A 57,077-nucleotide genomic window follows, 5' to 3' on the forward strand; every position below is an offset into this window, starting at 1 on the left:
GTGGCCATCGCCGCCTGGATCGGACTTGCCAGCCTGATCGAACATCGTTTGAACGCCGATGCCGGCGCCGAGCCCTCGGCCCGCGCCAAGACTCTGTTGTCCCTGTTCCGCAATGCCCTGGCGATCGCCCTGATCACCATGACAGCGATGATCATATTGGCCGAAATCGGCATCAACATCGGCCCGCTGATCGCCGGTGCCGGGGTCCTCGGCCTGGCCATCGGTTTCGGTTCGCAGAAACTGGTACAGGATGTCATCACCGGGGTATTCATCCAGCTTGAGAACGCCATGAATACCGGCGATGTCGTCACCGTAGGCGGCACCACCGGGACGGCGGAACGCATCAGCATCCGCTCGGTGGGTATTCGCGATCTCTCGGGCACCTACCACATCGTACCGTTCTCCTCGGTGGATACCGTCTCCAACTACATGCGCGAATTCGGTAACCACGTGGGCGAATACGGTATCGCCTATCGCGAGAACATCGACGATGCCATCGAGCAATTGCAGGCCGCCTTCGACGCTCTCAAGGAAAGCGAACACGGCTACAAGCTACTCGAGCCGCTCAGCGTGGCAGGCGTGACCGCTCTGGCCGACAGCTCGGTCAACATCCGCGTGATCATCAAGACCACGCCGGGCGACCAGTGGGGCGTGGGGCGTGCCTACAACCGCTTGGTCAAGATGCACTTCGACGCCGCAGGCATCGAGATTCCGTTCCCGCACACCACGCTCTACTTCGGGCAAGACCGCACAGGCTCCGCACCGCCGGCCAACCTGCGCATCATGCAGCAGGATTTCGATGTCGATGGCAGTCCTGCCGGTCAACCCAAGACCCAGGACATTACGCCCAACGCTGCGAAGACATCCGAAGCGACCACCCAGAAGTATTCTCAGCCGGACCGCGACAACGACCCCGATCCGGATGAGGGTCGCTAATCTTCTCCTCAACCTCGACGCAAAAGGGCCGCCCCGAATGGGGCGGCCCTTTTTTCGACGGCCGGTTTGTCGACGACCGACAGTACTTGATGCAGTACAAGGCTACATCACTGCATCGTCACCAGCATGATCGCGCAGAGTACCGCCGTCACCCACATGGCGGGCTTGATCTCGGCCAGGCGTCCCGTGCAAAGCTTGATCGCCACGAAACTCAAGAACGCGAAGGCAATACCCAGCGTGATCGAGTACGTCAGCGGCATGACGATAATCGCCAGAAACGCCGGGAAGGCTTGATCCATCTTCTGCCACTCGATACGTCCCACCGGCGCCAGCATGAACACCCCCACCATGACCAATGCCGGCGCAGTGGCGATCGCCGGTACCAGTGACAGCAATGGCGACAGAAACAGGAACGGTAGAAACAGCAAGCCACAGACGACGCCGACGATCCCCGTGCGCCCGCCTTGTGCAACGCCCACCCCGGACTCGATGAACGTCTGCGCAGCACTGGTGCCCAACGGGGCGGCGATCATCGAAGCGAAGGCATCCACAGTCATCGAACGTTTGAGATTACGCGGCTGCCCGTTGGCATCCTTGAGATCGGCAGCCTCCGAGAGCGCCAGGAAGCATGACAGCGCATCGAAGAAGTTGGTGAACAGCATCACGAAGATGAACGGCCAGTAGGCAACCTTGAGCGCGCCCCACAGGTCGACCTGCCACATGACGCTGAAATCCGGCCATGCAGCGAGACCGTTCCACGCCACGACCACATCCGCGCCCCACAGGCGCCCCATGGGTATCGCCACCAGCGTGGTGATAACGATGCCCAGCACCAATGCGCCATTGACGCGCAGCGTGACCAGAACCGCCGTCAGCAGCATCCCGACGATGAAGGTAATCAATGCCGGATCCAGCGCTCCTAGCGATATCAGCGTAGCGGGATCGTCGACGACGAAGCCGGCGTTCTTGAAGCCGATGAAGGTGATGAATAATCCGATGCCGCAGGTGATGCCGTAGCGCAGCGAATCGGGAATCGCCTCGACGATCGCCTTGCGCACGTTGAAGAACGCCAGCACTGCGAACAGTACGCCCGACCAGAACACACAGCCCAGCGCGACTTGCCAAGGCAGGCCCGCCCCCTGCACCAGGGTATAGGCGAACAGCGCGTTCATGCCCATGCCGGGCGCGACGAGTATAGGATTACGTGCGTACAACCCCATCGCCAGACTGCTGAGGAAGCTGATCAAGACGGTCGCCGAGAGCCCCGCCGAGAAGGGAATGCCTGCATCGCTCAGGATCGAGGGGTTGACCACGATGATGTACATCGCCGCGAGAAAAGTCGCCAGGCCGGCAAGTAATTCCGTTCGTAGGGTCGAGCCATAGCGGCGGATGCCGAAGTAACGCTCCAGGGCACCGTCCTGTTGCGAGGTCGATGACGTGGCAGCACGTCGGTGGGGAGTCTGCGCCATGATGTCGTTCCTATGTGTGTCATTGTTGTCATGAAGGACGCTCTAACGTTACCCGCATCTTGACCGATTGGACAAGGATGTAGAAACACCAACGGCCCACAGACCACCCAATGAGGCGCCTGCAGGCCGCGATTCGCCCCTTCATGACGGGCGATAAAAAAGGGCGCCCGCAGGCGCCCAGGAGAGCAAAAAACGTTGGCTAGCGTGTGCGTTCGCTAGGCTGCGGTAACGCCGGCAACGAGCGATCGAGCAGCTCCACACTCTGGCGATAGAAGAGCTGGCTCTTCTGATGCTCGCCCAGGTTGGCGTAAAGCCGCGCCAGCTCGGCACATACAATCCCACTGGGACGCTGGCGCTGGCTGGCTTCAAAATATTCCTGCGCCTTGCCCCAATAAGCGTTGCGCAACGATAAACGTCCCAGGCTCAGCAATAAATCGGGATCGTTGGGACGTTCCTGCAGCCATTTCTCGGCATACGCCAACTGACGCCCGGCATCCACATTGAGCAGGCCATAACGCAACACCAGACGCGTATCCCAGTGCTCCTTGAGGGAATGCCGCAGCAAGCGCTCGGCCATTGCTTCTTCGCCGTCCTTGACCAGCGCCTCGGTATACAGCACCACCAGTTCGACATCGCTGCGCAGATAGTCGGGCATGTCGGCCCACAGGTTGCGCACGCGGTTGGCATCGGCATTGGGCTGGCGCTGAACCGCCTGCAGGATCAACTCGTGATAGGCACGCTGTTCCAGCTCGTGGCGCTCTTCCGCAGTGATCAATTGCTGCTTGTCGAGCTTAGGCAGCAAATGACGAATGCCCTCCCAATCGTTGACGCTGAGATAGGCCTGACGCAGCAGCTTGAGCACCTGCGGATGATTGGGCAGCTGCTTTTCGAGACGCGTCAGCGTCGCCAGCGCCTCCTCGAATTGCTGGCGATCGAGCATCAGTTGCGCTTGCACCATGCCCACCGCGTTATCGGCCCCTTCGGTACTGTGGTGGGCGTGCTTGAGCAGCGTGTCGGCATGTTCGAAACGTCCCTGATAATGCGCCGCCAGTGCCGCAGAAAGGTAATTGACCAGCGGTGTACTGGAATCGTCCGCCGCCTTGACCAGGTCCCTCTCGGCACGTTTCCAGCGGCCTTCAGCGAGTGCCACCAGGCCTCTCACGGTACGCTTCATGGCATTGCGATTGCGCGTGCGGCTATTCCAGACCTTGAGCCGACTCACCGGACGCCGCAGACGATAGAGGACGCGCAGCAGGAAATGCAGGGCCAGAAACACCGCCAACAATATCACCAGGCCCAGCCAGAACGAGGTCTGGATCGAGGTATCGCCCACGCGCACCAGCCAGTAACCGGGCATCGACTGCATCAACTGGCCGAATAGCGCGCCGACGGCCAGCCCTACGACGATGAGAAGAATCAACTTTCTCATTCACTCTCTCCTTCATCGTCCTGACGTTGCTCGCTACCACCGTCACCGTTGCCGTTCTGGAAACGCTTCTCGATGAAGTCCTTGAGCGTCTGCTGCGACTCGCTGATATCCGGCAGCTCGGGGCGAATGGTCTTGTCACGCAACGACTCGAGTCGCTCGAGGGAATTGTTAACCGCCTCGCGTTGCGTGTCGTAGTAGCGCTCGATCAGGGTGATCGCCTTGTCGAGACTGGCCTGGTAGAGCTTGGGCTCGGTCTTGAGCAAGGCCAATTGAGCCTGCTCGAGCAAGAGCCGAACGTTCTGCCGCAGGTAGGATTCCTGCTCGGGCGTCACCAAGGCCTCCAGCGCCTCATCGTGACGGCGTATGACGACGAGATCCTTGAGCTCGCCGCCCAGACGGGAGAGCTGTTGTTGCCAGCCGCCCTCGAGCGAGGAATCGTCGCCGTTCTGCGCGGCCATCTCTTCCACGTCCTGCTTGAGCGGCAGACCCGCCAACTGCTCTTGCTGCGCCATCAACGCCAGATACAGCCCGGTACGATCCACTGTGGGCACCGAATCCAGCGCCGCCAGCTCGGACTGAATCGCCCGGCGCACCGGAATCAAGGCCGGGTTGTCGGCATCGGCCAAACGCTCATCGGCGGCCTGTAGCAACGCCTTGGCACCCTTGACGTCGCGCTCGAGCTGCAAGCGCTGATTGGCCAGGCGCAGCAGATACTCGGCCTCGGCATGCAGCCATTCACGCGGGTCGGCATCCTGCTCGTCAGCCAGCTCGGAGAGTATCTTGTCGAGATTTTTGTCGATGTCTTGACGATAGTCCTGAAAATCGCCCTGCAGCGATTCGAACGCTTGCTCCCGCTGGTCGAGACGCTGGCGCAGCGTGTCGATGGTCTGGGCGTTCTCGTCACCGGCACTGGCCAGTTCGGCCTGCTGCGCCTGCAAGCGCTTCCAGCCATATCCCAGCCCCAGTACCACGACGATGGCTACGATCACGGCGATGATCAGCGCCACGATGGCCAGACCACGCCCGTTGCCACCACCGCCTCGCGACGCTTGCGCTGAGGGGGGTGAGGAGTCGTTGCCGCCGGCCTGGGCCTTTCCCGTGCCCTTGGCCGGAGTGTCCGTGGCTTTTTGCTGAGACTTGGTGCCCTGCTGGTTCTTGGCACCACGTTTGGCGGTGGACGACGCTGCACCGGTTGCGGATGTCGTCTCGCTTGTCTTGCGCGATGCATCGTCCGCCTTTCGATCAGCCTTTGGCGTCGCGTCGGAGGAGGCCTGGGACGCTGCGGCGTCGGTCGTCGATGCCTTGGACGACGCGGCGTCCGCCGCCTTGTCCGAGGCACCGCGCGTCTCGTCGGCTACCTCGCCGTCGGTGTCGGCCTTGTGAGTCTCGGAGGAGGCCGGCGACTGAGGCGTCTCATCGGCGGACGTCGACGCATCGGTAGGCGTGTTCTTGTCATCCTGATCCTGTCGTTTGCTCATGTGTCGCTAGCCCTTTTCTCAAACTCATCGTGATCAACGTTGGCGCGTCACGTGTCGCCTACTTCCTGTACGGCGGTCACCAAGGCCTCCGGCGTCGCGCCCTGCGCCACGTGTAACGAAGCGAAGCCCATCGTGTCTGCCAGTGTAGCCAAACGCTGACTGGAAACGATTAGCGGTTTGTTCAACGCCGCCTGTCCGCACCAGATAACCAGATGCTCGAGCAATTCGCCACTGGTCACGGTCATCGCCGTGAAATCGCCGGTGGCGAGCCAGTCGGCAGCGGTCGCATCCGGCGCCGTATAAACGCGCTGATAGAGTGCCAGCTTAGTGGCGCGCGCGCCACGCGCCTCAAGCGTTTGCGCGAGTAGCTGGCGCCCGCCCATTCCGCCGACAACCAGCACCCGCTGACCGCCGAGTCGGGCCAGCGAGCGCATCGCCAACAGCGCCTCGCTGGTCGTGCCGCGACCGGGATCGGGCACACTCGCCTTGATGTCCAGGCCACGGTAAAGCGTCGTCGCCGTGGCCACACCCAGCGCATAGAAACGCGGCCCCTGCGGCAATTGCGGCCAATAACGATCGAGCCACTCGACCAGGCACTCGGCGGCGAAGGGGCTGGTCACGATCACCACGTCGTACTGATCGACATCCAGCAAAGGCGCGCGCTTGACCTCATCGACGCCGAGCGGCTGCAAGTGCATCAATGCCGGACGGGCGGGCACGAATCCCGCCTCCGACAAGGCCTTGGAAAGCCGTTCGCCGCCCTCCCCGGGGCGCGTCACCAGGATGCGTGACGCGGCGCTCATTCCTCCTGACCGTACACATCCGCGAGAATCTCGCCGGCGCCCTGATCGAGCAACGACTCGGCGATACGCACACCCAGCGCTTCAGGCTCGTCGGCCGAGCCACGCCCCTCGGCGCGCAACACATGCGAGCCGTCCGGATCCCCGACCAGTGCCCGCAGCCATAGCGTGCGATCACCATTCTCGAGCACCGCGTAGCCGCCGATGGGTACCTGACAACCACCATCCAGGCGTGTGTTCATGGCGCGTTCGGCGCGCACTCGAGTCGCCGTCTGCGCATGATCGAGCGGCGCCAGAACCTCGAGCAGCGTTTCATCGTCATAGCGACATTCGATACCCAACGCGCCCTGCCCGCAGGCCGGCAGGCTGACTTCCGGCGGCAGTTCCTGAGTGATGCGGTGGCCGAGTTCGAGACGCTCGAGCCCTGAGGTGGCCAGAATGATCGCCTCGAATTCGCCGGCATCGAGCTTGCCCAAACGTGTCTGTACGTTGCCACGCAGGTTGAGCACCTCCAGATCGGGGCGCGCTTCCTTGACCTGCAGGCCCCGGCGCAGACTCGAGGTGCCCACCCGCACGCCTTCGGGCAAGGCATCCAGCGTGGTGTAATCGTTGGAGACGAAAGCATCCGTCGGTGCGCTACTCTCCAGAATCACCGACAGTCCCAGCCCTTCAGGGAAGTGCATCGGTACATCTTTCATCGAGTGCACGGCGATATCGGCGCGTCCATCCAGCAGCGCCTCTTCCAATTCCTTGACGAAGAGCCCCTTGCCGCCGACCTTGGACAGCGGCGAATCGAGAATCTTGTCGCCGCGCGTGGTCATAGCGACCAGCTCCACCTCGAGTCCGGGATGTAGCGCCATCAGCCGAGCCTTGACATGCTCGGCCTGCCATAACGCGAGACGGCTCTGTCGGGTGGCGATGCGCAGTGTCTGCATGGCGGGCATTGGACTCTCCTCAATGGGCGCTCACCTATTTCGGCGGCGGGGATGACTATCATCATAAAGCAGTCCCCGGTCGAGGAAAAATCCCGCCCCCGGCGTTCCCGCGCCTTGTCCCGCCTCGCCAGCGGCGCCGACTCTGGTACACTCAGGGCATCACCATCTCGACCCAGCAGGACGCCACGCCCGATGAGCAATACGACCAACCAATCCTGGGGCGGACGCTTCAGCGAACCTACCGATACCTTCGTGGCACGTTTCACGGCCTCGGTGGCGTTCGACCGGCGCCTCTATCATCACGACATTCGCGGTTCCATCGCCCATGCCACCATGCTCGAGCGTGTCGGCGTGCTCACTTTTGATGAGCGCGAGACCATCGTGCAAGGCCTTGAGGAGATCGAGCGAGAAATCGACGCCGAGCAGTTTCCCTGGTCGGTGGAACTCGAAGACGTGCACATGAACATCGAGGCTCGGCTGACCGAAAAAATCGGCATCACCGGCAAGAAGCTGCATACCGGGCGCTCGCGCAACGACCAGATCGCCACCGACATCCGCCTTTATCTGCGCGACGAGATCGATGTCGTTGCGGCCGAGCTCGCGCGCTTGCGCGAAGGGCTGATCGCGCTGGCCACGCGCGAGGCCGATACCATCATGCCCGGCTTCACGCATCTGCAGACCGCCCAGCCGGTGACCTTCGGCCACCATCTGCTGGCCTGGCAGGAAATGCTCGCTCGCGATCACGAACGCCTGCTGGACTGCCGTAAGCGCGTCAACGTGATGCCGCTGGGCGCCGCCGCGCTGGCCGGCACCACTTATCCCATCGACCGCCACGTTACCGCCGAGTTGCTGGGGTTCGAGCGTCCCGCCGAGAACAGCCTCGACGCGGTCAGCGACCGCGACTTCGCCATCGAATTCGGCGCCTTCGCCAGCGTGCTGTTGATGCACCTGTCGCGCATGAGCGAGGAACTGGTGCTGTGGACCAGCGCCCAGTTCGACTTCATCGACCTGCCCGACCGTTTCTGCACCGGCTCGTCGATCATGCCGCAGAAGAAGAATCCCGACGTGCCCGAGCTGGTGCGCGGCAAGACCGGCCGCGTCTATGGCCACCTGATGGGCCTGTTGACGCTGATGAAGTCGCAACCGCTGGCCTACAACAAGGACAATCAGGAAGACAAGGAACCGCTGTTCGACACGCTCGACACCGTGCAGGGCTGTCTCAAGGCATTCGCCGACATGGTGCCGGCCATCGAGGCCAAGGCGGACAATATGTTCGAGGCTGCGCGCAAGGGCTTCTCCACCGCCACCGACCTGGCGGACTACCTGGTGCGTGCCGGCGTGGCCTTCCGCGACGCCCATGAAATCGTCGGTCAGGCCGTGGCGCTGGGCCTGCGCGAGCAGAAGGATCTGTCGGAGATGTCCCTCGACGAATTGCGCCAATTCTCCGACGCCATCCAGGCCGACGTCTTCGAGGTGCTGACGCTGGAAGGCTCGGTGGCGGCACGCAACCACATCGGCGGCACCGCACCCGACCAGGTCCGCGCTGCCGCCCAGCGCGCCCGCGACGCGCTCGCCACGCTGCGACAGGAGGCATGATGCGTTTACTTCCGATACTGGCCGCCCTCGGCATCGCCCTGCTCACCCTCGCCGGTTGCGGCCAGAAGGGGCCGCTTTACATGCCCGATGACGAACAGGCCAGCGAGCAGTACGACCCGGCGGATGCCTATGAAGACGACGCCGAACAGGGCGAAGATGGCACTGACCAAGGCCAGGACGACGCCTCTTCCCAATCCGACAGCGACGCAGACTGACGATGGATCATTTCAACTACCGCGACGGCCAACTCTACGCTGAAGACGTCCCACTGGCCGACATCGCCAAGCGTTTCGGCACGCCCTGTTACGTATACTCGCGGGCGACCTTCACGCGTCACTTCAAGGCCTACAGCGAGGCGCTGGGCGAGCATCCGCACCTGATCTGCTACGCAGTGAAGGCCAATGCCAACCTCGCCGTACTCGACCTGTTGGCACGCCTCGGCGCGGGGTTCGACATCGTCTCCCAGGGCGAGCTGGAGCGCGTACTGGCCGCCGGCGGCGACCCCGCCAAGGTGGTGTTTTCCGGCGTCGCCAAGCAGGCTGACGAGATGGCACGCGCATTGGAAGTCGGCATCAAGTGCTTCAACGTGGAGTCGCTGCCCGAGCTCGAGCGTCTGAACCAGGTCGCCGGTGACTGCGGCCAGGTGGCGCGAGTCTCGCTGCGCGTCAATCCCGACGTCGACGCCAGGACCCACCCGTATATTTCCACCGGTCTCAAGGCCAACAAGTTCGGCATCGCCGTCGACGACGCCTTCGCGGTCTATCAGCGGGCCGCCGAGCTGGAGAATCTCGAGGTCGTCGGGCTGGATTGCCACATCGGTTCGCAGCTCACCGAACTGGCGCCCTTCCTCGACGCCCTGGATCGACTGCTGGTATTGCTCGACCGCCTGCACGAGGCGGGCATTACCATCGAGCATCTCGACCTGGGTGGCGGCCTCGGCGTGCCCTATCAAGACGAGCAACCGCCCGCGCCCTACGACTATGCCCGAGCCCTGCTCGAGCGCCTCGACGGCCGCGACCTGACGCTGCTCTTCGAGCCGGGCCGCTCGATCGCCGCCAACGCCGGCGTGCTGGTGACCCGCGTCGAATACCTGAAGCCCGGCGAGACCCAGCATTTCGCCATCGTCGACGCCGGCATGAACGACCTGATTCGTCCCGCGCTGTATGAAGCATGGCAACGCATCGTCCCGGTCGATACTCGAGCGCCCCGTGAGACGGCGCTCTACGACGTGGTCGGTCCGGTCTGTGAAACCGGCGACTTCCTCGGCAAGGCGCGTGAACTGGCCATCGCGCCGGGCGATCTGCTCGCAGTGCGCTCGGCCGGGGCTTACGGCTTCGTGATGGCCTCCAACTACAACAGCCGGCCGCGTCCCGCCGAGATCATGGTCGACGGCGACAGCGCGCAGGTCGTGCGCGAACGCGAGACGCTCGCCGACTTGTGGGCCGGCGAGCATCGCCTGGCGGAGACCTCCTGATGCTGCTGCATTTCACCAAGATGCACGGGCTGGGCAATGACTTCATGGTGGTCGACCTGGTCACCCAGCGGGCGCGACTCGACACCGAACGCATCCAGCAGTTGGCCAACCGTCATCTCGGCATCGGTTTCGATCAGTTGCTGCTGGTCGAGCCGCCACGCGACCCGGAGATGGATTTCCGTTACCGCATCTTCAACGCCGACGGCCACGAGGTGGAGAATTGCGGTAACGGCGCCCGCTGCTTCGCGCGTTTCGTACGCGGAGCGGGGCTAACCCACAAGCGCGAAATCCGCGTCGAAACCCAGGCCGGGCCCCTGACCCTGCGCGTCGAGGAAGACGAGCGGGTCCGCGTGAACATGGGTGTGCCGCGTTTCGCCCCCGAGGCGGTGCCCTTCGACGCCCCGACCGATGCGCCCACGCATACCCTGGAGGTCGACGACACACGCTGGGAAATCGGCGTGGTCTCAATGGGCAACCCCCACGCCGTCCTCGTGGTCGACGATGCCGATAGCGCACCGGTAGCACACCTGGGCCCGCTCATCGAACGCCACGTGCGCTTCCCTCGACGCGTCAACGTGGGCTTCCTGCAGGTCGTCTCGCGTCACGAGGCGCGCCTGCGGGTCTTCGAACGTGGTAGCGGCGAAACGCTGGCCTGCGGCACCGGCGCCTGCGCAGCGGTGGCCACCGGCATCCGACGCGGGTTGTTCGAGAGTCCCGTCGATGTTCACCTACCCGGTGGCACACTAACCGTGGAATGGCCCGCCGAGGACGCCCCCATGGTGATGATCGGCCCCGCTACCAGCGTCTTCGAGGGACGTATCGCGCTGCCTTAGCAGCATTGCCGAGTGCCCGGAGAACCTGCAAACAACGATACGGCACGCAAGACGGAAACACAGGAGAACATACGCATGTCCCAAGCCCAGGCGCCCGAGCCGCGCACGACGCTCGACCCCGAGCGTGTTGCGCATTGGCTGGCCCGTCATCCCGACTTCTTCGTCGGCCGAGAGGGACTGCTGCAACAGCTCAAGGTGCCGCATCCCCAGACCCAAGGCGCTATTTCACTGCTCGAACGCCTGGTGCACGACCTGCGCGAGCGTGCCGAGACCGCCGAATGGCGCCTCGAGCATCTGCTGGAGACGGCGCGCCACAACGAGGCGCAGTACCAGCGCACACGCACACTGATCCTGGCATTGCTCGAAGCGGAAAACGTCGATGCACTGGGCGAGGCATTATCGACTCAGCTCAGCGAGCGATTTCGCACCCAGGCGGTCGCCTTGTGGCTGGACTCGCCTCACGATGGCAGCGCCGTGCAGCCACCCCGTTTGTGCCTCGATGACCCCGCCCGCGACGCCCTGGAGCATCTTCTCGACGGCCACAACAGCCGCTGTACCCAGCTCTCGCGGGAAGCGTGGCAACATCTCCTCCCGCATTCCGAACCGCCCGAGAGCAGCGGCTCATGCGCCGTGACGCGCCTGACCATGGGCGAGCCGCTCGGCTACCTGCTGCTGGCCAGCCAGGAGAGCGAGCACTTTCGTGCCACGCTCGATACCCTGTTCACCGATTACCTCGGCGAAATCGTCGGGCGCTTGCTTATCCGACTGGATACCCCGCATGCACGCCGCGATTGAAGATTTCCTGCGCGCCCTGGCGGGGTATGCCAGCCCCGCGACGCTGGATGCCTATCGACGCGACCTGACCGCGCTGGCGCATTTCCTCGAAGCGCATGACATCGACGCCTGGTCCACGCTGGATGTCGCCCTGGTGCGCCGCTTCCTGGGCGCCGAACGCACCCGAGGCCTGGCCCCGCGCAGTCTCGCCCGGCGCCGTGCCGCGCTATCGCGCTTCGCCGATCACCTGGTGCACAGCGGCGTGCTCGCTCACAATCCCGTAGCCTTGACCCAGACACCCCGGCAACCTCAGCACCTGCCGCGTCCGGTGGATGTCGATCAGTTATCACGCTTCCTGGACACGCCACACGACGACACCCCACTGGCCGTGCGCGACCAGGCCATGCTGGAGCTGTTCTACTCCTGCGGGCTGCGTCTGGCGGAGTTGACGGCGCTGAATATCACCGATCTGGAGGCGCGCCGCGTGCGGGTCATGGGCAAGGGCAGCAAGCCGCGCCAGATGCCCCTCGGCAGTCGTGCCCAGGCAGCGCTGGCAACATGGCTCGAGGTCCGTGGTCAGTTGGCCGACGAGCAGGAAAGTGCGCTGTTCGTCGGTCAGCGTGGTGCACGCCTCGGGCATCGTGCGGTGCAGAAGCGCCTCGTGCATCTTGCCCGCGAGCGCGGCCTGCCCGAACATCTGCATCCGCATCGCCTGCGCCACTCCTTCGCCAGCCATATGCTCGAATCGAGCCAGGACCTGCGTGCCGTCCAGGAACTGCTGGGGCATGCCAATCTGTCTACCACACAGGTCTATACCCGGCTCGACTGGCAGCATCTCGCCGACGCCTACGATCAGGCACATCCCCGCGCCCGGCGTCACAAAACGCCCGGCGAAGGCTGAGACTCACATTTCTGACTCACGGCTCTAGAGGCGACCCCAATGGCGATAACCGCGCTGACCTTCGATCTCGATGACACGCTGTGGAACAACCGCCCGGTTCTCGAGCGTGCCGAAACCGGGCATTATCAATGGCTCAGCGATGCCCTCGCCGCCGCCTCACCAGACGCCACCCGCGCATTCATGACAGATTACCCGTTGAGCACGTATCAGCAGCACCGTCTCGACGTGGCGCGACGCTTTCCGCTCAAGCGCGGCGACTTCACCTGGATTCGCGAACGCGCGTTGTTCGAGTTGGTGGAAACCTACGGGCTGCCTCGCCTGCGGGCGCGTCTGTGGGCAGCGCATGCCATCGCGCATTTTCTCGATCTGCGCCATGACCTCACGCCCTATCCCGAGGTGGCGGCCATGTTCGACACGCTGCGCCAGGACTATCGGATCGCCGCGATCACCAACGGCAACGCCGACCTCAAGCGCCTGGATCTGGCCGACCATTTCAGCGTGATGATCGCCGCAGGCGAACTGCATGCCCCCAAGCCCGACCCGCGCGCTTTCCTCGCCGCACTGGCAAGGCTTCGTGCCCGGCCGTCACAGGCCCTGCATGTCGGCGACTCCTGGCGCGAGGACGTGCTACCCGCGCAGCGCCTGGGCATGCACGTCGCCTGGATCGACGCCAAGAATGAAGGCTCGCGCGAGCTGCCACCCGGCGTGCATCGCCTCACGCATGTACGTGAACTGCCAACCCTACTCGCCAGGCTGGCAGGGTAGGTTGACGCGTCACACGGCATCCCGCTCACAGAGCCAGGCATCCATGCGCGCGCACGCTCCATCGACGCCTTGCCGCTTGAGCGCCGAGAACAACTGCACGCTGACCAGGTCTTCCCACTCGGCGAGCTGACGCCGCACCGCCAGCAGCGAAGACTTGGCGGCGCCGGACTTGAGCTTATCGGCCTTGGTCAGCAGGATATGCACAGGCATGCCCTTTTCGTCGGCCCAGCCCAGCATCATCTGGTCGAATTCGCTCAGCGGGTGCCGCACGTCCATGACCAGCATCAGGCCCCTGAGCGTTTCGCGCTCGTACAGGTACTCGCTCAAGTGACGCTGCCACTCCAGCTTGACCTGGTCCGGCACCTTGGCGAAGCCGTAACCGGGCAGATCCACCAACCGGTACGCCTCGTCGTTGGCGAGGGTGAAGAAGTTGATCAGTTGCGTGCGCCCCGGCGTCTTCGAGGTACGCGCCAGCGCCTTCTGCTGAGTCAGGGCGTTGATCGCGCTGGACTTGCCGGCATTGGAACGCCCCGCGAATGCCACTTCCGCCCCCGTATCCGGAGGGCACAAAGCCAAGCGCGGCGCGCTGATCAAAAAACGCGCGGTCTGGTAGTTGATCTTGCCATCTTGCATGATGAGTCTCGACTGAGCCTGCCGCCCGAGAGCGGCGAATGTCCATGGAGTGGGCCGTTTGCCACACAGTGTATCATTATGCGCCGAGGCCGCGTCTCATGGCGCTCTCGATGCGCACCGCAAGATAGAGCATGGCAACAGCCACCCTTTCCATGAGATCCCTCTTTCCTCGGTGCCCGCCGGGGTGGTATCACTGGGAAACTGAGGGCCAAGACCGTGTATCGCATGAGTCGCTAGGGAACCCGAGACACTGAAGCGGCTCAAAGGTGTCACCATGGGAGGCGACGAAGGTTCGCCACCCGTTTTCCGTTTTTTATGCAAGCCAAGGAGAGATGCATGTTGAAGTCACTGCTGGTGCTGGTCACCGGACTGAGTTTATCGACGCTGGCCATGGCCGCCGACCCGGTTGCCGGAGAAGATTACGAGGTACTCGACGAGCCCGTGAAGACCGAAGTACCGGACGGCAAGATCGAGGTCAACGAGGTATTCTGGTACGGCTGCCCGCATTGCTACGCTCTTGAAGAGCCACTCAATGCATGGGTCGACGAGCTGCCCGACGATGTCGCCTTTCAGCGCATCCCGGCCACCATGGGCGATACCTGGACCAAGCATGCACGCGCCTTCTACGCTGCCAAGGCGTTGGGCATCCAGAAAGAAATGCACAGCGATTTCTTCGATGCCATCCACGAGGGAGGCCAGCGCCTCACCAAACCGGACGACATCGCCGAGTTCTTCACTCATTACGATGTCAGCAAGGACGACGCGCTCGAGGCACTCGAGTCCTTCGGCGTGAAAAGCCAGATCAATCGCGCCAACGCCAAGATGCGTAGCTACAAGATCATGGGGGTCCCCGCCCTGATCGTCGACGGTCATTACGTCATCACGCCCAGCAGCGCCGGCTCGCTGGAGAACATGCCCAAGATCGCCGATGCCCTGATCGACAAGGTACGCAGCGAACGCAATGAGTAACGCCACTGCCGTGGCGCCTGCTTCCCAGACGCCCCGCTCGCTACGCCTGCTGACCTGCAACTTGCAGGTCGGCATTCATACCTCGGCCTATCATCACTATCTGACACGCAGTTGGCAGCATCTGTTGCCGCACCCCAAGCGCCAGGGGCGCCTCGATCTGATCGGCGACATGCTGCGCGGTTACGACATCGTCGGCCTTCAGGAAGTCGATGGGGGCAGTTTCCGCTCGGGGCACGTCAATCAGGTCGAATATCTCGCCACACGGGCCGAGTTTCCTCACTACTACCAACAGCTCAACCGCAACCTGGGGCGTGTCGCCCAGCACAGCAACGGCCTGCTGTCGCGTCTGACACCGCGCCAGATAGACGAGTATCGCCTGCCCGGCACGTTACCGGGACGCGGCGCCATTCACGCGCGCTTCGGCGACGGCCCGGATGCCCTGCACCTGGTCGTGGCGCACCTGGCGCTGGGGCATCGCGCACGTACCCGGCAACTCGACTACTTGAGCGAGCTCATTCAACCGCTACGCCACGTGGTCGTGATGGGCGATCTCAACTGCACGCCGGATCAGATCAATGCCCACCAGCGCTTCTGCCATGCGCTGCCGCTGCATCCCGTGGCGATGCCGTTGTCGTATCCCGCCTGGCAGCCACGCCGCGCACTCGATCACATCCTGATCTCCGACGCCTTGCACGCCGAACGCTTCGAGGTGCTCGACCGGCTTTTTTCCGACCATCTGCCGGTGGCAGTAGACATTCAACTGCCCACCGCCTGCCTACGCAGCATGCCCAATGACAATGCCGCCTCGTGAGCGAGCGGCACCGCATCAGCACAGCCGCGACGCTTACGTCGCGGCCATGAGCCGCACCCACTCGATCATCGGCGCGGGATAGACCCCCAGCAGCACGACCAGGGCCGCCAGCGCCAGCACCACCACGCCGCCGGCGCGTTGCGCCCAGTCGGTGGTCGCGTCACGGCGCTGCATGCCCGGCTCGGGCAGAAAGAGCGTCACCATCACGCGTAGATAGTAGTAAAGGCCGATGGCGCTCCCCGCCACCACAGCGCCGACTAACCACCAGCGGCTGGCTTCGACCCCTACCGCGACGATGTAGAACTTGCCGATGAAGCCCGCAGTCAAGGGAATGCCCGCCAGCGACAGCATCATCACCGTCAGCACTGCGGTCAGGTAGGGCCGCCGCCAGAACAAGCCACGGTAATGATGCAAGCGACTGGCATCGGCACCGCCGTAGGGGCTCGACAGCAGCGTCACTACCCCGAACGCACCCAGCGTCGTCAGCACATAGGTCACCAGATAGATACCTGCGGTTTCCACCGCCAGTCCCTCGTTGATCACCAGCGCTACCAGCAGATAGCCGAAATGCGCGATCGAGGAGTAGCCCAGCAAGCGCTTGAGATCTTGCTGCATCAACGCCAGCAGGTTGCCGCCCAGCATGGTCACGAAGGCAAGCACGGCGAGCAGGCTGTGCAGCCAGGCATCCTGGGCCGCCGGGGCGGACTGCAACAGGCGCAGCAAGACCACCAATACCGCCACCTTGCTGGCCGAGGCCAGGAAGGTGGCCGCCGGGGTGGGACTACCTTCGTAGACGTCCGGCGTCCACAGATGGAACGGCACGATGGAAAGCTTGAAGCCCAGCCCGACGATCATCAGGCCCATCCCGGCCAGCAACCATCCATCGCCGCCTGCCGAGGCCAACGCCCCACCCAGCCCGGCGAAATCGAGATGGCCGGTACGCGCATACAAAAGCGCCATGCCGAACAACAAGAAGGCCGAGGCCGCTGCGGAAAGCACCATGTACTTGACGCCCGCTTCCAAGGCGCCCCGCTCGCGATAGGTGTAAGCCAGCATGCCGTAAAGCGGCATCGACAGCAGTTCCAGACTGAAGAACAACGAGGCCAGATGGCGACTGCTCACCAGCGCAATCCCGCCGGCGGCGGCACACAACAGCAGCAGATAATATTCCTCGCGCGGACCGCGCGCGCCTTCCAGATAGGCATGGCCCAGCGTGGCGCAGGCCAGCGTGGCGCCGAGGATCAGCACCCCGCCGAAGATCGACAGGCCGTCTACCCTCATTAGCGGCGTCACGTCGAGCGGCGCCAGCCACCAGACCAGAATCTGTGCCACCAGTGCCAGGTTGAGGCCGATCACGGTCAACGTCGCCGTCAGGTCGTGATGCCGACGCCACGCAATGGTCAGCATCACCACGATGGCCGTGGCGCAGACGAGGATCAGCGGTGAAAGTGCTAGCAACGGCGTCATGGCGTCTCCTCAGGCATGGCAGGCGTTTCTTCCAGCGTCATGATGTGCTCCACGTTTTGCATCGCCGCCTGCGAGGTGTCCAGCAATGGGCCGGGATAAAGCCCGACCCACAATACCAGGACCAGCAGGCCGAGCATCATCACGGTTTCGCGGCCATCGAGCCCGCCCAGCGGCGTTTCTTCCTTGGCCGGACCGAAGTAGACGCGTTGCATGATGAACAGCGAATAGATCGCCGCCAGTACGAAGCCACCACTGGCGACCACAACCACCCAGGGCCAGGCATCGAAGGAGCCGAACAGCACCAGGAACTCGCCCACAAAATTGGCGGTACCCGGGAGGCCCATCGAGGCCGCCACAAAGCACAGTGCGATGCCCGGCAGGCCCTTGATGCGGCCCCACAGGCCACCCATCAGGCGCATGTCGCGGGTATGCAGGCGCTCGTAGAGCTGGCCACTGATGATGAACAACCCCGAGGCCGAGAAGGCATGGGCAACCATCAATATCACGACGCCCTGTAGCGCCAGCTCGGTACTGCTGTAGATGCCGATCAGCACGAAGCCCATGTGGGAAATGCTGGAATAGGCGACTAGACGTTTCAGGTCATGCTGGCCACACGCCAGGATCGCGCCGTAGAAAATGCCCAGAACCCCCAGGCCCATCGCGATCGGCGCGAAGGCCTGGGAGGCCTCGGGAAACAGCGGCAAGGCGAAGCGCAACATGCCGTAGGCGGCGGTCTTGAGCAGGATACCCGCCAGGTCGACACTCCCCGCAGTGGGCGCCTGGGCATGCGCGTCGGGTAGCCACCCATGCAGCGGCACCACCGGCATCTTGACCGCAAAGGCGATGAAGAAGCCGAGCATCAACCACCACGCCATCTGGGGCGAGAGCTCGTTCTGCGCGGTATGCCGCAGCGCCTCGTAGCTGAAGCTGTATTCTCCGGTGGCGGCGTGATGCGCAAACACCAGGCCGAGAATGGCCACCAGCATCAACAGCCCGCTAGCCTGGGTATAGATGAAGAATTTCGTCGCCGCCTGGATGCGCGTGTTACCCGTGGAACCGCTGTGCCCCCATAGCGCGATGAGGAAGTACATGGGGACCAGCATCATCTCCCAGAAGAAGAAGAACAGGAACAGGTCGATGGCCAGGAAGACGCCCACCACGCCACCGAGAATCCACAACAGGTTGAGGTGGAAGAAGCCGATGCGCCGCGAGATCTCGTGCCACGAGCACACCACCGCCAGCACCCCGAGTAGCCCGGTGAGCGCGATCATGATCAGCGACAGGCCATCCAGTGCCAGGTGCACCTCGATCCCGAAGCGGGGAATCCAGTCGGCGCGCCACTCGAGAGCCCAGTCCGAGGCACCCTGCGCGGCGTTCAGGCCATAATCGCCATGCCACCACACGCCCAGAACCAGTGCCAGTTCGAGCAGCATGGTGCCCAGGGCAATCCAGCGCGGCGATTGCTCACCGAAGCGTTCGGCTTGCCAGCACAGCAACCCGCCGATGAAAGGAATCAGAATCAACCAGACAAGAATCATCAGCGCTGCGCCCCCTCAGCTTGCCACGTTAGCCTGCTATTCCTGCCACCGGTGTCTTTCTTCAAGTCGTACATCGCTTACCCCAAAGCCAGGAAGATCAGCACCACGGTCGCGCCCAGCGTCATCGAAACGGCATAGTGGCGCAGCCGCCCCGTCTGAGAACGCGTCAACAGCCAGCGCAGGCCGCGCGCCAGCAACGGCACCAGATTGCACACTCCGTTGATCCAGTCGCTACGCCACAGCCACACCAGGCCACGGAACGGCTTGACCAGCACCACATCGTAGAGGGCATCGAAGCCCCAGGCGTGATGCCACAAGCGCCACAGGCGCGCGCCTTCCGGCAGGGCCACCAGGCGCGCCACCATCTCCCGCCGCCACACGAACAGCCACAACGCCACGGCCGCGCCGCCCACCGCCACCAGCATGGCAATGACCTCCAGCACATGGCGTCCGGCTTCTTGCGTCGCACCGGGACTGGCCGGCAGCACCTCGTCGAGCGGCGGATGAATCCAGGCACCCACCAGCGTCGAGAGCACGATCAACACGACCAGCGGCACGCCATGTACCAGACCGCGACCACCCTCGGCGTGCCGGCTGTGATCGCTGCCCGGCGTGCCGTGGAAGGTACCGACGATCAAGCGCACGGTATACAGCGAGGTCAGCAGTGCGCCGACCAGACCCGCCATCAGCAAGCCGATATGGCCGGACGCCAGCGCTTCCCAGAGGATTTCGTCCTTGCTGTAGAAGCCCGCCGTCACGAACGGCAACGCCATCAGGGCCGAACCGCCTACCACGAACCCGGCATAGGCGAGCGGCAACTTGCGCCACAATCCGCCGAGACGGCGCATGTCCTGCTCGTGATGGCAGGAGACGATCACCGAGCCGGCCGAGAGGAACAGCAACGCCTTGAAGAAGGCGTGCATCATCAGATGGAAGATCGCCGCATCGAAGGCTCCCACACCTAGGGCCAGGAACATGTAGCCGATCTGGCTCATCGTCGAATAGGCCAGCACGCGCTTGATGTCGGTCTGCGCCAGGGCGGCGAACCCAGCCATCAGCAGCGTCACCGCGCCGATCCAGCCCACCAGTGTCAGCACATCCGGTGCCAGCAGGAACAGGCCATGCATACGCGCGATCAGATACACCCCGGCGGTGACCATGGTCGCCGCGTGGATCAGTGCCGACACCGGCGTGGGGCCGGCCATGGCGTCAGCCAGCCAGGTATGCAGCGGCAACTGCGCGGACTTGCCCAGCGCCCCGCCGAGCAGCATCAACGTCGCCAGTTCGACCATCAGGTCGCCGCGCGCCCAGACCTCCGGCGCCCGCGCCAGCAGCGTCTGGATATCCAGCGTGCCCAACTCGACGAACAGGATGAACAGCCCGATCGCCATCAGCACATCGCCGATACGCGTCACCAGGAAGGCCTTGAACGCCGCCCAGCCATTGGCCGAGTCATGGTAGTAGTAGCCGATCAGCAGATAGCTGCACAGGCCGACGCCTTCCCAACCGAGATACAGCAGCAGCAGGTTGTCGCCCAGCACCAGCAGCACCATGCTGAACACGAACAGGTTCATGTAGGCATAGAACCGACGAACCCCGGTGTCGCCGCGCATGTACCAGGCCGCAAACAGATGGATCAAAAAGCCCACGCCGGTAATCACGCCAAGCATCGTCAGCGACAGCCCATCGACCAGCAGGCCCATCGACGACTGAAAATCGCCCACGTCGATCCAGGTCCACAGCGTCATGACCTGCGCTGCCGAGCCGTGTCCGAGGAAGTCGAGGCCCACCCACACGGTCGTGGCCGCCGCCAGCCCCAGCGCGGTGACCCCCACCGTCGCCGCGCCACGCAGCGACAGGCGATCACCGCCCAGCGCCAGGACTAGACACCCCAACAGGGGAAACAAAAACGTCAGAGTGAGTAGATTCATCCGCGCAACCTGCTTGCCGCATCGATATCAAGGGTCTTGAAGCGCCGATAGAGCTGCAACAACAGCGCCAGCCCCACGCTTGCCTCGGCCGCCGCCAGAGTGATCACCAGCAGGAACATCACCTGGCCGTCGGGCTGACCCCAACGTGTTCCCGCAACGATGAAGGCGAGCCCCGCCGCGTTCATCATGACTTCCAGGCTCATCAGCACGAACAGCATGTTCCGGCGCATCATCAGCCCCACCAGGCCCAGCGCGAAGAGGATCGACGCCAGGATCAGGCCGTGTTCCATGGGAACGCCATTCATCGTGAATTCTCCTCGCTTGAGGTGTCGTCACCGAGCGAGCGCTCGCTGGCGGCGCGCCCCCGGCCATCTGCAGTACGCTTACCCGGGACTTGGCGTACCGTGTGTGCCTCGTCATGCGCTTCGCTGCGCCCCAGGTGAGACGCCGCCACCAGCGCCGCCAGCAGCAGCATCGCGGCGAGTTCGACGACGATCAGATAAGGCCCGAACAGCAGCGTGCCCACCGCCTTGGCGGTCAGGGTATCACCCTGGATACGACCGCCCACGTCGGCGCCGATCAATGTCACCAGCAGCACCAACAACAAGATACCGCTGAGCACCGCCGGCCCCAGCCAGGTGCGCGGGCGCAGCCAGGCACTCTCTTGCTGCGCGGCGGCCTCACCGAGATTGAGCATCATCACCACGAACACGAACAGCACCATGATCGCGCCGGCGTAGACGATGATTTCCAGCGCCCCGGCGAAGGGCGCTCCGAGTGCAAAGAACACCATCGCCACCGCTATCAGCGAGACGATCAGGTAAAGCAAGGCATGTACCGGGTGCCGCCCGGTCACCACCCCAAGCGTCGCGAGCACGGCGACCACGGCGCTGAGATAGAAGGCGATTTCCATGGTGTCTCCCTATCCTGGTAAGGGCATCCCTGATCAGGGCATCAACGACTTGACGTTAATCGGTTCGGCTTCGTTCTGCGCCTCACCCTTGTCTTTTCCGGCGATCGACAGCCCCGCCACGCGATAGAAGTTGTAGTTATGATCCTTGCCCGGCCCGGAAATCAGCAGGTCTTCCTTCTCGTAGACCAATTCCTGACGCCGAAACTCGCTCATCTCGAAATCCGGCGTAAGCTGGATGGCCGAGGTCGGACAGGCTTCCTCGCACAGCCCACAAAAGATGCAGCGCGAAAAATTGATGCGGAAAAACTCCGGATACCAGCGGCCATCATCGCGCTCGTCTTTCTGCAGCGAAATGCACGCTACCGGGCATGCCACCGCGCACAGATTGCATGCCACACAGCGCTCCTCGCCATCGGGGTCGCGGGTCAGCACGATGCGTCCGCGATAGCGCGGCGACAAATAGACCGGTTCTTCCGGGTACTGCAGGGTCTCGCGCTTGCGGAAGGAGTGCATGAATACCATGCCCATCGTCCGTAGCTGCGATCCGGTCCCCGCGAGCAATGATTTAATCTTCACGGTCTTCTCCAGTCTCGACGCTTAGCCACCGGCGGGGCTGAATACAAGAATCAGTGCGCCGGTCACCAGCAAATTGATCAGGGTCAGTGGCAGGCAGACCTTCCACCCGAAGCTCATCACCGCGTCATAGCGAGGACGCGGCAGTGCCGCGCGCAGCAGCACGAAAAAGCCCACGAACACGGCAGTCTTGAGCAGGAACCACACGATAGGCGGCAACCACGGACCGTGCCAGCCACCCAGAAACAACGTCACGATCAGCGCCGATACCAGCACGATGCCCACGTACTCGCCGATGAAGAACATGCCCCATTTCATGCCCGAGTACTCGACGTGATAGCCATCGGCCAGCTCCTGCTCGGCCTCGGGCTGGTCGAACGGGTGACGGTGCGTCACGGCAATGCCGGCGACCAGGAAGGTACAGAAGCCGAAGAACTGCGGCACGATGAACCATACCGTTTCCTGGGCGGCGACGATCTCGCGCATGTTGAACGAACCGGCCATGGCCACCACCCCCATCAGCGACAAGCCTATGAAGACTTCATAGGACAGTGTCTGTGCCGAGGCACGCATCGCCCCCAGCAAGGCGTACTTGTTGCCGCTCGACCATCCGCCGAAGAGCACCGCATAGACGTTGATGCCCGCCATGGCGAAGAAGAACAGCAAACCGATATGCAGATCGGCCACCCCCCAATTGGGCGTAATGGGAATGACCATGAAGCTCAGCAACAGCGATGCCATGGCGATCGCCGGCGCCAGCACGAAGAAGGTACGATCGGCGAACGGCGGGATCCAGTCTTCCTTGAAGAGGATCTTGAGCATATCGGCGAGGATCTGCAGCACCCCGAACGGCCCGACGCGGTTGGGACCGTGACGATCCTGCCATAAGCCCAGGAGACGCCGTTCCACCATGGTCAGCAACGCTCCTGAGAGTACCGCACCGATCAGGATCACCAATGCTTGAAAGAGCGCGAACGCGATTGCCTCGACCTGTGGTGTCCACCAGCTCATGCGCGCACCTCCTGAGCATCGAGATGGGCCCACTCAGGCGCGGTCAGTGGCAGTCCCGACTGATCCGGCACGCCGACCATGCCATCGGGCCACACGTCACTGATCGCTATCGGGAGCGTGAGCTGCCGCTCCCCCAGGTTGAGCGTCAACGTGGCGCCCGGCGACATCCGCAACCGCTCGGCGGCACCGCGTGACACGGTGAAGCATGTCTCGGTCATGCGCGTCTGGATGGGCTCGGCCCGCGACGAAGTTTCGTCGCCCCCGAACAAGCGCGCCTGCGGTACCGCCAGCCATTGATCGTCACGTGCGGCGAAGCGTGCCGGCAGTGTACGCGCATAGTCGTAATCGCCGGGCAGCGGCCCCAACAACCGCACGCCGGGATCGCCGGCGCGCAGATGCCCACCGACCTCGTCCTGGAACTTGTTCCAGGCTTGCGGCGAGTTCCACCCCGGGGCCCAGGCGAACGCCACTTCACGGCGTGGCTCGGCATAACCGGCATAGCCTTCCATGGAGAATGCAAACGGCGTATCCGCATCCTGCGGCGCACGAGGTTCGCTGACATCGAGATTGGCGCGCATCGCGGTGCGACCGCTATAGCGATGAGGTTCACGCGCCAGACGCAGCCCATGCACGCGATAGGCGGCACTCAAGCCGGCATCGCCGGCCGGCGCCAGGGCAGGGTATGTCATGGCCATATCACGCGTCACCTCATCGAGGGTGAGCGGCGTCACCGCCTGACGCTCGACGCTTGTCTTGAGCGCGTTGAGCCACCGCCAGCTTTCGCGAATGCGTGTCTCGGGGCGGATATAACTAGGCTCGAAGACCTGATAGAACCGCTGGGCGCGTCCTTCCAGGCTGACCAGGGTGCCATCGCTTTCGGCGAAGCTCGCCGCCGGGAGCCCGATATCCGTCTTGTCCCAGGTCGCGGTGCGCTGATGATCGAGCGTGACGACGCAGTCGGCACGCTTCAAGGCAGCGTCAACCCGGCCTGCGTCGGCGCGCATGTAAAGATCGTTCTCGAGAATCACCACGCCATCGGCTTCGCCGCTGATCAGGTATTCCAGTGCCCAGTCCAGTGATTCCCCGCCGAGTAGCGACAGACCGGTACTGTTGGCTTCACGGCGCACCAACGACAACGCCCCGGGGCGTGTTCGCCGTGCCAAGGCGCGTGCCACGTTGCCGGCTGCCTCGAGCACCGCTGGCGTTCCCAGCGAGCCACCCGAAACCACCAACGGGCGCTGTGCCGCCAGCAAGGCCTCGGCGATGCGCTTTGCAAGTGCCGAGGTCGCCTCGCCGAGGGCCTCCGGGCAGGGCGCCTCGGCATCGATGTAGTGCGCCACGGCGAAGCCCAGCCGCGCGATATCATCCGGCGCGGCGTTGAAGGTCTGCTCCGCCAGTGCATCCAGCTCGGTCATGTCAGGCGTGGCCATGAACAATGGATAACGTTCATCCTGGGCCATCGTCTTCACCGCCTCGGCGTTCCAGGACGGGATGCCGCGCGTGGCGGCCAGCGCCTCGCCCTTGGCGTTGACCGCCTGGCGAATGGCCAGCGCCATGCGTGCGGCACTATTGATGAGATCCTCGCCGAGCACGAACACCGCATCGCAGCCTTCGATCTCGCGCAGGCTCGGCGACGGCAGGCCACAGCGGGTATTGAGCTCGTTCATGCGTACCAGCAACTCAAGCTCGCGGGCATCGATGCCGGTGGAGAAGTTGGCGTCCCCCACCAGCGTACGCAGCATGTGGTTGCTCTCGAGGCTCGCCCGTGGCGAGCCGATACCGATCACGCGGCGCGCGCTGCGCATTCCATCGGCGGCACGGTCCAGCGCATCGTCGATTTCCAGACTGATGGTTCCGGCAACCACGCCCGTCTCGCCGGACTCGACGCCGACACGCTGGCGTTCGCGCCATTCGGGTACGCGTGGGCGGTCCTCGCGGTTCACGTAGCCATAACCGAAACGCCCGCGATCGCAAAGGAAATAGTGGTTCACTTCGCCGTGGTAGCGGTTCTCGATCCGCCGAATATCGCCATAGCGCTCGCCGGGGCTGATATTGCAGCCCACTGCGCATTGATGGCAGACACTGGGCGCGAACTGCAGGTCCCACTTACGAGTGTAATGCTCGGAATGGGTCTGGTCGGTGAACACCCCGGTCGGGCAGACTTCGGTGAGGTTGCCGGAGAAAGGGCTCTCCAGCGTGCCTTCCTGAAAGCGCCCGAAATAGACGTTGTCGTGCGCCCCGAAGGCGCCCAGGTCACCGCCGCCGGCATAATCCTGATAGAAGCGCACGCAGCGGTAACAGGTGATGCAACGGTTCATCTCATGACCGATGAACGGCCCCAGATCCTGATTCTGGTGGGTACGCTTGCGAAAACGGTAGCGGCGGCTGTCATGACCGGTCATCACCGTCATGTCCTGCAGGTGGCAGTGACCGCCTTCCTCGCAGACCGGGCAATCATGCGGGTGGTTGATCATCAGCCATTCGATGACATTCTCGCGAAAGGCTTTAGCTTCGTCGTCCTCGATGGAGATGTAGGCATCGTCCTGCACCGGTGCCATGCACGACATCACCAACATGCCCTGAGTATCGTCAGCGTTCTTGTACTGCTTGACCGCGCACTGGCGGCAGGCACCCACGCTGCCCATGGCCGGGTGCCAGCAGAAATACGGGATATCCAACCCCAACGACAGGCAAGCGTGCAGCAGGTTATCGGCGCCGTCGACCTCGTAGTCCCGGCCATCCACGTGAATCGTTGCCATTATCGCTCCTCGCCCGTCATCTTCGTCACGTCGTTCATACGCTACCCACCGGGATCGGGTCGGCATGCGCCGCCCCCTGGCCACGCGTGACGCCTCGCTCGAATTCATCACGGAAATGGTGAATCGCCGTCGCCAACGGCATTGCCGCCCCCGGCGCGTGGGCGCAGAAGGTGCGTCCCGGCCCCAGATCTACCGCCAGCGATTCCAGCAATTCGATATCGCCTCGCACACCCTCTCCGGCCTCCAGGGCCTGCAGGAGCTTGACGCTCCACGGCAGGCCATCGCGGCACGGTGTACACCAGCCACAGGACTCGCGGGAGAAGAATTCCTCCAGGTTGCGCGCCAGCGAGACCACGCTCTGATTGTCGGCGATCACCGCCATGAGCCCGGTTCCCAGGCGGCTGCCGGCCTTGCCGATGGTGTCGAAATCCATCGCCAGTTCGAGATGCTCGGGAAGCAGAAAGCCGGTGCTCCCGCCGCCGGGCAGCCACGTCTTGAGCGTCAAACCATCGCGCATGCCGCCGGCGCGCTCCATCAGCTCGCTGGCCGTGGTGCCCATCGGCAGTTCCCACAGACCGGGCCGTTTGACCTTGCCGGAGACGCCGTACAGCTTGGTGCCGCCATCGCCGCTCTTGCCTTGAGACAACCCCTGGTACCACTCCGCGCCGTGCAGCACGATGGCCGGCACATTGCATAGCGTCTCGACGTTGTTGACCACGGTGGGCTTGCCCCAGGCCCCGCTCTGCCCCGGGAAGGGCGGTTTGGCGCGCGGGTTGGCACGCTTGCCTTCCAGCGAGTTGATCAGCGCGGTTTCTTCGCCGCAGATGTAACGCCCAGCACCGGTATGCAGGACGATATCGAAATCCCAGCCGCTGCCGGCTACATCGCGCCCCAGCCAGCCGGCGGCACGCGCTTCGTCCAGCGCGCGCTGGACCGTGCGCGCAGCGTCGACGTATTCGCCGCGCATGAAGATGTAGCCCTGGTAGGCATTGTTGGCGAAGCCGGCCAGGATCATACCCTCGATGAGCAGATGCGGCTGCTGCTCGAGCAATAAGCGGTCCTTGAAGGTACCAGGCTCCATTTCGTCGGCGTTGCAGACGATATAGCCGCGCGGAATGCCCTCGCCCTGCATGGTCAGGCTCCACTTGAGCCCGGCGGAGAACCCGCCGCCGCCGCGCCCGCGCAGGTTGGCGGTCTTGAGCTCGTCGATCAGCGTCTTCGAGGTCAGGTCTCGAAAAGCGCGCTCGACGCTGGCGTAGCCCTGCTGCTCGCGGTAGGCGTCGAGCATCACCGGCGTGCCATCGTCGTTGAGCCGAAAGGTCAGCGGGTGCGTTTCAGGGCGGCGTTCGTCGCGGTCTTGCAGAATCCGGCTCATGCCTCGCTCTCCCAGTTCATGCGTACGCCTCCAACAGCGTGGGAATCTCCTCGGGCGTCACCGGCCCGTAGGTATCCTCACCGATCATCAGCGCCGGGCCACGGTCGCAGGCGCCTAGACAGCACACCGGAAGCAGCGTGAAGCGATCATCCGGCGTGGTCTGCCCGAAGCCGATGCCCAGATGCGCGAAGAAGGCGTCACGCAGGGCTTCGTAATCGGTGAGGAAGCACGAACTGCTGTCACACAGCAGGATCACGTGGCGTCCCACCGGCTGGCGGAAGATCAAGCTATAAAACGTCGCCACTTCCTCGACGCTTGCCGGCGCCACGCCGAGTTCACGCGCGATGGCGTCGATGGCGGCGTCCGGCACCCAGCCATGGCGCTTCTGGACGATCTTGAGCGCCTCGATGCTGGCCGCCTGCGGACGCGGATAATGCTCGCGCTCGTGGGCGATGGCCGCCCGATCTTCGTCGTGCAACACGAAGCCGTCAGTGGCAATGGGCGCAGCGGTGGAAGTCGAAGCATTGGTCATATCAGCGGTCCACGTCGGCCATCACGAAGTCGATACTCCCCAGATGGGCAATCAAATCCGGCACCAGGGCACCGCGCACCACGGCGGGAATCTGTTGAAGATGCGGGAAACTGGGCGTGCGGATGCGCGTGCGATAACTCATGGTGTTGCCATCCGAGGTCAGGTAATAGCTGTTGATGCCCTTGGTCGCCTCGATCATCGACAGCGACTCGTTAGGCTTGAGCACAGGGCCCCAAGAGACCTGCAGGAAATGCGTGATCAGCGTCTCGATGTGCTGGAGCATCTTCTCGCGCGGCGGCGGCGTGGTCAGCGGATGATCGGCCTTGTAGTCGCCGGCCGGCATATGATCGACGCATTGCTGGATGATGCGCAGGCTCTGGCGCATCTCGTCGATGCGCAGCTGGCCGCGATCGAAGGCATCGCCGTTAGCGCCCAGCGGCACCTCGAAATCGAAGTTCTCGTAGCCGGAATAGGGGCGTTTCTTGCGCAGGTCGAAATCGCAGCCGGTGGCGCGCAGATTGGGGCCGGTGATGCCCCACTCGAGCGCCTCGCGCGTGGTGAAGGCGGCGACCTGCTTGGTGCGCTCGCGTATGACGGCGTTTTCCATCATCGCGCGCTCGTATTCGACAAGGCGCTTGGGCATCCAGTCGAGGAAGCCCTGAACTAGCTTGTCCCAGCCATTGGGCAGGTCATGCGCGGTGCCGCCGATGCGATACCACGCCGGGTGCATGCGAAAACCGGTGATGCCCTCGATGACCTCATAGGCCTTCTGGCGATCGGTGAAAGTGAAGAACACCGGCGTCATCGCGCCCAAGTCCTGCAGATAGGTACCCAGAAACAGCAAGTGGCTGTTGATGCGGAACATCTCCGCCATCATCACGCGAATGGTCTTGGCACGATCGGTGACCTGGATGCCCGCCAGCTTCTCCACCGCCATCACGTACGGCAGGTTGTTCATCACCCCGCCGGTATAGTCGATGCGGTCGGTATAGGGGATATAGCTGTGCCAGGACTGACGCTCGGCCATCTTCTCGGCGCCGCGATGGTGATAACCGATATCGGGGACGCAATCGACCACGACCTCGCCATCGAGCTGCAGCACAATGCGGAAGGCACCATGTGCGGAGGGGTGATTGGGCCCCAGGTTGAGAAACATGTAGTCCGTGTTCTCGTCCTGACGCTTCATGCCCCAGGATTCGGGATCGAAACGCAGCGCTTCCTGCTCGGTGTCCTGACCTTCTACGGTCAGCGTATAAGGGTCGAACTCGGTGGCGCGCGCCGGATAATCCTTGCGCAGCGGATGCCCGTTCCAGGTCGGCGGCATCAGCAAGCGTGTCAGGTGCGGGTGCCCACGGAAGTCGATGCCGAACATGTCCCAGACTTCGCGCTCGTACCAATTGGCATTGGGATAAAGGCCCGCGACGCTGGGCACTTCGAGATCGCGCTCGGAAAGCGCCACCTTGAGCATCAGGTCGCGGTTCCGCGACACCGACATCAACTGATAGAAGACCGTGAAGTCTGCAGGTGGCAAATCCGCGCGATGGCTACGCAGACGCTCGTCGATGGCATGCAGGTCGAAGAGCATCTCGAAGGGCTCGGGCATGTCCCGCAAAAAGCCCAGGACCTCAAGCAGATGCTCGCGGTCGATCCACAGGACCGGCATGCCGGTGTACGTCGCTTGATCGACGAACACGTGGTAGCCGAAGCGCGCGAATAACGCCTGGACTACCGGGTCATCGGCGTGCGAGTGATTGGCGTATGGCGAGTGAACTGCGCTCATGATCGGTTTTCATTCCCCGGCAGATGGATCGACTTCAAACGACAGGTGACGGCACCAGACACTCGGCCTATACCTCATCCGGGGAACGCAGTTCCGTCACGGCAATACGCCGGTCGCGATTCGCCTCGCGCTGCGAGGGCATCTCGGCGCGATATGCGCCCTGGTCGCCAACCACCCAGGAAAGCGGACGACGCTCTTCCTGGATAGAATCCTGAAGTAGCTGCAACCCCTGTAGAAACGCTTCGGGACGTGGCGGGCAGCCAGGCACGTAGACATCCACGGGGAGAAACTTGTCGACGCCTTGGACCACCGAGTAGATATCGTACATGCCCCCGGAATTGGCGCAGGAGCCCATCGAGATCACCCACTTGGGTTCAAGCATCTGATCGTAGAGCTGCTGGATGACCGGCGCCATCTTGATGAAGCAGGTACCGGCGATGACCATGAAATCGGCCTGACGCGGGGAGGCGCGGATGACCTCGGCGCCAAAGCGCGCGACATCATGCGGCGCGGTAAAGGCCGTGGTCATTTCCACATAGCAGCAGGAGAGGCCGAAGTTGTACGGCCACAGGGAGTGTTTACGTCCCCAGTTGACACTGTCGTTGAGTACATCTTCCAGCTTGCCGGTGAAGACGTTGCGGTGAACCTGCTCCTTCATCGGGTCAGCAGTGGTTTCGCGCTTATCCAGCGGATAGCTTGCGCTATCCGGCGCCGGCTCGCTATCCGCTCGCGTCAGGGTATATTGCATGATGCGCCTCGAAGCTCTGAAAAAGAAAATTCGGGTATATGGCGCTATGCCGGTCGTCGCCGACTCAAGACCGCCTCCAGGGCGGTACGCTCATCGATCCGTCACGATATCGGGCGATTGACCGCGCTTGCGTGGCGCCCACTCCAGGGCACCGACACGACTATCGTAGATCAACCCCGCCAACAGGATGAAAATGAAGACGGCGGCGCCCGCAAAGCCTTCCCAGCCCACCTCGCGGACCGATACGGCCCAGGCGAACAGAAACACGGCTTCGATATCGAAGATCACGAACAGCATCGCGACCAGATAGAACTTGACGGAAAAGCGTTGACGGACATTGCCTGTTCCGACAATGCCTGACTCAAAGGGGAGGGACTTGCTACGACCGCGACTACGACCACCGAGCAGACTCGCGGCGCCGATCATCAGGGCACACAACGTGAACACGGCTACTATGAATAGCCCCACGGCCCAGTATTCGGCGATTAGCGCGGTTGCCTCATCGGTCATTGCCATGCCTCACAAGCAGCGGATAGCGCGATAGGGCGCTATCCCAATATTCGTTATCATCGAGGTGCGCGCACCTCGTGGCGCCATTCACGTTGCCTGCGTGTGGCGAGCCCCTACGATTCTAGGGGATTTAGCAGCGTCTGTCAGGATGGCGAACGATAAAGTTAGTAAGTTAACACCATGTCGAGCACCGCGATCACTACTCGCCAAGCTTAGTATGCACGTCATTGCTTACGTCGAAAGCATCGTTCAGAACAGCTTATCTCAATAAAAACTGATTCTTCGGGTCGACCTCTCCTTGCCCCGAGAATCGACGAAAGTCCAAGTTGTTCAGGAACATGCTGTGTCGTTCAACCACACGCCCTGTTCGCCGGATGGTTTACCGGTATCCTACGCTCCATACAAGCGCCCGAGCCACCGCAAGGGGTGCGCACCCGTCAGAACACTGAAGGTCAAACCATGTCCATCGCTCAGACACCACCCAACGTCCTCACCATTGCCGGCTCCGACCCTTCGGGTGGCGCCGGGTTGCAAGGGGATATCAAGACGTTCTCGGCATTGGGCACCTACGCCACCAACGTCATCACGGCGGTGATCGCCCAGAACACGCAAGGCGTACGCGCCGTGCATCCGATCCCCGCCGAGATGATCGCCGAGCAACTCGACAACCTGCTCGGCGACGTGCGCATCGAAGCCGTCAAGATCGGCATGGTGGCGAGCATGGACGTCGCCACGACGATTCGCGACGCCCTGACCCGCTACCGGCCACGCTGGGTGGTGCTCGACCCGGTTATGGTCGCCAAGAGCGGCGACATCCTGGTCGACCGTGCCGGCATTCGCGCAGTGCGTGACGTTCTGGTCCCCCTGGCCGATGTGATCACTCCCAACCTGCCGGAAGCCGCAGTGCTACTGGACGCCGAAACGCCACGCACCACGCAGGCGATGGCCACATTGCTACCCGAGCTGACGCGTCTCGGCGCGCCTTATGTCGTGCTCAAGGGCGGCCATCTCAGCGGCGACCACTGTCCCGACCTGCTCGCCACTCCACAGGGGGTGGAATGGCTCGAGGCACCGCGCATCGCCACTCAGAACCTGCATGGCACCGGTTGCGCACTGTCCTCGGCGGTGACCGCCCATCTTGCCCGCCTGCCGGCCGAGGCCAATGCCCACACTGATATTCACGCGGCGATCGGCAACGCTAAATGCTGGCTGCATAAGGCGCTGGACGCCAGCGTGCATCTCGATGTCGGCCAGGGGCGCGGGCCGGTGCATCATTTTCACGCCTGGTGGTGAGAGAGGCATCGACGCGTACTTGCAGAGAGCGCCCGGGGCTACCATGCTTTGCTTCACCGCAATGCCCCATGGCATTGCGGTAATCACCACCCGGCTCGACGTCAGTGCGGTGTCGCCGGCATCCGCACGCCACCTTCTCGCAGGAGGGACGTATCATGCCTCAGACCTTGCTACTGGCTTGCGACCTGTCCGCCGAAAACCGTGCCGCTTTCGCACGTGCCGTGAAACTCGCCCATGCCCAGGGCTGCCGCCTGGAGATCCTCCACGTCCTCGACCCCTATCTACCGCGTCAGGCGCTGCACGACCTTGAAATCGGTGTCGTCAAAGAGCTCGAACGTCAGTTGACCGACATTCGCGAGGATTACGCGCTCACCGCCCCCGAGACCCTGATACAAACGGTCACCGGGGCACCCTATGCCGAGATCATCCGCGAAGCACATGAACGCGATGCCACCATGATCGTGCTCGGCACCCACCGCAAACGCGGTCAGCATGCGCTCGTCGGCGGCACCACCCTGGCCCGAGTGCTGAGCCGTGCGCCGTGTCCGGTGCTCACCGTGAGCCACAGCCCCGAGCAGGCGTGGCAAGACGTGCTGGTGCCGGTGGATTTCTCGCTGGCCAGTCGCCACACCCTGCGTGACGTCCTGACCCACTTCCCACAAGCACGCCTGACGCTACTGCATGCCTGGCACTTACCCGGCGACGATGAAATGGGCTCCGACAGCGGCTATGCCCGCTGGCGCGAGCGCGAGCTTGCCGCACGGCGTATCCGCCTTGAAGCGGAAGTCGACAAACTCATGGAAGAAGTGGGCGACGTGCCGGAGCTCGAGCTGGTCCTCGAGCAAGGCGAACCCGGCGAGGTCATGATGGATTACCTGCGCCGCCAGCCGCCCGACCTGCTGGCACTCGGCCATCAGGATCTGGCGCTCTTCGGCCGTCATCAACCGGCGCCGTTGATCGAACGACTGCTTGCCGAAGTGCATGTGGACATGATGGTATGCCGAGCTTGGTAACCACTCGCGTCCACAAGGATTCTGATAATGCGAGCCGTCATTCAACGTGTCCGTCATGCCAGTGTCGATGTCGACGACCGCACCACGGGCGCCATCGAGCAAGGCGTGATGGCCTTGATCGGCGTGGCGCCCGAGGATACCCAGGCCCACGCCGACAAGATGCTGCATAAACTGCTCAAACTGCGCATATTCGGCGACGAGGCAGGCAAGATGAACCTCAACCTTCAGCAGGTGGAAGGCGGCTTGTTGCTGGTGCCGCAGTTCACCCTCATGGCCAATACCGCCAAGGGCCTGCGGCCGGGCTTCGATGGCGCCGCGACACCTGCCCACGGCGAGGCGATGTTCGCTTACCTTGTGGCTCGAGCGCAGCAGGCCTGGCCGCGCGTCGCCACCGGCGAATTCGGCGCCGACATGCAGGTTTCGCTACTCAACGACGGCCCCGTGACCTTTATCGTCGAGACATGATGGCCGGCGACACGCTCATGCATCCGCAGCAAACGCCTGTTTGCGGTATCAGGCGTCGTCCGCCAATGCCGCTTCGCGCTCCTCGATCGCTTCCTCGGCCTCCAGCCAGCGCTGTTCGAGCTTTTCGAGACGGCTCTGCGTATCGCCCTGGCGCCCCAGCAAGTCGGTCAGCTCGTCCTTGCGCACGCTATCCTGATACAGGCCTTCATCGGCCAGCGCGGCCTCCAGACTCTCCAGTTCCGCCTGGGCCTTGCTCATGTCACGCTCGATCTTGTCGCGCTCGCGCTTGAGCGGCCGCAACTTCTCACGCAGTTCGGCAGCGGCACGACGCGAGGCCTTGCGGTCGCCCTTGGGCGCTTCTGCGGTGACCTGACGCTCGGCCTTTTCCTGGCGCGCATCGCGCCGCTCACCCTCGAGGCGCGCCTTGAGCCAGGCACGATAATCGTCCAGGTCGCCGTCGAAGGTAGTGACGCCGCCATCCACCACATGCCAGAACTCATCGACGCTGGCGCGCAGCAGGTGGCGGTCGTGGGAGACGATGATCACCGCCCCCTCGAACCCGGCCAAGGCCTGGGTCAGGGATTCGCGCATTTCCAGGTCGAGGTGGTTGGTAGGCTCGTCGAGCAACAATAGATTGGGTTTTTGCCAAGCGATCAACGACAGCGCCAGACGCGCCTTCTCGCCCCCGGAGAAGTTCCCCACGCTGGCGAAGACATCATTGCCGTGAAACCCGAAGCCCCCCAGGAAGTTGCGAATTTCCTGTTCGCTGGCCGTGGGCGACAACCGCTGGATGTGCACGAACGGCGTGGAGCTCATGTCGAGATGCTCGAGTTGATGCTGGGCGAAGTAGCCGATCGCCAGGTTATCGCCGGGCACGCGCTTGCCGGCCAACAACGGTTGTTGCGCCGTCAGCGCCTTGATCAGCGTCGACTTGCCTGCCCCGTTGGCACCCAGCAGCCCGATCCGCTGTCCCGGCAGGATGCTCACGCTGACGTGCTCGAGCAATGGCGTTTGCCCATATCCCAATGTGGCGTCATCGAGCACCAGCAGCGGCGAGGAGGTCTTGTCGGCACTGGGCAGGGTGAAGTGGAACGGCGAATCGGCATGCGCGACGGCAATGGTTTCCATGCGCTCGAGCATCTTCAGGCGACTCTGCGCCTGACGCGCTTTATTGGCCTGGGCGCGAAAGCGCGCCACGAAACGCTCGATCTCCTCGCGCCGGGCCTGTTGCTTGGCCGCCTCGGCCTGGGCGCGCGCCTGACGCTCGGCCCGCGTCCGCTCGAACGTCGAATAGTTGCCGCGATACAACATCAACTGGCGTTGCTCGAAATGCACGATGTGATCGCACACCGCATCCAGGAAGTCGCGGTCGTGGGAAATCAGCAATAGCGTGCCGGGATAGCGCGTCAGCCACTGTTCGAGCCATAGCAAAGCGTCAAGATCGAGGTGGTTGGTCGGCTCGTCAAGCAGCATCAGATCGGACGGCATGAACAGCGTCTGCGCCAGACTGACGCGCATCCGCCAGCCCCCCGAGAAGTCCGACAGCGGGCGATAAAGGTCATCCTGCGTGAAGCCCAGCCCGACCAACATTTGTTCAGCGCGCGGGCGCGCAGTATAGCCTTCGAGCGCTTCGATTTCGCCATGCAACTCGGCCTCGCGGTGGACCGCACCGCTCGCCTGGGCCTCGGCCAGGGCCTGCTCCGTGGCACGCAATTCAGTGTGGCCATCGAGGACATGCTCGACCAGCGCCCGGTCGAGCGCCTCCACCTCCTGCGCCATATGCGCAATGCGCTGCCCGCCAGACAGCTCCACCGTGCCGTACTCCGGGGTCAGCTCTCCCAGTAACAGCTTGAACAGGCTCGACTTGCCCGAGCCATTGGCGCCCACGACACCCGCCTTGGCACGGTCGTGCAGCGTGAGGTCAGCGTTCTCGATCAGCGGCTGGATCCCGCGTTGCAGCGCGAGTTGGCGAAATGCGATCATGCCCGCTCCGGTGGTGATTCAGTGAGTTCCGCCGCCATGCCCGCCAGGACGGCTGGAGATTGCCCATGCATTCTACCCAATTGTGCGATGTCCTGCGGAGCCCACCGCTTTGGGATTATGCCTTGGCGTTGTACCAACGCCCCGGGGTCGCCGACGCCTGCTTGCAGTTACAAGATACGGCAGGGGCGGATGTCTGCGAATTGTTGTGGCGCTGCTGGCTCGACCATCACGCCCTCGTGCCCACCGATGAGGCGCACAACGCGTTGGATGAAGTTCGCGCCTGGCAAGCCGAGGTCACGCAGCCGATCCGTCATCTACGGCGCATGCTCAAGCCGCGTGCGCGGCACGAGCAAGATATGGCGACGCTGCGCAATCATCTCAAGGAAGCCGAGCTGCTCGCCGAACGCGAAACACTGCGCCAGCTCCAGGTCATCAGCGAAACGCCGCATGCCGTACGCCAGCGCCGGGCGGACGATACCAGCCTGAGCACACTGCTGGCACACTGCCTGACCACGCACGCGTCAGCGCAGGAAGCCGCACTGGCAACGCTGACCACACAGCACACGGCGCATCATCCGTAATACGCTATTTCTTCACACCAGCTCAACATTCGAAAGATCGCATATCACGCATGTGCGGGCGCAGCATTGACGAGTGGCGCTCATCCCACAAACTCTGTAGGTTTTATAGAAGCCAGTCCGATTGATCGCGACACCTTCACGACGCGCTACGGACGTCGAGATCCATGCCATTCGTGCGACGAATCGGCCACCACAAAAAGGACTCTACGACATGACACCTTCACAGTCTGGCAATAGCGATGAAAACGCGAAATCACGCAGTACCTTGCTTCGTGTACTGGGAACCATCGATCATGGCCTGAGCATCATCGAGCGCGTGATCATCGCTGGGGGCGTGCTCGCCATGGCGGTACTCATGAGCGGTCACGTCGTCGGTAACCTGCTATTCGAACAAGGCATCCCCGGGACCTACGAAGTGACCGAGATGCTCATCGTGGTGATCACCTTCGTCGGTGTCGGTTATGCGGCACGCAACGCACGCCATATCAGCATGTCGGCGATCTACGACCAGCTCAGCGGCCGCTGGCGCAAGGCGCTCCTCATCCTGATCTCCCTGGGCACTGCGGTATTGATGTTCTATTTCGCCGACAAGTCCATCGATTATGTCATGGCCATTCATGACCGCGGTCGTAGCAGTGCCTCGCTTAACATCCCCATGTGGATCGTCTATCTCGCCCTCCCTGTCGGCTTCATTCTCGCCGGCGTGCAATACCTGCTCACCACCGTGCGCAACCTGGTGAGTGACGATATCTATCGTTCCTTCAACGAAAAAGAGGAATACAACGAAGTGCCCCCGGAAGCGGAAGAAGGCAATGGCAGTAACGATGGCCATGACGCACGTCGCGATGCCTGAAGTGCCTCTCCGCAACACGACCGCCATCAACGCGAGGACGTAAAACAATGCTAACTTGGCTAGCCGTGATCATGCTGGTGCTGCTGCTGCTCGGGTTCCCGATGATGGTTCCCCTGGCGGCAGGCACGCTTTTCATGATGTTCACGGGCATGACGTTTTTCGGGCCCGACCAGGCCGTGAGCTGGATGATCAATGGCATCGGCAGTTGGGTACTCGCCGCCGTGCCCATGTTCATCTTCGCCGCCGACATCTTGACCAAAGGCCATACCGCCAACCGCCTGCTCGATGTCGTCGATGTCTTCACACGCCATGTCCGCGGAGGCCTGCCCATCACCACCGCCGCCTCGTGCGCCTTGTTCGGAGCCGTCTCGGGCTCCACGCAAGCCACCGTGGTCGCCATGGGCGGACCGATGCGTCCGCGTCTCCTGGCACGAGGCTATCCTGACAAGTTCGCTCTGGCCCTGATCATCAACGCCAGCGATATCGCGCTACTGATCCCCCCCAGCATCGGTTTCATCGTCTACGGCGTGGTCATGAAAACCTCGATCGGCGATTTGTTCCTCGCCGGCATCCTTCCCGGCCTTCTGATCCTGGCCATGTTTGCCGTGTACTGCTATATCGGCGCGCGCCTGAAAGGTATCGAGCCCGAGCCACGCGCCACCTGGGCGGAACGCTTCAAGGCGGTTCGCCGCGTCATTCTCCCGATGGGGTTCCCCGTGCTGGTGGTCGGCGGTATCTACGGCGGCTTCTTCAGCGCCGTCGAGGCCTCGGCAGTCGCAGTGGCCTATGCCTTTATCCTCGAGGTGGTCATCTACCGTCAGGTATCGATTCGTGACCTCGGCAGTTTGGCGCTGTCCACCGGCATGATCACTGCTGTGGTCTTCATTCTAGTCGCCATCGGCGCGGCATTCTCGCAGACCCTGGGCACCGCCGGCGTGCCGGAGCAGATCCTCGGCCCCGTCATCGAAGGTATCGGTGACAACCAGTTCCTGGCATTGCTGCTGATCGCTGCAGCCTTCTTCGTAGGCTGCATGTTCGTCGACCCCATCGTGGTCATTCTGATTCTGGTGCCGATCTTCAAGCCACTGGTCGAAGCCACCGGGCTGGACCCGGTGCACGTCGGCGTGATCGTCACCCTGCAAGCAGCCATCGGCTCGGCCACACCACCGTTCGGCTGCGATATCTTTACAGCCATCGCAGTCTTCCGCCGCCCTTACATGGAAGTGATTCGCGGCACGCCGCCATTCATTGCCATCCTGGCATTGGCCACGATCATCTTGATCATGTTCCCGCAGATATCGCTGCTGCTCCCCTCGCTCGGTGGTGACTGAGTGCGCGACTGGCCCGGCCTCTGCCGGGCCAGCATGTCGTGGAGCCACATTCCTGACTCACTAGTCATCCGCCAAGCATATAAAAACCCCGGAAACTCACGCTTCCGGGGTTTTATGCATGCGGCATGTCAGTACTTCAGATACTGACGGTCAGGCTTACTCCGCCTTGTCATCCGACTGATCGACATGATCCAGCACGATGTCCAGCGCTTTCTGACCACGTTCGCCGACCATATCGACGTAGGTCTGACGCACCGGCTCGGCCAGCTTACGGAAGGCATCACGCTCGGCCTCATCCAAGTGGACGATGTTGATATCGCTTTTTTCCTTGATGGTATCGAGACGTTCGGAGTTGAACTGGGTCTGGATGTCGTGACCCTTCTGAACCATCTCGTCGAGCGTGGACTCGAGCATCTCGCGCTGATCGTCGGACAGGTCGTCGTACCACTCCTCGTTACCGATGAAGTTGGCGATGAACTGCGACTGCTCGGCGAAGATCATGTAGTCCTGCACTTCATAGAAGCCCATGTTCTCGTGAGCGAAGACCGGCTGGATGTTACCCTCCGCCTGGCCTTGCTGCAGGGCACTGTAGAGCTCGCCATAAGCAATGGTGATGGGCGAGGCGCCGTAGGCCTCATAGGTCGAGCGTAGCAGGCTGTTATCCATGACCCGGATCTGGAGGTTGTCCATATCCTCCGGCGTGCGGACCTCCTTGTTGGTCGTCCAGACCTGATACCCTTCAGGCAAGGCCGCCAGCGGCACCAGCCCACGTTCGCGGAACGAGTCCTGCCACGCATCACTCTTGAGGAAGTCGTCAGAGTTGAGAATCTCGGCCGTCTCAAGCTGATCATTGGGCATGACGAAGTTGAGACTCATCAACTGACTCTCCGGGACGGTACCGCCCAAGAAGCCTGAGCCGAAGCCGAGCGGGATAGCGCCACTCTGGATGGCGTCATACAACGCCGAATAGCTCGACCCCCAGGAACCATACGGCAGCAACTCGACCGTGATGTCGCCGTCGCTTTTTTCCTCGATCAACTTCTTGAACTCTTCCGCATAGCCGTACTGCACGCTACCTTCGGTCTCCTCGAGACCGAAACGCCAGGTATCGGCGGACGCCGTGGAAGCGACACCGACCAGGCCCAACGCCGTGATACTCAGAACGATATTGCGCAGTTGCATAGAGTTCCCTCTTTCTTATCAATGTAGATTCAGAGAAGAGCAAAGTCGCAGCAATGTCAAGCAGCGCCCCCGTGCAGGTGCGCAATGGCGCGCGTGCTGGTACAGTCGCGACGCGGTGTTTGTTTATCTTGTTAAGGAGTTTGCATGAAACGTTTGATGACGGCTGTGGCGTTCGGCGGCCTGGTAACGACGCCGCTTTTGGCCATGGCCGCCCCGCAAAGCGATGAAGCCAAGCTCAGCTATAGCATTGGCGCGACCCTCGGCCAGAGCATTAAGCAGGACATCTCGGATCTCGATACCGACGCCTTCACCCAAGCGGTCGAGGATGTCTACGCCGGCGATGACTTGCAGATGAGCGATGATGAGATCGCCACTACGCTCTCTGACTTCCAGCAGCAGAAGATGGCTGAACAGAAGGAACAAATGGCTGAGCAGAAGAAGGAAAAGGCGCAATCAGCCGAACAGAACCGTAAGGCCAGCGAGGCGTTCCTTGAAGAGAACGCCAAGAAGGACGGTGTGAAGGTCACCGACTCGGGGCTGCAATACAAGGTGCTCGAATCCGGCGACGGTGAAACACCCAGCGCCAACGATACCGTGAAGGTCAACTACGAAGGCAAGCTACCCGACGGCACCGTGTTCGATAGCTCCTACGAGCGTGGCGAACCCATCACCTTCCAGGTCGGCCAGGTCATCGAGGGTTGGCAGGAAGCACTGCAGAAGATGCAGGTCGGCGATACCTGGATGCTTTACGTACCCGCCGATCTCGCCTACGGCCAGGGCGGTACCGGTGGTCCGATCGGTCCCAACCAGGCACTCACCTTCAAGATCGAGCTGCTGGGCATCGAAGCCGGCGACGACCAAGAGGCGTCAGCCGACGAGTAAGCGCTCGTCACGCCAGGTGCCTCACGAAGCACCTGGCATCTCTCTTCACGCTATCCTCGCCTTTCTGCGCATTGCCTTCTTTTCGAACGCTTGCGCTGTGTGTTTTCCACACCCCAATATCCACCGCCGCCTGTGGATAGTTTTGTGGAGCGTCTGTGGCCTGGCGGTGAAAACCGGCTTTCCTGATCCCGCGGCGCCCTTGCATGACACTTGCCCGCAGTCAAGCACGCCTCGTCGCCGTATCAAAAATAAATATCAAGTTATTGTTTTAATTAGTTTTTAAAAAGCCGCTTCCATCTGGAAGCAAGCACCGAGTAAGCGTTGGCTTACCCACAAGTCGCATGGTAAGGGCGATTGTCATAATGTGGACAAATGTCGCCCCGTGTGCCGTACCTAGCGGTGAATATCGAAATCGTACCAGCTCCCTTCGTGCCCCTCAGGGGTCTCGAGAATCACTTGCGCCCGCCACGGCATGACCGTTTCCGTGCATGGACGAAGTTCGCCCACACCCTGGAAGTGGCCATCACCGACCGCCTCCAGCTCGACCCGAGTTAAGCCCATGTTCATGTCGCGTCCGACGAACTCCACCACCGCCGACTCCACGTCGAGACCGGATGTCTGCACATCCAGCGTCAACGGCTCGTACGAGGCAAAGTCGCCTTGCATTTCAAAACGTAGCGTCCCGCTCAAGCCGATATCGGTACGACACGCTCCATCGCGCAGATCGCAATGCATACGCGGGGGATACCAGGTGACATCCTCTCGCGAATCGCGCAGGTAGTAATCGGCGAGGTAACCCGCCGCCACCAGCACCGTCACCAGCGTCACTAACGTCAGTAGATTGAGCAGCGGCGATCTTACTGGGTCTTCATCATGGTGTTGCATATCGTTAGGTCGAATCCCATCACCCAGGGGCATCGCGCTAAGCTTACCAGTTCGTGTGCCGGTGAGCTTGGCTGCAGTCAGCGCCCGGTGTCCATGAAGTTGCGCAAGCGGAGGCACAATGAGCGGTGTCACTGGGGCCCTGGGCCCTCTGTTTTTGCTGATTCTACTCGGCGCCCTGCTGGGTTGGCGGCGTTTTCCCGGAGGGGATTTCTGGCCCGCGATGGAACGGCTGATCTACTTTCTGCTGTTCCCCGCGATGCTGATCTCGACCCTATCCACGGCGGATGTCGCACAGGTGCCGGTCATTCGCCTGGCCGTGGTACTGATGGGCACCATGACGCTATTCGCGCTGGGCCTCTGGTGTGCGCGTCATCGCCTCGCGCTGGCGCCGCCGGCGTTCACCTCGGTGCTGCAAGGCACGCTGCGCTTCAATACCTACGTAGGGGTCGCCGGTGCCGCCGCCCTGCATGGCCATGCAGGCGCCACGGTAGCGGCGGTCGCCGTGGCACTGATGGTGCCGCTGGCCAACGTGCTCTGCGTGAGCGGTTTCATCGCTGCAGGCACCTTGGGCCCCTCGAGCCTGGGGCGCAGTTTTGCCGCCTTGCTGCGTAATCCACTGATCCTGGCCTGCGTCATCGGTATCGCCCTCAATGTCACCGGCATCGGCCTGCCGGGCTGGCTGGGCAGCGGCGTCGAGCTCGTCGGGCGTGCCGCCCTGCCGCTAGGACTGATCGCCGTGGGCGTGGCGCTACGCCCACACGCCCTCATCGGCAGCGGGCGCGCGTTCTGGTACTCGGCCACGCTCAAGCTCGTCGCCACGCCCGTAGTGGTACTGGCTCTGGCCTGGTTGACCGGACTCGATCCAGTGAGCCGCGACATCGCACTGCTGTTCGCCGCTCTGCCCACCGCCACCTCGGCCTATATTCTCGCCCGCCAGCTCGGCGGCGACGCCGAGCTGATGGCGGCACTGATCACCGGCCAGACCCTGCTGGCCATGGTGACGCTACCGGCGTGGATGGCGCTGGCGAGCTGACACTCAATCGCCGACCCGATTGGCGCAGGGCGCACCGCGCATCAAGCACGCCACGTTTTCGAGCGTGACCTCGGCTATTTCGGTCAACGCCTCCTGCGTGAAGAAGCCCTGATGACCGGTGATCAACACATTGGGGAACGTCACCAGCCGCTGGAAGACATCGTCATCGATGATGTCGCTGGAATGATCGCGGAAGAACAGTGACGTCTCCTGTTCGTAGACGTCGATGGCCAGACCGCCCAATCGCCGTGCCTTGAGAGACTCGATGACCGCGCGGGTGTCAATCAGTCCCCCGCGCGAGGTATTGATCAGCATCGCACCCGGCTTCATCGCCGCCAGGGCCTCGGCATCGATCAGATAGCGTGTGTCGTCCGTCAGCGGGCAATGCAGGCTTATGACGTCGCTCTCCGCCAGCAGGCGCTCACGTGACACATACTCGCCGCCCAGTGCGGTGAAATCATCGCTGGGGTAGCGATCTTCCCCCAGCATACGACAGCCGAAGCCGTGAAAGATCCGCGCCGTGGCAAGGCCGATGCGACCGGTACCGATCACGCCCACCGTCTTGCCATGCAGCGTCATGCCCAACAAGCCCTCGAGCATGAAATTGCCCTCGCGCACGCGGTTGTAGGCGCGATGCGTGCGCCGGTTCAGCGTCAACAAAAGCGCCAGGGCATGCTCGGCCACCGCCTCCGGCGAGTATGCCGGCACGCGCACCACGGCCAGCCCCAGGCGCTTGGCGGCAGCGATATCGACATTGTTGAACCCCGCACAACGCATGGCCACGAAACGCACTCCCTGTGCGCTCAGGGCCTCCAGCGTAGCGGCATCCAACGTGTCATTGACGAAGGCGCACACCCCATCGGCGCCGTGGGCCAACACAGCACTCTCCGCGCTGAGTGCCACCTCGTGATAGCCGATCTGGAACCCATGGCGCGCATTCGCGATCTCGAAGAAACGGTGGTCATACGGCTGGGCGCTGAACATGGCGATAAGTGGCACCTGATGCCTCCCCTTGCACACTAATTGAAAAATATTCTCGTTACGCTTGACGACTCAAATGAGAATGGTTTACCTTAACAACCGTGGCGCCGCCAAGCGCCACTGACCTAAGCAGCGAATGTCAGGTTCCTGCCCATGGTTATCTCCTCATCAAGCTAGTCACGGTCTTTAAGCCGCCCACCCGGGCGGCTTTTTTTATGCCGCGCATCCGGCCAAGCCGCCAAGAAATCCCGAGAGGCGGCACTTTGCCAGCGTCTCGTTCGTCGTGTCGTGATTCAGATCAGCCACAATCGAAAAAAACCGCTGCAAGCAGCGGTTTTCGAAGGACTCAGCGTTACGTGTAAGCGATGCGTGCAGCGTGCGCTTATCCGTCCTCACGGGCATAGATCAGGTCCCAGACCCCATGGCCGAGCTTTTCGCCACGGCTTTCGAACTTGGTCAGCGGACGGAATTCCGGGCGCGGCACGTAGGGGGCGCTCTCGGCCGACGCCGTATTGCGATAACCCGGCGCCGCCTCCATGACCTCGACCATATGCTCGGCGTAGGCTTCCCAGTCGGTCGCCATGTGCAGATACCCGCCAGGCGCCAGACGCGTACGCACCTGTTCGACGAAGGCCGGCTGCACGATGCGCCGCTTGTGGTGCTTTTTCTTCGGCCAGGGGTCGGGGAAGAACAGCTGCAACCCCGTCAGGCTGGCCTCGGGCAGGCACTTATCGAGCACTTCCAAGGCATCTTCGCGGTACACCCGCAGGTTGGTCAGGCCGCGTTTATCGGCCTCGTCGAGCAACTTGCCGACGCCCGGCGCATGCACCTCGATGCCGATGAAGTCGGTCTCGGGGTGCGTGCTCGCCTGCTCGATCAGCGATTGGCCCATGCCAAAGCCGATTTCCACGACGCAAGGAGCGCGGCGACCAAACAGCACCTCCAGCGACTGACGGCCATCGGCCACGCTCAGCCCCAGACGCGGCCAGACCTCCTCGAGCCCCCGCGACTGGGCAACGGTCATGCGCCCGGCGCGCAGCACGTAGCTCTTGATGCCGCGCGGTGGGCGTGTGGATGACGCCGAGCCCGCCTCAGGGGCGTTCTCGGGGGAAGACGATGGTGAATCACTCATGGGCAAGTCTGCGTTGTCGATCACATGGCGAAGGCGGTCGCACGGACCGCGCAAGAATTCAGGCGTTGATGCGCCCGGCGAAGGGCGAGGACGGATTGGCCGATGCCCGGCGTGGCATTCGTTCGGCGAGGTATGCCTCGCGTCCCGCCTCCACCGCCAGCTTCATGGCATGCGCCATACGTACCGGCTGCCGAGCGTGGGCGATAGCCGAATTGATCAGCACGCCGGCGCAGCCCATCTCCATGGCCAGCGCAGCGTCCGAGGGCGTACCGATCCCGGCATCGACCAGAATCGGCACTTCGGCATGCTCGAGAATGATCTCGAGCGTTGCCGGGTTGAGCAGGCCATGCCCCGAGCCAATCAAGGAGCCCAGCGGCATCACCGCGCAACAGCCGATGCGCTCGAGTTCCTTGGCGACGATAGGGTCATCGCTGGTGTAGACCATGACATCGAAACCGTCGTTGACCAGCGTCTCGGCGGCCTTGAGCGTCTCGACCACATTGGGGTAGAGCGTGCCGTCGTCGCCCAGCACCTCGAGCTTGACCAGGTTGTGCCCGTCGAGCAGCTCGCGGGCCAGCTTGCAGGTCCGCACCGCGTCCTTGGCGGTATAACAGCCCGCCGTGTTGGGCAGAATCGTGTAACGGCTCGTCGGCAAGGCGTCGAGCAGATTGGGCTCATCGGGATTCTGCCCCAGGTTGGTGCGACGCACCGCCACGGTAACGAGCTCGGTGCCACTCGCCTCGACGGCGGCGGCGGTCTCGTCGAAGTCACGGTACTTGCCGGTGCCCACCAGCAGGCGTGACGAGAAGACGCGACCGGCGACGGTCAGTGGGATGTCCTGGCGCTGATCAGCGGACATGACGAACCTCCTGGCTATAAGGGAGCCGCCGACACGCGGGAGCCGCTGATAAGCAGCCCCCGCGTCGGCGGGCGAGTAATATCAGCCACCGCCGATGGCATGCACGATTTCCACACGGTCACCCGGGGACAAATGCATCTCGGCATGCTGGCTGCGCGGCACGATTTCCTCGTTGACTTCGACGGCGATGCGGCGCCCGGTCAATGCGAGCTGATCGATCAGTTCGCTGATCGTCAGTTCGGACGAGAACTCGCGCTGATCGCCGTTGAGTTGAATATGCATGACGGCCTCTCACGTAGGCGGGGAGAGACCGTCATTGTAACGCCAAATGCCGTGCTCAAGAATCCTTGGGCGGCCATACGTCGTTATCCACCTGCTCGGGGCGCTTGAGGATCTTGGGATCGAAGCGTGGCTCCTTGATGCCTTCGCGACGCTGGCGCTCATAGTCCTTGAGCACGCGCATGGCGATCGGCGCCAAGATCAGGATGGCGATCAGGTTGGTGGTCGCCATCAGTCCCATGGAAAGATCGGCGAAGTCCCACACGAAGGTCAACTGCGATACCGAGCCGATCATCACCATGGCCAGCACGGCAAGACGCAATACCTGTACCGCCGCCTTGGCATGGCGCCTGAACATGTACTCGATATTGACCGTGGCGAACGAGAAGTTGGCGATGATCGAGGTAAAGGCGAACAGCAGAATCGCCACGGCGATGAAGATCTCGCCGAAGCCACCGAAGTGATCCGCCATGGCATCCTGGGTGAGCTGGATGCCGACGATATCCTGACCCGGCGAATTCGCCATCAGCGTCTCGTAGACGCCAGAAAGCAGGATCACCACCGCGGTGCAGCTACAGATGACCAGGGTATCGACGAACACGCCGAACGACTGCACCAGGCCCTGCGCGGCGGGGTGCTTGACGTTGGCCTGGGCCGCCGCGTTGGGCGCCGAGCCCATACCCGCCTCGTTGGAAAACAGACCACGCTTGATGCCGTTCTCCATCGCTGTCTTGATGGCATAACCGGCCGCACCGCCCACCGCCGGGCCATAGCCGAAGGCGCTCTTGACGATCAGCGCCAGCATCTCAGGCACTGCGGTGATATTGAGCACCAGCACCACCAATGCTACCAGCAGGTAAGCGATGGCCATGACCGGCACGATCTTCTCCGCCGTGCGCGCGATGGACTTGAGCCCGCCGTAGATGACCACGGCCACGACACCGACCAGAATCAAGCCGGTGACCCAGTTGGGCATGCCGAAGGCCTGGCTCATGCCCTGGGCGATGGTATTCGCCTGGGCGCCGTTGAAAGCCAGGCCATAGGCCATCAGCAGGAAAAAGGCGAACACCAGGCTCATCCAGCGCCAGCCCAGCGTGCGCTCGATATAGTAGGCAGGACCACCGCGATACACGCCGTCCTCGTGGCGCTTCTTGTAGACCTGCGCCAGGGTCGACTCGACGAACGAGGTGGCAAACCCGACCAGCGCGGTAATCCACATCCAGAAGATCGCCCCGGGGCCGCCGATCCACAAGGCGATAGCCACGCCGGCCAGATTCCCGGTACCCACGCGCGCCGCCAGCGAGGTGGCAAATGCCTGAAACCCGCTGACGCCCTCGCCCGCGCCACGGCTGTTGAAGGTCACGCGCGCCATGTGGCCGAACAAACGAAACTGCATGCCACGCGTCAGCACGGTGAATAACACCCCCGCGCCCAACAAGAGATAAACGAGAATATACGACCAGATAAAATCGCTGACGGGGGTCATCACCGCGTAGATAGCATCGTGCAGCGGCGCGACGAGACTGGCGAGAGATTCCATGAATTGACGCTCCATTATGATTCTTGAGATCGGCAAGGCCGCGACGATACGCCATCCCGAGAGGCTTGTCATGGCGTAAGCGACGCCATAGGGTAAGCCCCAGCACGGCGACACCGGGCCCCGGGATGACATTCCGGCACTCGTTCACCATTTCAGCGTAGTCAGTGATAAAGGATGAGGCATGCACAACCGCCGTGGATGGATACTCGTCGCCTTGAGCGGCTTCGTGGTCGTGGTAGCCGGCGCGTTCGGCACCCACGCACTTGACGGTCGGCTCGCACCGCGCCTGCTCGGGGCCTTCGAGACCGGCGTGCGTTACCAGGCCTGGCACACCTTGGCCGCCATGGCGGTACTCATCTGGCGGGGGCAGCAACCGCTGAAAGGGCAACGGGCGGTGCTCTGGCTATGGGGCCTGGGGATGATCGCGTTTTCCGGCTCGCTGTACCTGCTCGCGCTGACCGGTGCCCATTGGCTGGGGCCCATCACACCCTTCGGCGGGCTATTGCTGATGGCCGGCTGGCTGACGCTCGCCTGGTGCGGCTGGCGCCAGCAGCCCGCTGATTGAGTTATCAAGCCTTACCGGGTCGTCGATCAAGCCGACTGTGTGGGCACCGGAATTCCACCCACCATGAAGGGTCGGGCGAACTGTTGACCGATCCAGTCAATGACACGCTGGCAAGCCTCGGGATGCATAGATTGGTCGTCGCAGACCACCTCGTAGATAGCCCCAGTAGGGTAATGTGTTCCCATCGGCGCAATCAGACGCCCCGATGCCAGCATGCCATTGACTAGCGGCGTACGGCCCATGGCTACCGCATAGCCCTGCGCTGCGGCTTCCAATGTCAGGGTGGAGTCAGCCAATCGTTCGGTTCGCTCGGACAGTGCGACTGGCTCGCCCAGAGCGCCCTGCCAGACGGCCCATTCTTCATAATGCCCATCGTTGACCAGACGCCGCACCTCAGCCAGTGCCTCGAGGCGCTTGCGTAGCCTCTCAGCCAGCGAGGGCGCGCATACCGGAAATGCGTACTCCGGCAGCGTCAATGTGGACTGCGTACTGGGCCGACCATCTTCACGATAACGAATCGCCAGATCGATGCCGTCGCGTCTCAGATCCAACGTTCGATTAGTGGTAATCAGACGCAGTTCAATCTCCGGCAACACTTTCTCGAAATCAGTAATGGCCGGCACCAACCACAACGTAGCCAGCGTTGGCGGTAGCGTCAGTACGACATGGCGCGGTATTGGATCGACAAAAAGCTCCGCCGTTGCTTTATCGATATGCTGAAACGGCTCACGAAGCCGGCTCACATAGCGCAGTGCCAAAGGTGTCAACTCAACACCGCGCCCCTTACGCTCCAGCAGTGTCTGACCCAAACGTCGTTCCAGATCCTTGAGTAGGTGACTGACGGCGGATTCGGAGCGGCCAATGTGACGTGCAGCGGCGCGAATGCTGCCATATTCGCCCACGGCAACCAGGACATGCAGAGCATGATAGGGAGGAACGCTTCGCTTCAACATATGAGAAATCCGCAAGTTTTAGCAACATATTACGCGATCGTCGTCACCTCAATAAATTTCTAACCTATTTACGAATTCATCGACGGCGAGAATCTGTGAAAACTTGCAATAACCACATTTCCTACAAGGCCCGCATCCTGCTGATCTTCACCCCCTTCATGCTGGCTTACCTGATCTCGGAACTCTATCGCAATGTCAATGGCGTGATCGCACCGGCGCTACGCCAAAGTCTCAACATCGGCCCCGAGCAGTTGGGGCTGCTCTCGAGCGTCTTCCTACTGGCTCTGGCGTTGGTACAAATTCCGGTAGGCCTGCTGCTAGATCGTTTCGGCTCCCGCCGAGTAGTCCCATCCTTCATGATCGTGGCGGCACTGGGCGCTTGGCTGTTTACCCTTCCGAGCTACAAGGCCGCCTTGGGCGGCCGTCTACTAATTGGGCTAGGGTTGGGCGCCTGCTGGGCAGGAGCCTATCGAGCTAATGTACTATGGTGGCCCGCCGAGCGACTGGCTCTGGCCAATGGCGTCCTACTGGGTCTATCGGGGTTGGGCGCACTAATGGCCACTCTACCCACCGAAATGCTGCTGCAGTCGCTCCGTTGGCAGACACTTTTTCACGGGCTTGCCACTATTACACTGCTACTGGCACTGCTGATCTGGCTATTGGTGCCGACACATCCCGCCGAGCATGAGATCAGCGGCTCTTCACTTGGAGGACTACTATCCGTAGTACGCCATCCCCTGTTTATGCGCATTTGGCCCATGACGCTAATGTGCGAGGGTAGCTGGCTGGCTTGGCAAGGACTCTGGGCAGGTGGCTGGATGCGTGAGGTCGCTGGGCTGAGCGGGCATACCACGGCGTTCTATCTGCTGGGGTTGGCGGCAGCCATTGTACTCGGCCAGCTGTTAATCAGCGTAATTACCGACAGGCTGATTCAGCGTGGCGTACCGCTGATCCGATTGATGAGAATAATGCTTATTGGTTTCGTGGCAGTGCAGGGAATGATCATCTGGCTACCGCTGCCAGGCATTAGCCTGCTATGGATCGCCTTCGGCTTACTCACCGTCGGTCCAATTCTCGCCTATGCCTGGCTGGCATCCGAATTGCCGTCGCGCCTATCTGGGCGGCTGATAAGCCTGCTCAATATGGCCGCGACCTTGGGAGGCTTCATCCTCCAGTATGCCGTGGGCTGGATGATCGAACTCTGGCCGCAGACAAACGGCCATTATCCGGACGCCGCCTGGCGCTGGACCCTTTCGCTGATGATCGGGCTGCAGATGCTGGCCGTGGCGCGCCTATGGCGCCTACCGCACTGGCATACAGACTCTTAGGCAAGTTTCATCAGGCCCACCTCGGTCAGTCATCATCATGCTCGGGGAGCGCGTAGGTCGCGGTGACGATGGCCACCGGTTCCTCGTCGCCGGCGGGAAATAGCTGCACCTCGCCGACCGCCAGGCGCTCTCCCAGCTTGACGACGTGTGCATTGGCGATGAGATCGCGGTCACCGCGAGCGCGACGCAGGAAATGGCAATTGAAATCGGTGGTCACCGCCATCGGCTCAGGCCCAACCTGAGCGAGGATCGCCACATACAGGCAGACATCCGCCAGCCCCATCAGCGTGGGCCCCGAGACACAGCCACCGGGACGCAAGTGTTCGTCCTCGATGGCCAGGCTCATGGTCGCGCGCATCTCGCCCACGCCTTCGATGGTGCCCTGTCGGTGCGGAAATACCTCGTCGAGGAACTCCTCGATGGCGGCGGCGGTCATCACGGTCATGTCGGGCTCTCCTGGCACTGAGGCGCGGCTATCTCTGCACCCAAGATAGCGCAAGCTACCGCCATGTCACAGGGAGCGGGACAACAAGCGTCATGCTCAGCCGTCCTTGGCCAGACGGAAACCGGAAAACGCCCAACGCGCATGGGGCGGGAAAAAATTGCGATAGGTCGCGCGGATGTGATCGCCCGGCGTGGCGCAACAGCCGCCACGCAGGACCATCTGCCCGGACATGAACTTGCCGTTGTACTCGCCCAGGCTACCTGGCAGCGTCCTGAATCCGGGATAAGGCCGGTAGGCGCTGCCGGTCCACTCCCAGACATCGCCAAACATCTGTCCCGGTAGGTCCTTGGGCACTGCGGCTGCGACCGGCTGCAGATAGTCCTGCTCGACGAAATTACCCTGCATGGGTACGTCCCTAGCCACCGTCTCCCACTCGGCTTCGGTGGGCAGACGTGCCCCCGCCCATTGGGCATAAGCCTCGGCTTCAAAGAAGCTGACATGACACACCGGCGCACTCGGATCGACCGGTACGAGCCCACTCAGAGTGAAATGGTGCCAGACGCCGTCTCGCTCGACCCAATAAAGCGGCGCGCGCCAGCCCTCGGCCTGGACCATCGCCCAGCCATCCGAGAGCCAGTAGTCAGGCTTGTCATAGCCCCCTGCCCGTATGAATTCGAGAAACTCACCGTTGGTGACCGGGCGGTCGGCGATCTGGAAGGCCTCAACGAACTGACGATGGCGTCCCATCTCGTTGTCGTACGCAAAGCCCTTCTCGGCTTCGTCATGGCCAATGGAGCGTACACCGGCGGAATAGGCATGCCAGCCAAGCGCTCCCACTTCATGCACGGGGGGCGGCTCCACATCGTCTCGATAGACGGGGCACAGCGGATTCTGGGCCAGGATGTGCTTGATATCCATGAACAGCAGTTCCTGATGCTGTTGCTCGTGCGGCAGCCCCAATTCCAGGCGCCGGAGAATTTCCTCAAGATGTGCCTGCGGCGGGTCGTTGAGCAACGCCTCCATGGCCTGATCGATATGCGCGCGATAGCGATAGACATCGTCCACGGTGGGGCGCGAAATCATGCCGCGGTCGGGGCGCGGAAACGGCGTGCCATGGGTCACGTAATAGGAGTTGAAGAGATAGTCGTACGCGGAATCGAGGGTCTGGTAGGCGGGGTGAAACGGTTTCAGGATAAAGGCTTCGAAGAACCAGCTGACATGCGCAATATGCCATTTCGGGGGACTGACATCCGGCATGCTCTGTACCATGTAGTCTTCCTTGTACAGCGGTGCACAGATCGTTTCGGTGGCAGCCCGAACACGCTGGTAGCGGCGCAACCACTCCTTGGCGTGACATGTATCGGCTGTTTCCTTTATCGCTTCTTTAGCGGCCAGTGACATACAGATTCCCTCCTGAGTTGGAAGCTGGAAACCAAGGCAAACGGTTTTCGCTTTTGCCCTTTCTTCCAGCTTCCAGGCGCGAAGCGCCGCGCTTCACACTTCGTTTACCCCTTCGCCTTGTGCACCGCACGCCACTGGTGCAGCAGCGGTTCAGTATAGCCGGCCGGCTGTTCGCGACCCTTGAAGATCAGGTCGGACGCCGCCTGGAAGGCGCTGGACTCGGCCAGGTGCGAGGTCATCGGCGTGTAATCGGGGTCGTGGGCGTTCTGCTCGTCGACGACCTTGGCCATACGCTCCAGCGTCTCGCGCACCCGCGCCTCGCTGACGATACCATGGTGCAGCCAGTTAGCCAGCAGTTGGCTGGCGATCCGCAAGGTGGCGCGATCTTCCATCAGTCCCACGTCGTGAATGTCCGGCACCTTGGAGCAGCCCACGCCGTGCTCGACCCAGCGCACCACGTAGCCGAGGATGCCCTGGCAGTTGTTATCCAGCTCCTGCTGAATCTCGTCGTTGGCCCAGCTCGGGGTCTTGTTAGCGCCCGAAGCCGCGCTTTTGACCACCGGCACGGTGAGCAGATCGTCGAGCATGTCGTCGCTCGGCTTGGTTTCCAGTTCGCGCTGAATCGTCGCCACGTCGACCTGATGATAATGCAGCGCATGCAACACCGCCGCCGTGGGCGAGGGCACCCAGGCCGTGGTCGCGCCGGCCTGGGGATGGCCGATTTTCTGCTCGATCATCGCGGCCATCAGTTCCGGCATCGCCCACATGCCCTTGCCGATCTGCGCCCGACCGCGCAGGCCGCAGGCCAAACCGGTCTGCACGTTATTCTTCTCGTAGGCACCGATCCAAGTAGCGCCCTTCATGTCACCCTTGCGCAGCATGGGACCGGCTTCCATGGCGGTATGCATTTCGTCGCCGGTGCGATCCAGAAAGCCGGTATTGATGAATGCCACGCGCGAGGCGGCTTCATTGATGCATGCCTTGAGGTTGACCGAGGTGCGGCGCTCCTCGTCCATGATGCCCATCTTGAGCGTATCGCGGGGTAGCCCCAGCAGGTCTTCGATGCGCATGAACAGGCTGTTGGAGAAGGCGACTTCCTTGGGCCCGTGCATTTTCGGCTTAACGATATACACCGAGCCCGTCCTCGAGTTACTGGCATCACCTTCGCGCTTCTTGAGGTCGTGTATCGCCAGCAGGCTGGTGATCACGCCATCCAGTATGCCCTCGGGGATCTCGTTGCCCTCGCCGTCGAGCACCGCCGGCGTAGTCATCAGATGGCCGACATTGCGCACGAACAGCAGCGAGCGCCCAGGCAAGCGCACCTCGCCGCCCTGCGGTGCCGTGTAGTCGCGATCCGGGTTGAGGCGTCGCGTCACGGTCTTGCCGCCCTTGTCGAACGACTCGGCGAGGTCTCCCTTCATCAGCCCCAGCCAGTTGCGATAGAGCAGCGTCTTGTCCTCGGCGTCCACCGCGGCCACGGAGTCCTCGCAGTCCATGATCGTACTCACCGCTGCCTCGACCAGGACATCTTTGACGCGCGCCGGGTCGGTCTTGCCGATGGGGTGCGTGGCGTCGAACTGCACTTCCAGATGCAAGCCGTGGTTGGCCAGCAGTACCGCCGTGGGCTCGGCGGCTCCACCCTGATAGCCCACCAGCTGGGCGGGGCGCGCCAGCGTCGTTTCGCTGCCACCCTGCAGTTGCACCACCAGCTTACCGTCACGGATGCTGTAGCCGCTCGACGCGGCGTGCGAGCCCTCGGCCAGCGGCGCGGCCTGGTCGAGCACGCCACGCGCATAGGCGACGACCGCTTCACCACGCTTGGGATTGTAGTCCGGGCCCTTCTCGGCGCCATCCGTCTCAGGAATCACATCGGTGCCATAGAGCGCGTCGTACAGGCTGCCCCAGCGCGCATTGGCGGCATTGAGCGCATAACGCGCGTTGCCCACCGGCACCACCAACTGCGGCCCGGCTTGGATAGCGATCTCGTCGTCGACGTCGGTCGTCGTCGCCTGCACCTTCGCCGGCGCCTCGACCAGATAGCCGATGTCTTTCAAGAAGGCTCGATAGGCGTCCATGTCCCGCACCGGTCCGGGATGCGCCTTGTGCCACGCATCCAGCTCGGCTTGCAGGCGTTCGCGTTCGGCCAGCAGCTCTCGGTTGGTGGGTGCAAGATCGTGAACCAGGGCGTCGAACCTAGCCCAGAAGGCTTCGGAATCGACACCCGTGCCGGGCAAAGCTTCGTCGTTGATGAAACGATCGAGCTGGCTGGCCACCTGCAAACGATGGCGTGTAATGCGGTCTGTCATGGGGCTCTCCTCAAGTCTCGCCTCAAACGTGGAAAATAATTCCACAAATTAGACGTAAATGCTCGCGCTGTCATCTCCACCATTGGTCTGAGCGTCTTTCTCCGGCGCCGAAGAAAATGATGCAAACGCTGACGCATGGCGGGCAAGCTTCGAAAAAATGCGCCCGGCGATCACTTCCCGGTAGCCGCGGGGACCGCGCGGACGCTAGCATGGGACGCATCGGGAGAACTGAATGAACGACTTTACCCCCTTGAAACAGCTAGGCCCGCTGACACCGATGGCACATCCCGTGTCAACGACGATGAGCGCCTATCTCGAACACTACCGTCTGGCCTCGCTGTTGACCGAGAGCACCGGTTTGCATGCCGGTTTCTTCGAGGCTCGGGGGTTTCGGTTGTGGGCCCAGGTATGGAGCCCGCCCAACCCGCAAGGCACGGCGTTCGTCGTGCATGGCTACTTCGATCACCTGGGACTCTACCGCCATCTGCTCGAACTGCTGTTGGCGCGTGGCTGGCGCGTGGTGATGTGGGATCTTCCAGGGCACGGGCTCTCCAGCGGCGCGCGTGCCTCCATCGACGACTTCGACGACTATGTCGGCTGCCTGGACGCGCTGACCGAGGAGGTCTCGCGTCTCGACCTGGCCGATGGCCCCTGGATCGGCATCGGCCAAAGTACCGGCGCGTCGATTCTCGCCACCGATGCCCTGGCCCACGGCCATCAGACACGCTGGGATGGCCTCGCGCTTCTGGCGCCACTGGTGCGCCCCTGGGGCTGGCAGCAATCCAGTTGGCTGCATCGTGTGGTCAGCCCTTTCGTGCGCTCGGTGCCACGTCGATTCCGCGCCAACACCACCGATCTTGGCTTCGCCGATTTCCTGCGCCGCGGCGACCCCTTGCAGCCTGACCGCTTGGCCTTGACCTGGGTCACCGCCATGCGCAACTGGATTCCCCTGTTGCTCTCCATGCCGTCCAGCGAATTGCCGGTCTTGATCCTCCAGGGCGAACAAGACTTCACCGTAGACTGGCAATGGAACCTGGCAACGCTGACGGGCAAATTTCCCAATGCCGATGTCCACCGTCACCCGGAGGCGCAGCATCACCTGGTCAATGAGGCCAAGCCGATTCGTACCCCTCTCTTCTATGAACTCGAAGGGTTCCTGGCGGGTTACGAGCGCCGGCTCGAGACGCATGATGCGCTACCCAACGCCGCCCCTTGTCCACAGGAAAAGCCATGAAGCCTACTCGCGTCGCTGGTGTCATCGCGCTATGCCTGCTGTTGTCGGGTTGCGCGGGGCTCGGCGACGCACCACCCGACGACATGCGTCAGGCGGTGTATGGCATGAGCAATCAGGCCGCCGAGGCACTGCTCGAATCGCCGCCATGGTCGGGTGACACGCAGGATATGGTGGTGATGCTGGCACCGCCGACAGTCTCTCCCGCACTGGGCATCACATCGGGACGGCTCACCGAAACCCTGGGGCGCGCCCTGCTGGCACAGGAAGATGGCCCTCAGGTCCTCGATTGGACGCCGGGCATGCTAGCCGACGACGCACCGGACAACCACTGGGTTCTCGAGAGCCGGCTCGCAGGCAACGGGGTGCTGCGGCTCTCCGACCGGGAGTTGCGTCCCTATCAGTGGGAAATCACTCTCCGCCGCCCCGGCCAGGAGGCCCCCAGCTGGCGCGCCACGCTCTCCGGGGCACTGGACGCCAGCGCGCTGTAAACCGAGGCGTGTCACGTTGTGCCCAGCGCGTCTCGGTCGCACAATGAGCCTTTTGCGTTTCAGGAGTCTCGCATGTCGCGTCACGCTCGCCACCTCGATCGTTGCGGTCCGCACAATCCGTTCCCCGGTCTCAAGGCGCTGGAACGCAAGCTGGGCCGTGAGGTGCCGCATCGCCTGGGCTCCAACGAAGGGTTGGACATGCCCCACCAGGCGCTCAAGGCGCGTTTCGGCGATGAGGTCGCCACGCTGGCCCGCGCCTACGGCGATGCCGGGGCCATGGACGTGCGCCAACGCCTGAACGCCCAGCTCGGCACGCCGCTGGAGGCGCTGGTCATCGACGCCGGTGCCGACAGTCTGATGGCGTTGACCCTACGCACGCTGTGCGACCCCGGCAGCACGGTGATCGCCAGCGCGGGCACTTATCCCACCTTTCGCTACTTCGCCGAAGGCCAGGGCTGCCATCTGGTCGAGGTCGACTATCACGACGCCCCCGGCGTGCTGGCCCCGGACCTCAACGCTCTGGCCGCCCGCGCGGTACGCAATGACGCCCGCGTGGTGTATCTGGCCAATCCCGACAATCCCAGCGGCCACCTGCACCGTGATGCCGACGTGCTGGCGCTACGCGACGCCCTGCCCGCCGACTGCACACTGCTGCTCGACGAGGCCTATCACGACTTCCGCAGCGATGCCGACGCTCCCGCCGCAGGCGAAGTCTGGTCCGGCGTGGTACGTCTGCGCACCTTCTCCAAGGCGCATGGCCTGGCGGGGCTACGGATCGGCTACGCCATCGCCGAACCGGCGCTGATCGAGGTGATGCACAAGGTGCGCATCCATTACGCAGTCTCGTCACTGGCGCTGGCCGCCGCCGACACCGTGCTCGATCATCCTCAAGAGACCGCACAGCACGTGCGCGACGTGATCGCTCGCCGCGAGGCCCTGGCCGAGCATCTGCGCGCGCGGGGCGCCGACATACCCCCCAGCGCCACCAACTTCATCGCCGTGCGCCTGCCGGAGGCCGAACTCGCCGCCCGGGTGCACCGCGAACTGCTCGACGCCGGTACGCTCGTGCATCGTCCCGCGCACCCCGCGCTCGGCCACATCCTGCGCATCAGCACGCTCGAGGAC

Annotated in this window: 53 protein-coding genes and 1 pseudogene (2 of these 54 cut by a window edge); 23 read left to right on the top strand and 31 right to left on the bottom strand. The window is 62.8% G+C overall.

The annotated features are described in order from the left end of the window. Window positions 1-936, top strand: partial view of a mechanosensitive channel protein gene (gene ybiO, locus L1073_RS05605; RefSeq protein ID WP_246897461.1) — the 3' end only. Its footprint begins 1,455 nt before the window's first position; the window shows 936 of its 2,391 coding nt (coding positions 1,456-2,391); the start codon falls outside the window, past its left edge; its stop codon occupies window positions 934-936. 107 nt (window positions 937-1,043) lie between these two features. On the opposite strand, the gene L1073_RS05610 is transcribed toward ybiO, so the two are convergent. The 5 genes from L1073_RS05610 to hemC all read right to left on the bottom strand — a co-directional run bounded on the left by L1073_RS05610 (window position 1,044) and on the right by hemC (window position 7,056). Next, window positions 1,044-2,405 carry an NCS2 family permease gene (locus tag L1073_RS05610; RefSeq protein WP_246897463.1) on the bottom strand — a complete coding sequence of 454 codons (1,362 nt, stop codon included), beginning with the start codon at window positions 2,403-2,405 and terminating at the stop codon, window positions 1,044-1,046. A gap of 199 nt (window positions 2,406-2,604) precedes the next feature. Further along, a complete protein-coding gene (locus tag L1073_RS05615; RefSeq protein WP_246897465.1) occupies window positions 2,605-3,834 on the bottom strand; it encodes a heme biosynthesis HemY N-terminal domain-containing protein in 1,230 nt (409 codons plus the stop codon). Further along, window positions 3,831-5,312 (bottom strand): uroporphyrinogen-III C-methyltransferase, encoded by a 1,482-nt coding sequence (locus tag L1073_RS05620; protein ID WP_246897467.1) that lies wholly within the window; start codon window positions 5,310-5,312, stop codon window positions 3,831-3,833. The genes L1073_RS05615 and L1073_RS05620 overlap by 4 nt, the downstream gene beginning before the upstream one ends. A 47-nt stretch (window positions 5,313-5,359) precedes the next feature. Next, on the bottom strand, window positions 5,360-6,115 hold the full coding sequence (locus tag L1073_RS05625; RefSeq protein WP_246897469.1) for a uroporphyrinogen-III synthase: 756 nt from the start codon (window positions 6,113-6,115) through the stop codon (window positions 5,360-5,362). Further along, window positions 6,112-7,056, bottom strand: coding sequence for a hydroxymethylbilane synthase (gene hemC, locus L1073_RS05630; protein ID WP_246897471.1), 945 nt, complete (start codon window positions 7,054-7,056; stop codon window positions 6,112-6,114). The genes L1073_RS05625 and hemC overlap by 4 nt, the downstream gene beginning before the upstream one ends. A 183-nt stretch (window positions 7,057-7,239) precedes the next feature. Here hemC and argH point away from each other — a divergent pair, with 183 nt between their 5' ends. From argH to L1073_RS05665, 7 genes and pseudogenes are all read left to right on the top strand, one after another. Beyond that, a complete protein-coding gene (argH, locus tag L1073_RS05635) occupies window positions 7,240-8,643 on the top strand; it encodes an argininosuccinate lyase (RefSeq protein WP_246897473.1) in 1,404 nt (467 codons plus the stop codon). Next, window positions 8,643-8,753 (top strand): annotated as a pseudogene (gene lptM, locus L1073_RS17300) (LPS translocon maturation chaperone LptM); the annotation flags it as partial. The gene argH and the pseudogene lptM, both read left to right, overlap by 1 nt. A 107-nt stretch (window positions 8,754-8,860) precedes the next feature. After that, window positions 8,861-10,117 (top strand): diaminopimelate decarboxylase, encoded by a 1,257-nt coding sequence (gene lysA, locus L1073_RS05645; protein ID WP_246897477.1) that lies wholly within the window; start codon window positions 8,861-8,863, stop codon window positions 10,115-10,117. After that, window positions 10,117-10,950 (top strand): diaminopimelate epimerase, encoded by an 834-nt coding sequence (gene dapF, locus L1073_RS05650; RefSeq protein WP_246897479.1) that lies wholly within the window; start codon window positions 10,117-10,119, stop codon window positions 10,948-10,950. The genes lysA and dapF overlap by 1 nt, the downstream gene beginning before the upstream one ends. A 75-nt stretch (window positions 10,951-11,025) precedes the next feature. Beyond that, complete coding sequence (locus L1073_RS05655) at window positions 11,026-11,745, top strand: DUF484 family protein (protein WP_246897481.1); 720 nt, start codon at window positions 11,026-11,028, stop codon at window positions 11,743-11,745. Next, entirely contained in the window at window positions 11,729-12,625 is an 897-nt protein-coding gene (locus tag L1073_RS05660) for a tyrosine recombinase XerC (protein WP_246897482.1), read from the top strand. Before L1073_RS05655 ends, L1073_RS05660 begins: the two co-directional genes overlap by 17 nt. 39 nt (window positions 12,626-12,664) lie before the next feature. Then, window positions 12,665-13,390: an HAD family hydrolase gene (locus tag L1073_RS05665; RefSeq protein WP_246897484.1), complete on the top strand. Its 726-nt coding sequence runs from the start codon at window positions 12,665-12,667 to the stop codon at window positions 13,388-13,390. Window positions 13,391-13,399: 9 nt separating this feature from the next. Here L1073_RS05665 and yihA read toward each other — a convergent pair whose 3' ends face one another. Beyond that, window positions 13,400-14,023 (bottom strand): ribosome biogenesis GTP-binding protein YihA/YsxC, encoded by a 624-nt coding sequence (yihA, locus tag L1073_RS05670; protein WP_246897485.1) that lies wholly within the window; start codon window positions 14,021-14,023, stop codon window positions 13,400-13,402. Window positions 14,024-14,359: 336 nt separating this feature from the next. Here yihA and L1073_RS05675 point away from each other — a divergent pair, with 336 nt between their 5' ends. Further along, entirely contained in the window at window positions 14,360-14,992 is a 633-nt protein-coding gene (locus L1073_RS05675) for a thiol:disulfide interchange protein DsbA/DsbL (RefSeq protein WP_246897487.1), read from the top strand. Beyond that, window positions 14,985-15,803: an endonuclease/exonuclease/phosphatase family protein gene (locus L1073_RS05680; protein WP_246897488.1), complete on the top strand. Its 819-nt coding sequence runs from the start codon at window positions 14,985-14,987 to the stop codon at window positions 15,801-15,803. The genes L1073_RS05675 and L1073_RS05680 overlap by 8 nt, the downstream gene beginning before the upstream one ends. 33 nt (window positions 15,804-15,836) lie before the next feature. Here L1073_RS05680 and nuoN read toward each other — a convergent pair whose 3' ends face one another. The 13 genes from nuoN to ndhC all read right to left on the bottom strand — a co-directional run bounded on the left by nuoN (window position 15,837) and on the right by ndhC (window position 30,940). After that, window positions 15,837-17,270: an NADH-quinone oxidoreductase subunit NuoN gene (gene nuoN, locus L1073_RS05685; RefSeq protein ID WP_246897490.1), complete on the bottom strand. Its 1,434-nt coding sequence runs from the start codon at window positions 17,268-17,270 to the stop codon at window positions 15,837-15,839. Next, window positions 17,267-18,808 carry an NADH-quinone oxidoreductase subunit M gene (gene nuoM / locus L1073_RS05690; RefSeq protein WP_246897491.1) on the bottom strand — a complete coding sequence of 514 codons (1,542 nt, stop codon included), beginning with the start codon at window positions 18,806-18,808 and terminating at the stop codon, window positions 17,267-17,269. Before nuoM ends, nuoN begins: the two co-directional genes overlap by 4 nt. 77 nt (window positions 18,809-18,885) lie before the next feature. Continuing rightward, entirely contained in the window at window positions 18,886-20,739 is a 1,854-nt protein-coding gene (gene nuoL / locus L1073_RS05695) for an NADH-quinone oxidoreductase subunit L (RefSeq protein WP_246897493.1), read from the bottom strand. Continuing rightward, window positions 20,736-21,044, bottom strand: a complete 309-nt coding sequence (gene nuoK, locus L1073_RS05700) for an NADH-quinone oxidoreductase subunit NuoK (protein ID WP_075369724.1) — start codon at window positions 21,042-21,044, stop codon at window positions 20,736-20,738. The genes nuoL and nuoK overlap by 4 nt, the downstream gene beginning before the upstream one ends. Beyond that, the gene (gene nuoJ / locus L1073_RS05705; RefSeq protein ID WP_246897495.1) at window positions 21,041-21,652 is read right to left on the bottom strand and encodes an NADH-quinone oxidoreductase subunit J; all 612 of its coding nucleotides are present in this window, start codon (window positions 21,650-21,652) and stop codon (window positions 21,041-21,043) included. The genes nuoK and nuoJ overlap by 4 nt, the downstream gene beginning before the upstream one ends. 33 nt (window positions 21,653-21,685) lie before the next feature. Further along, entirely contained in the window at window positions 21,686-22,228 is a 543-nt protein-coding gene (gene nuoI, locus L1073_RS05710; protein WP_246897496.1) for an NADH-quinone oxidoreductase subunit NuoI, read from the bottom strand. Window positions 22,229-22,249: 21 nt separating this feature from the next. Next, window positions 22,250-23,236, bottom strand: coding sequence for an NADH-quinone oxidoreductase subunit NuoH (nuoH, locus tag L1073_RS05715; protein ID WP_246897498.1), 987 nt, complete (start codon window positions 23,234-23,236; stop codon window positions 22,250-22,252). Then, the gene (gene nuoG, locus L1073_RS05720; protein WP_246897500.1) at window positions 23,233-25,995 is read right to left on the bottom strand and encodes an NADH-quinone oxidoreductase subunit NuoG; all 2,763 of its coding nucleotides are present in this window, start codon (window positions 25,993-25,995) and stop codon (window positions 23,233-23,235) included. The genes nuoH and nuoG overlap by 4 nt, the downstream gene beginning before the upstream one ends. Before the next feature lie 34 nt (window positions 25,996-26,029). Next, window positions 26,030-27,370: an NADH-quinone oxidoreductase subunit NuoF gene (gene nuoF / locus L1073_RS05725; protein ID WP_246897502.1), complete on the bottom strand. Its 1,341-nt coding sequence runs from the start codon at window positions 27,368-27,370 to the stop codon at window positions 26,030-26,032. Window positions 27,371-27,386: 16 nt separating this feature from the next. Further along, window positions 27,387-27,902, bottom strand: a complete 516-nt coding sequence (nuoE, locus tag L1073_RS05730) for an NADH-quinone oxidoreductase subunit NuoE (protein WP_246897504.1) — start codon at window positions 27,900-27,902, stop codon at window positions 27,387-27,389. A 1-nt stretch (window position 27,903) separates the two neighbouring features. Further along, window positions 27,904-29,682: an NADH-quinone oxidoreductase subunit C/D gene (nuoC, locus tag L1073_RS05735; RefSeq protein ID WP_246897506.1), complete on the bottom strand. Its 1,779-nt coding sequence runs from the start codon at window positions 29,680-29,682 to the stop codon at window positions 27,904-27,906. 67 nt (window positions 29,683-29,749) lie between these two features. Further along, window positions 29,750-30,430: a NuoB/complex I 20 kDa subunit family protein gene (locus L1073_RS05740; protein ID WP_246897508.1), complete on the bottom strand. Its 681-nt coding sequence runs from the start codon at window positions 30,428-30,430 to the stop codon at window positions 29,750-29,752. A 90-nt stretch (window positions 30,431-30,520) separates the two neighbouring features. Continuing rightward, window positions 30,521-30,940 carry an NADH-quinone oxidoreductase subunit A gene (ndhC, locus tag L1073_RS05745; RefSeq protein WP_246897510.1) on the bottom strand — a complete coding sequence of 140 codons (420 nt, stop codon included), beginning with the start codon at window positions 30,938-30,940 and terminating at the stop codon, window positions 30,521-30,523. 459 nt (window positions 30,941-31,399) lie between these two features. Here ndhC and thiD point away from each other — a divergent pair, with 459 nt between their 5' ends. The 3 genes from thiD to dtd all read left to right on the top strand — a co-directional run bounded on the left by thiD (window position 31,400) and on the right by dtd (window position 33,711). After that, complete coding sequence (thiD, locus tag L1073_RS05750) at window positions 31,400-32,233, top strand: bifunctional hydroxymethylpyrimidine kinase/phosphomethylpyrimidine kinase (RefSeq protein WP_246897511.1); 834 nt, start codon at window positions 31,400-31,402, stop codon at window positions 32,231-32,233. Window positions 32,234-32,388: 155 nt separating this feature from the next. Beyond that, window positions 32,389-33,246, top strand: a complete 858-nt coding sequence (locus L1073_RS05755) for a universal stress protein (protein ID WP_246897513.1) — start codon at window positions 32,389-32,391, stop codon at window positions 33,244-33,246. Window positions 33,247-33,273: 27 nt separating this feature from the next. Further along, window positions 33,274-33,711 (top strand): D-aminoacyl-tRNA deacylase, encoded by a 438-nt coding sequence (dtd, locus tag L1073_RS05760; RefSeq protein WP_246897515.1) that lies wholly within the window; start codon window positions 33,274-33,276, stop codon window positions 33,709-33,711. 48 nt (window positions 33,712-33,759) lie between these two features. Here dtd and L1073_RS05765 read toward each other — a convergent pair whose 3' ends face one another. After that, entirely contained in the window at window positions 33,760-35,694 is a 1,935-nt protein-coding gene (locus L1073_RS05765) for an ABC-F family ATP-binding cassette domain-containing protein (RefSeq protein WP_246897518.1), read from the bottom strand. A 65-nt stretch (window positions 35,695-35,759) separates the two neighbouring features. Here L1073_RS05765 and L1073_RS05770 point away from each other — a divergent pair, with 65 nt between their 5' ends. From L1073_RS05770 to L1073_RS05780, 3 genes are all read left to right on the top strand, one after another. Further along, a complete protein-coding gene (locus L1073_RS05770; protein ID WP_246897519.1) occupies window positions 35,760-36,275 on the top strand; it encodes a TIGR02444 family protein in 516 nt (171 codons plus the stop codon). A 211-nt stretch (window positions 36,276-36,486) separates the two neighbouring features. Then, window positions 36,487-37,128 carry a TRAP transporter small permease gene (locus L1073_RS05775; protein ID WP_246897521.1) on the top strand — a complete coding sequence of 214 codons (642 nt, stop codon included), beginning with the start codon at window positions 36,487-36,489 and terminating at the stop codon, window positions 37,126-37,128. A gap of 47 nt (window positions 37,129-37,175) precedes the next feature. Continuing rightward, window positions 37,176-38,459 (top strand): TRAP transporter large permease, encoded by a 1,284-nt coding sequence (locus L1073_RS05780; protein ID WP_246897523.1) that lies wholly within the window; start codon window positions 37,176-37,178, stop codon window positions 38,457-38,459. Between the two features lie 156 nt (window positions 38,460-38,615). Here L1073_RS05780 and dctP read toward each other — a convergent pair whose 3' ends face one another. After that, window positions 38,616-39,641 carry a TRAP transporter substrate-binding protein DctP gene (gene dctP / locus L1073_RS05785; RefSeq protein WP_246897524.1) on the bottom strand — a complete coding sequence of 342 codons (1,026 nt, stop codon included), beginning with the start codon at window positions 39,639-39,641 and terminating at the stop codon, window positions 38,616-38,618. A gap of 144 nt (window positions 39,642-39,785) precedes the next feature. On the opposite strand from dctP, the gene bamJ reads away from it, so the two are divergent. Then, entirely contained in the window at window positions 39,786-40,523 is a 738-nt protein-coding gene (gene bamJ / locus L1073_RS05790; protein ID WP_246897526.1) for a BamJ family beta-barrel-assembly machinery protein, read from the top strand. A 393-nt stretch (window positions 40,524-40,916) separates the two neighbouring features. Here the strand turns inward: bamJ and L1073_RS05795 are convergent, their stop codons facing one another. After that, complete coding sequence (locus tag L1073_RS05795) at window positions 40,917-41,408, bottom strand: hypothetical protein (RefSeq protein ID WP_246897528.1); 492 nt, start codon at window positions 41,406-41,408, stop codon at window positions 40,917-40,919. 118 nt (window positions 41,409-41,526) lie between these two features. Here L1073_RS05795 and L1073_RS05800 point away from each other — a divergent pair, with 118 nt between their 5' ends. Continuing rightward, window positions 41,527-42,441 (top strand): AEC family transporter, encoded by a 915-nt coding sequence (locus L1073_RS05800; protein WP_246897530.1) that lies wholly within the window; start codon window positions 41,527-41,529, stop codon window positions 42,439-42,441. Between the two features lie 3 nt (window positions 42,442-42,444). On the opposite strand, the gene L1073_RS05805 is transcribed toward L1073_RS05800, so the two are convergent. The 5 genes from L1073_RS05805 to L1073_RS05825 form a co-directional block, all read right to left on the bottom strand. Continuing rightward, a complete protein-coding gene (locus tag L1073_RS05805; protein WP_343322466.1) occupies window positions 42,445-43,440 on the bottom strand; it encodes a 2-hydroxyacid dehydrogenase in 996 nt (331 codons plus the stop codon). A gap of 364 nt (window positions 43,441-43,804) precedes the next feature. Next, complete coding sequence (gene trmB, locus L1073_RS05810) at window positions 43,805-44,554, bottom strand: tRNA (guanosine(46)-N7)-methyltransferase TrmB (RefSeq protein WP_246897532.1); 750 nt, start codon at window positions 44,552-44,554, stop codon at window positions 43,805-43,807. Window positions 44,555-44,612: 58 nt separating this feature from the next. Further along, window positions 44,613-45,413 (bottom strand): thiazole synthase, encoded by an 801-nt coding sequence (locus L1073_RS05815; RefSeq protein ID WP_246897534.1) that lies wholly within the window; start codon window positions 45,411-45,413, stop codon window positions 44,613-44,615. Window positions 45,414-45,494: 81 nt separating this feature from the next. Beyond that, a complete protein-coding gene (gene thiS / locus L1073_RS05820) occupies window positions 45,495-45,695 on the bottom strand; it encodes a sulfur carrier protein ThiS (RefSeq protein WP_246897536.1) in 201 nt (66 codons plus the stop codon). A gap of 55 nt (window positions 45,696-45,750) precedes the next feature. Beyond that, window positions 45,751-47,232: an alanine/glycine:cation symporter family protein gene (locus L1073_RS05825; RefSeq protein ID WP_246897538.1), complete on the bottom strand. Its 1,482-nt coding sequence runs from the start codon at window positions 47,230-47,232 to the stop codon at window positions 45,751-45,753. 181 nt (window positions 47,233-47,413) lie between these two features. On the opposite strand from L1073_RS05825, the gene L1073_RS05830 reads away from it, so the two are divergent. Beyond that, window positions 47,414-47,797: a DUF423 domain-containing protein gene (locus L1073_RS05830; protein WP_246897540.1), complete on the top strand. Its 384-nt coding sequence runs from the start codon at window positions 47,414-47,416 to the stop codon at window positions 47,795-47,797. A 26-nt stretch (window positions 47,798-47,823) separates the two neighbouring features. Here L1073_RS05830 and L1073_RS05835 read toward each other — a convergent pair whose 3' ends face one another. Continuing rightward, window positions 47,824-48,750, bottom strand: a complete 927-nt coding sequence (locus L1073_RS05835) for a LysR substrate-binding domain-containing protein (protein ID WP_246897542.1) — start codon at window positions 48,748-48,750, stop codon at window positions 47,824-47,826. Window positions 48,751-48,845: 95 nt separating this feature from the next. Here L1073_RS05835 and L1073_RS05840 point away from each other — a divergent pair, with 95 nt between their 5' ends. Continuing rightward, the gene (locus tag L1073_RS05840) at window positions 48,846-50,078 is read left to right on the top strand and encodes an MFS transporter (RefSeq protein ID WP_246897544.1); all 1,233 of its coding nucleotides are present in this window, start codon (window positions 48,846-48,848) and stop codon (window positions 50,076-50,078) included. A gap of 25 nt (window positions 50,079-50,103) precedes the next feature. Here the strand turns inward: L1073_RS05840 and L1073_RS05845 are convergent, their stop codons facing one another. The 3 genes from L1073_RS05845 to L1073_RS05855 form a co-directional block, all read right to left on the bottom strand. Continuing rightward, the gene (locus L1073_RS05845) at window positions 50,104-50,523 is read right to left on the bottom strand and encodes a PaaI family thioesterase (RefSeq protein WP_246897545.1); all 420 of its coding nucleotides are present in this window, start codon (window positions 50,521-50,523) and stop codon (window positions 50,104-50,106) included. 96 nt (window positions 50,524-50,619) lie between these two features. Further along, window positions 50,620-51,924, bottom strand: coding sequence for an ergothioneine biosynthesis protein EgtB (gene egtB / locus L1073_RS05850; RefSeq protein ID WP_246897547.1), 1,305 nt, complete (start codon window positions 51,922-51,924; stop codon window positions 50,620-50,622). Window positions 51,925-52,028: 104 nt separating this feature from the next. Next, on the bottom strand, window positions 52,029-54,230 hold the full coding sequence (locus L1073_RS05855) for a malate synthase G (RefSeq protein WP_246897548.1): 2,202 nt from the start codon (window positions 54,228-54,230) through the stop codon (window positions 52,029-52,031). Between the two features lie 232 nt (window positions 54,231-54,462). Between L1073_RS05855 and L1073_RS05860 the strand changes: the two genes are divergently transcribed. The 3 genes from L1073_RS05860 to L1073_RS05870 all read left to right on the top strand — a co-directional run. Continuing rightward, on the top strand, window positions 54,463-55,464 hold the full coding sequence (locus L1073_RS05860) for an alpha/beta hydrolase (RefSeq protein ID WP_246897550.1): 1,002 nt from the start codon (window positions 54,463-54,465) through the stop codon (window positions 55,462-55,464). After that, window positions 55,461-55,952 (top strand): hypothetical protein, encoded by a 492-nt coding sequence (locus L1073_RS05865; protein WP_246897551.1) that lies wholly within the window; start codon window positions 55,461-55,463, stop codon window positions 55,950-55,952. Before L1073_RS05860 ends, L1073_RS05865 begins: the two co-directional genes overlap by 4 nt. A 72-nt stretch (window positions 55,953-56,024) precedes the next feature. Next, window positions 56,025-57,077, top strand: partial view of an aminotransferase class I/II-fold pyridoxal phosphate-dependent enzyme gene (locus tag L1073_RS05870; protein WP_246897553.1) — the 5' portion only. It continues 57 nt past the right edge of the window; only the first 1,053 of its 1,110 coding nucleotides appear in the window; it begins with the start codon at window positions 56,025-56,027; its stop codon lies off the right edge, out of view.

It is taken from the genome of Chromohalobacter nigrandesensis (assembly GCF_023061285.1).
In the GTDB taxonomy this organism is placed as follows: domain Bacteria; phylum Pseudomonadota; class Gammaproteobacteria; order Pseudomonadales; family Halomonadaceae; genus Chromohalobacter; species Chromohalobacter nigrandesensis.

Excerpts from the sequence above, each read along its gene's own strand:
- L1073_RS05775 (WP_246897521.1), top strand. The coding sequence starts at position 36,487 with ATGACACCTTCACAGTCTGGCAATAGCGATGAAAACGCGAAATCACGC.
- bamJ (WP_246897526.1), top strand. The coding sequence starts at position 39,786 with ATGAAACGTTTGATGACGGCTGTGGCGTTCGGCGGCCTGGTAACGACG.
- L1073_RS05655 (WP_246897481.1), top strand. The coding sequence starts at position 11,026 with ATGTCCCAAGCCCAGGCGCCCGAGCCGCGCACGACGCTCGACCCCGAG.
- lysA (WP_246897477.1), top strand. The coding sequence starts at position 8,861 with ATGGATCATTTCAACTACCGCGACGGCCAACTCTACGCTGAAGACGTC.
- L1073_RS05680 (WP_246897488.1), top strand. The coding sequence starts at position 14,985 with ATGAGTAACGCCACTGCCGTGGCGCCTGCTTCCCAGACGCCCCGCTCG.
- yihA (WP_246897485.1), bottom strand. The coding sequence starts at position 14,023 with ATGCAAGATGGCAAGATCAACTACCAGACCGCGCGTTTTTTGATCAGC.
- ndhC (WP_246897510.1), bottom strand. The coding sequence starts at position 30,940 with ATGACCGATGAGGCAACCGCGCTAATCGCCGAATACTGGGCCGTGGGG.
- L1073_RS05770 (WP_246897519.1), top strand. The coding sequence starts at position 35,760 with ATGCATTCTACCCAATTGTGCGATGTCCTGCGGAGCCCACCGCTTTGG.
- L1073_RS05795 (WP_246897528.1), bottom strand. The coding sequence starts at position 41,408 with ATGCAACACCATGATGAAGACCCAGTAAGATCGCCGCTGCTCAATCTA.
- L1073_RS05615 (WP_246897465.1), bottom strand. The coding sequence starts at position 3,834 with ATGAGAAAGTTGATTCTTCTCATCGTCGTAGGGCTGGCCGTCGGCGCG.
- L1073_RS05835 (WP_246897542.1), bottom strand. The coding sequence starts at position 48,750 with ATGTTGAAGCGAAGCGTTCCTCCCTATCATGCTCTGCATGTCCTGGTT.
- L1073_RS05610 (WP_246897463.1), bottom strand. The coding sequence starts at position 2,405 with ATGGCGCAGACTCCCCACCGACGTGCTGCCACGTCATCGACCTCGCAA.
- L1073_RS05865 (WP_246897551.1), top strand. The coding sequence starts at position 55,461 with ATGAAGCCTACTCGCGTCGCTGGTGTCATCGCGCTATGCCTGCTGTTG.
- L1073_RS05830 (WP_246897540.1), top strand. The coding sequence starts at position 47,414 with ATGCACAACCGCCGTGGATGGATACTCGTCGCCTTGAGCGGCTTCGTG.
- nuoF (WP_246897502.1), bottom strand. The coding sequence starts at position 27,370 with ATGAGCCGGATTCTGCAAGACCGCGACGAACGCCGCCCTGAAACGCAC.
- nuoM (WP_246897491.1), bottom strand. The coding sequence starts at position 18,808 with ATGATTCTTGTCTGGTTGATTCTGATTCCTTTCATCGGCGGGTTGCTG.
- thiD (WP_246897511.1), top strand. The coding sequence starts at position 31,400 with ATGTCCATCGCTCAGACACCACCCAACGTCCTCACCATTGCCGGCTCC.
- nuoH (WP_246897498.1), bottom strand. The coding sequence starts at position 23,236 with ATGAGCTGGTGGACACCACAGGTCGAGGCAATCGCGTTCGCGCTCTTT.
- L1073_RS05855 (WP_246897548.1), bottom strand. The coding sequence starts at position 54,230 with ATGACAGACCGCATTACACGCCATCGTTTGCAGGTGGCCAGCCAGCTC.
- L1073_RS05825 (WP_246897538.1), bottom strand. The coding sequence starts at position 47,232 with ATGGAATCTCTCGCCAGTCTCGTCGCGCCGCTGCACGATGCTATCTAC.
- nuoE (WP_246897504.1), bottom strand. The coding sequence starts at position 27,902 with ATGACCAATGCTTCGACTTCCACCGCTGCGCCCATTGCCACTGACGGC.
- L1073_RS05740 (WP_246897508.1), bottom strand. The coding sequence starts at position 30,430 with ATGCAATATACCCTGACGCGAGCGGATAGCGAGCCGGCGCCGGATAGC.
- nuoN (WP_246897490.1), bottom strand. The coding sequence starts at position 17,270 with ATGACGCCGTTGCTAGCACTTTCACCGCTGATCCTCGTCTGCGCCACG.
- L1073_RS05755 (WP_246897513.1), top strand. The coding sequence starts at position 32,389 with ATGCCTCAGACCTTGCTACTGGCTTGCGACCTGTCCGCCGAAAACCGT.
- L1073_RS05780 (WP_246897523.1), top strand. The coding sequence starts at position 37,176 with ATGCTAACTTGGCTAGCCGTGATCATGCTGGTGCTGCTGCTGCTCGGG.
- nuoC (WP_246897506.1), bottom strand. The coding sequence starts at position 29,682 with ATGAGCGCAGTTCACTCGCCATACGCCAATCACTCGCACGCCGATGAC.
- nuoJ (WP_246897495.1), bottom strand. The coding sequence starts at position 21,652 with ATGGAAATCGCCTTCTATCTCAGCGCCGTGGTCGCCGTGCTCGCGACG.
- L1073_RS05665 (WP_246897484.1), top strand. The coding sequence starts at position 12,665 with ATGGCGATAACCGCGCTGACCTTCGATCTCGATGACACGCTGTGGAAC.
- dapF (WP_246897479.1), top strand. The coding sequence starts at position 10,117 with ATGCTGCTGCATTTCACCAAGATGCACGGGCTGGGCAATGACTTCATG.
- L1073_RS05625 (WP_246897469.1), bottom strand. The coding sequence starts at position 6,115 with ATGAGCGCCGCGTCACGCATCCTGGTGACGCGCCCCGGGGAGGGCGGC.
- L1073_RS05800 (WP_246897530.1), top strand. The coding sequence starts at position 41,527 with ATGAGCGGTGTCACTGGGGCCCTGGGCCCTCTGTTTTTGCTGATTCTA.
- nuoK (WP_075369724.1), bottom strand. The coding sequence starts at position 21,044 with ATGAATGGCGTTCCCATGGAACACGGCCTGATCCTGGCGTCGATCCTC.
- L1073_RS05660 (WP_246897482.1), top strand. The coding sequence starts at position 11,729 with ATGCACGCCGCGATTGAAGATTTCCTGCGCGCCCTGGCGGGGTATGCC.
- L1073_RS05620 (WP_246897467.1), bottom strand. The coding sequence starts at position 5,312 with ATGAGCAAACGACAGGATCAGGATGACAAGAACACGCCTACCGATGCG.
- L1073_RS05860 (WP_246897550.1), top strand. The coding sequence starts at position 54,463 with ATGAACGACTTTACCCCCTTGAAACAGCTAGGCCCGCTGACACCGATG.
- egtB (WP_246897547.1), bottom strand. The coding sequence starts at position 51,924 with ATGTCACTGGCCGCTAAAGAAGCGATAAAGGAAACAGCCGATACATGT.
- L1073_RS05815 (WP_246897534.1), bottom strand. The coding sequence starts at position 45,413 with ATGTCCGCTGATCAGCGCCAGGACATCCCACTGACCGTCGCCGGTCGC.
- trmB (WP_246897532.1), bottom strand. The coding sequence starts at position 44,554 with ATGAGTGATTCACCATCGTCTTCCCCCGAGAACGCCCCTGAGGCGGGC.
- L1073_RS05675 (WP_246897487.1), top strand. The coding sequence starts at position 14,360 with ATGTTGAAGTCACTGCTGGTGCTGGTCACCGGACTGAGTTTATCGACG.
- nuoG (WP_246897500.1), bottom strand. The coding sequence starts at position 25,995 with ATGGCAACGATTCACGTGGATGGCCGGGACTACGAGGTCGACGGCGCC.
- hemC (WP_246897471.1), bottom strand. The coding sequence starts at position 7,056 with ATGCCCGCCATGCAGACACTGCGCATCGCCACCCGACAGAGCCGTCTC.
- argH (WP_246897473.1), top strand. The coding sequence starts at position 7,240 with ATGAGCAATACGACCAACCAATCCTGGGGCGGACGCTTCAGCGAACCT.
- L1073_RS05765 (WP_246897518.1), bottom strand. The coding sequence starts at position 35,694 with ATGATCGCATTTCGCCAACTCGCGCTGCAACGCGGGATCCAGCCGCTG.
- dtd (WP_246897515.1), top strand. The coding sequence starts at position 33,274 with ATGCGAGCCGTCATTCAACGTGTCCGTCATGCCAGTGTCGATGTCGAC.
- thiS (WP_246897536.1), bottom strand. The coding sequence starts at position 45,695 with ATGCATATTCAACTCAACGGCGATCAGCGCGAGTTCTCGTCCGAACTG.
- nuoL (WP_246897493.1), bottom strand. The coding sequence starts at position 20,739 with ATGAATCTACTCACTCTGACGTTTTTGTTTCCCCTGTTGGGGTGTCTA.
- dctP (WP_246897524.1), bottom strand. The coding sequence starts at position 39,641 with ATGCAACTGCGCAATATCGTTCTGAGTATCACGGCGTTGGGCCTGGTC.
- L1073_RS05845 (WP_246897545.1), bottom strand. The coding sequence starts at position 50,523 with ATGACCGTGATGACCGCCGCCGCCATCGAGGAGTTCCTCGACGAGGTA.